The organism is Larkinella sp. C7, assembly GCF_006149005.1.
Taxonomy (GTDB): Bacteria; Bacteroidota; Bacteroidia; order Cytophagales; family Spirosomataceae; genus Larkinella.
The window spans coordinates 1-57,671 of record NZ_VBSL01000016.1 but is presented as its reverse complement, the minus strand read 5'-3'; the positions used below and the strand labels follow the sequence as shown (position 1 = coordinate 57,671).

Genomic DNA, 57,671 nt, shown 5'->3' with positions numbered 1-57,671 from the left:
AGCGTGCTGCGGAAAGTCTGGCCCGACCACCAGCCGACGGTGGTGTTCACGACGGCCTACGATCAGTATGCCCTCCAGGCTTTCGAAGTCAACGCCATCGATTATTTGCTCAAGCCTTTCGACGAGATTCGCTTCGGGCAGGCGCTGGGCCGGGCCATCGAGCGGCTCAACAACCAGAACCAGCCCAAAATCGAGGCCCTGCTGGCCCAACTGCTCAGTGCGCACACACCCACACCCCCGCGCGAGTACCTGTCGCGGGTGCTGGTGAAGGAGCAGGGCCGGATGTATTTCGTGAATCTGAACGACGTGCAGTACCTGGATGCGGACGGCAATTACATCACCCTGCACACGGCCACCGGCAAACACATCGTGTACGACAGCCTGACGAAGCTCGAAACCCGACTCGATCCGAACCAGTTTGTGCGGATGCACCGCTCACACATTGTCAATCTGGCCTACGTTCAGGAAGTGGAAACGCATTTCAACGGCGATTACATCGTTCACCTCAAGCTGGGGCAGACGCTGAAATGGACCCGCAATTACCGGGACAAAATTCAGGCGTTTCTGGGGTAAGGGTTCTTTCTACGTTATAAAAACGGGTCGTTGCCGGGCGGTTTCAAAAACCGTCCCGGCAACGACCCGTTAACAAATCCTCTAAAATCCTACAACTCCCGAATCCGGATGTTTTTATACCAGACCACTTCTTTCGGGCTGTGGTTTTGCAGCGCGATTTTGCCTTTGGCGTGGGCTTTGGCATAATTCCAGTCTTTGAACTTGCTGCCGGCCACCATCTTCTGCCACTCGTCCCCGCCGTAATGGTATTCCACCACTTTCTTGCCGTTCAAGTAATGCTCGACATGGTTGTTGTTCACCACAATCCGGCCTTTGTTCCATTGCCCGGCGGGTTTGTTGATGGTCAGGTCATTGGGCGCAATCATGTCGTAGTTGGCACCGGTCAACTGGCTGCCTTTCAGTTTGGCACCGTCGCCCAACTGGTAGCCGGTATCGTCGATCACCTGGTATTCGGGGCCGGACCAGTACGTGGCCTTGTTCGCCGGATCTTCGATCACTTTGTAAACCACCCCGCTGTTGCTTTTGGGCGGCAGTTTGAACTCAAACTCCAGCTCGAAATTCTCGTATTCCTTGTCCGTCACGAGGTCACCGCCGGTGCCGTCGGGCGTCAGCGTTCCGTCTTCGATGTTCCAGCCAATGGCCTTGTCTTTCAGGTAACTGTGCCAGCCTTTCGTGGATTTTCCGTCGAACAGTGACACCCATTTGCCGGGTTTCGAGCCAGCATTCGAAAGGCTCATGAGGGTAATGACGCCCGCCAGCAGGGCCAGGGCAAAGGTTGCTTTTTTCATGGTTTTGTAGGGTTTGTTTTTCCTTCAATATTCAATATTCGTTATTCATGATTCGATATTGATACCTTATTGTCAGGTACTTATTGGAAAATTGACTTCTTAATATCGAATATTGAATAACGAATACAGAATAATGAAAGGGAAACCTAAACTGCATTCATAATTTTCATGGCATTCGGATCCCAGTTGACGATCTGCTTTTTAAACAGACTGATGTTGCCACACTGCGTCGGTCCACAGGCCCGAAGCCCGAAGGTTGCATCTTCGGCCACCGGTTTCTGGTTGCGAACCGAATCGAAGAAGTTGACAAAGTGTTCGTAGCGATCGCCTTTGTAATCTTTCGGCGTCTTGTAGACCATTTCGCGCGGGCCTTCCATTTCGGGGCGCTCGGGATACATTTTTTTGTATTCCTTCAGGTACGCTTCCTGCTGGTCTTTCGGGAAATTGCTGATCGACAGACCGGGCGCTTTGGGCAGTTTGTGGTGCCGAACCGTCAGGCTATCCCAGCCAACCGACAGATCGCCTTCCGTACCGACCAGCCGAACCAGATAACCGCCACCGCCACCATCGACGAAGTTGCTCCGCGTCGTCAGGTTAAATTCCGGATGCTCGGCGGTTTTGGGATAATCGAAAATAGCAAGGTGGATATCAGGCACATCGCGCCCGTCTTTCCAGAACCGCAGCCCACCGCTGGCATACACCCGGTTGGGGCCTTTAGAACCCGTGATGGTGTGGAGCGTCGTCAGCAGGTGAACGTAGAGGTCACCGGCTACACCCGTTCCATAATCCTGGTAGTTTCTCCATCTGAAAAACCGCTTCGGGTCCCACTCACGCTTTTTAGCGGTTCCCAAATAGGTGTCCCAGTCAACGGTTTGGGGCGATGCATCCGGCGGAATGGAATATTGCCAGGCACCCATCGCACTGTGACGGTCATATTGGGCTTCGGCAAAAACCAACTCGCCAATATCGCCAGCTTTCAGGAGGTCTTTGGCTTTGGCGATGATGATGGAACTGGCAAACTGGCTGCCCACCTGAAACACTTTACCGGTTTCTTTCTGAACTTTGATCAGGGTATGGCCATCTTCAACCTTCTGCACCATCGGCTTTTCACAATAGACGTGCTTGCCTTTGCGCATGGCGTCGGTCGAGATTTTTTCGTGCCAGTGGTCGGTCGTTCCGTTGATAATGACATCGACATCCGACCGTTCGAGCACCTGGCGGTAGTCGCGGGTGGTGAACAAACCGTCGCCCCACAACTCTTTGGCCCGGCGCAAACGACCGTCGTAGAGGTCACAGGCGGCAATAATTTCGGTTCCTTCGACCATCAGCGCGGTCTCCGTATCCCCAATGCCCATACCGCCCGTTCCGATGAGTCCGATGCGGACTTTATCGTTAGCGGCTGTGCTGCTATGACTTTTCACTAAATGAAGGTACATCGGAGCCGTTCCGGCCTGGGCGAACGAAGACGGAACGGCCGCGGCTGCGGTTCCGGCCAATCCTAATGTTTTTAGAAAGGACCGACGAGAAGGAACCTGTTCAGGGTTTTCCATAGAATTAAATTAGGCGTTTACAGGAAGCCGTAATTTACGACTTTTTAGTTTACGTCGGGAAAAACACCCTGCGAAATGAGGTGATTGGGCGCGTGATGGTCTTATTAAGGGGAAAAGTAGTAGTATTGTAAATCCACCCGAAAATGCAGAATTAGGCCGTATTTTTCATCCCTTCGTTATTCGGGATTCAGTGTTCAATATTCGGGATTCAGTGTTAGTTATTCAATATTTGTATTTTTTAGAACCAAATAACGAATATTGAACACCGAATACCGAATAACGAAGGGGACTGACTATAACAAACTGACGAGATGGCAGTAAAAAAGACCCCTTCAAGACGTACCTTTCTCAAAAACTCGCTGGGAACCCTGGCGGCATTTTCCATCGTTCCGCGCCATGTGCTGGGCAAAGGCTATCTGGCGCCCAGCGACCAGCTTTCCAAAGGCATCATCGGCGTTGGTGGCATGGGACGGGGACACATTCCCTACGCCGGAACGCGCGTGGCGGCCATTTGCGACGTCGATACGCGGCACCTGGAACTGGCCAAAGGGATCATCAAAGACCCCGCGCTCAAAACCTTCAGGGATTTCCGGGAATTGATTCAACTGCCCGAAGTCGATATTGTCCACATTGCCACCCCGCCCCACTGGCACGGCATCATGGCGGCTGAAGCGGCCCGCGCCGGAAAAGACATCTGGTGCGAAAAACCGATGACCACCACCATCGGCGAAGGCAAGCGGGTGATGGAAGCCGTGCAGCAACACGGCCGGATTTTTCGGCTCAACACCTGGTTTCGGTTCGAATCCAATTTCTACGGCATGGGAACGCCCGTCAAACCCATCAAGAAGCTGGTCGACAGTGGTTTGCTGGGCTGGCCCCTGAAAGTAACCGTGAGCAAACACACCGGTTTCGACTGGAAATTTTACTGGGTCGGAAAAACCGACCTGGAGCCCATGCCGGTGCCACCCGAACTGGATTACGAAACCTGGCTGGGTCCGGCTCCCTACAAACCGTATAACGAGCACCGGGTTCATAATACGTTCCGGGGCTATTGGGACTATGACGGGGGCGGACTGGGCGACATGGGACAACATTATTTAGACCCCATTCAGTATTTTCTGGGGAAAGACGACACCAGCCCGGTTTCGGTCGAAATCGACGCGCCCCAGCAACATCCCGACGCCGTTGGCACCTGGCGACGCATCGAGTATACCTACGCCGATGGCTGTAAAATCATTCTGGATGGCGAGGGCAAAGACGTCAACATGCCGTATATCGAAGGGCCGAAAGGGAAATTGTATCAAGGTTTCAAGTCCGACATTCCGGATTTGCAAAAGAAACTGGCGGCTTTTCCCGAGCCGTTGCCGCAGCAAACCGACTTTGTGGACGCCGTTCGGGGGCGCAAGCGGTTTGCACTCAACGAAGCCAATGGCTACCGTTCCTGTACCCTCATCAACATGGGGAAGATCGCCCTGCAACTGGGCCGATCACTGAAATTTGATCCGGTCAATCAGGTATTTGTCAACGACGAGGGCGCCAATCGGCTAATTGACCAGCCCATGCGCGCACCCTGGATTCTGTAATAACTGCCGTTGGCCCTTTTAACCTCGTTATCCTGTCATGAAATTTCCTCAGATGGCCTTTGCGGGCCTGTTTTTACTCACTACAACCAGTTGGGCGCAACCCAAACCCGATCCGCGCCCCCTCGAAAACCGGGTCGCTGACGAGCTGGCGCAACTACCAGCTTTAGACAGTAAGCAGTTGATCGCCAGCATGGACGCGATGGCCGCTTTGGGATCGGCCGGCCTTCAGGAAATGATTTCACGGCTGGCGGCACCCGGCAAAGGCGATAACACGGCCCTGGAATACGCGCTGGGCGGTTTTTCCTATTACGTTACCAAACCGGGCAAGGAAGCACAACGGGCGGTGGCGGTACGGGCCTACGGGCAGTCGCTGGAGAAACTAACCGACCCGGAAAGTAAGGCGTTTATCCTCAGTCAATTGCAGATTGTCGGGAAAGACGATGCCGTTGTTTTTCTGAAACCCTATCTGACCGATGAACGGCTTTGCGCTCCGGCGGTTCGGGCGTTGGTCAAAATCAATACACCCTCGGCTCAGAAAGCGGTGTTGCAAGCCCTGGCCGAATCGCAGGGGACCAGCCGGTTGTCGCTGGTGAAAGCCCTGGGCGACACGCGCTACCAGCCCGCAGCTCCGGCGCTGATGCCGTTGGTGGAGCAGAGTGATCCCAAACTCAGCAAGGTGGCGATGTATGCCCTGGCCCGACTGGGGTCTTCGGCTGCCGGAGCGGTTTTGGCCAAAGCCGCCGAACAAAGCGGTTTTACGTATAATGTAACGGAAGCTACGGCCAGCTACCTCGATTACCTCAAACAACTCTCGGTGTCGGGCAAAAAAACGCAGGCCGACGCCCTGGCCCGGAAGCTGCTGGAACAGTGCACGGATGCGAAACAGGTTCATACGCGCGCAGCCGCGCTGAAAATTCTGGTCGATAACAACCGGGAAAAAAGCCTGCCCCTGCTCACCACGGCGGTGCAGGACCCATCGGGTGAATACCGGGTTGCGGCTTTGAAACTGGCGACGGGTTTGAAGAATAAACCGATCAATCTGCAACTAGCCAAACTGATTGCCAAAACCGCCGGCGATGTGCAGGCGGATTTGATTACCCAACTGGGACTAACCGGCGATACGGCTCTGACACCGGTTTTGTTAGCGGGTCTGAAAAGTGACGATCAGACGGTTCGGCTGGCGACTATTTCGGCCCTGGCCCGCACCGGGCAGCAAAGGGTATTGCCCGATTTGCTGGCGTTGATGAAGCGCGGAACTTCGCAGGAAATAATGGCGATCCGGGATGCGGTGTTGACCCTGAAAGGCGCGGACGTTGTGGCCCAAATCACGCACGCGCTGCCGAGCATGCCCGCCGAAGCCCGGGCGGCTTTGCTGACAGTGCTGGGAACCCGCGCTGCCGGATCGAGCGTGCAACAGGTACTGGCTCAGGCTCAGGACAGCGATACCACCATCAGTCAGGCGGCCGCGGCCGCGTTACCGTTTCTGGTTGGACCGGAGCAACTTCCGCAACTGGTGACTTTATTAACCACTGCAACGCAGCCCAAAACCATTCGCTCGTTGCAGCAGGCACTGGCAGCCGCGACGGTTTCGGTAGGCGACTCGCTCCAACGGACAGACTTGTTACTCAGCACAATGCAGCAGTCGCCAACAGCCGCACAACCGCGTTTTCTGGGGGCTTTTGCCGATATCGGCGGGCCGAAAGCATTACAAATCGTGCAGGAATCTTTCGGGAAAGGTGAAGGTATTGCCCAGCCTGCTGCCGTAGTGGCTCTGTCGGAGTGGTCGACGCCCGAAGCGGCTCCGGCTTTGCTGGCGATTGCGCGGCAAAACAGCGTGGTTTCCGAATCGGCCTTGAGCGGTTATCTCAAACTGATCGACCGGTCAACTTTTCCGGCCGACCAGCGTTTGCTGCTCCTCCGGGATGCGATGGAAGTAGCCCGAACCCCGCAGCAAAAAACCGAAATCCTGAAATCGGTCAGCCGCTGCCGGACGTTTTTGGCGCTGGTTTTTGCCGGAAACTATCTGGACGATCCGGCGGTGCAGCAACAGGCAGCCGCGACGGTTTGGTCGGTTGCCGCATCCAGCCGGGATTTTACGGGGGATGTGGTGCGGAAGTTGCTGGAAAAAGCCAGCCAGGTCATCACCGGTCCCGACAGCGACGCCCAGCGGCAGGCCATCCAGCGACGCTTGCAAACCCTGCCCGCTGGCGACGGTTTTGTGGCCCTCTTCAACGGAAAAGATCTTTCAGGCTGGAAAGGGCTGGTGGAAAACCCGGTCAAACGAAGCAAGCTGAGCGCGGATTCGCTGGCTCTGAAACAGCAGAAGGCCGATGAAATCATGCGGGCAGGCTGGTCGGTCAAGGACGGGTTACTGGTTTTTAACGGCCACGGAAACAACATCTGCACGACAAAACCGTACCAGGATTTCGAGATGCTGGTCGATTGGAAAATTACCAAAGAAGGCGACGCCGGTATTTACCTGCGCGGCACCCCGCAGGTACAGATCTGGGACCCGGCGCGGACGAATGTGGGCGCACAGGTTGGCTCGGGCGGATTGTATAACAACCAGAAGTTTGCCAGCAAACCGCTGAAACGGGCCGACAATCCGGTGGGCGAATGGAATACGTTCCGGATCATCATGAAAGGCGAACGCGTGACGGTTTATCTGAATGGCGAACTGGTAACGGACAACACGGTTCTGGAAAACTACTGGGATCGCAGTCAGCCTATTTTCCCATCGGAACAGATTGAACTTCAGGCACATGGTACTTACGTGGCCTACCGGAATATGTATATCAAAGAATTGCCCCAACCCAAACCGTATCAAGTGACCGAAGCCGAAAAACAGGACGGTTTTCAGGCGTTGTTCAACGGCCGCGATTTCAGTCAGTGGACCGGCAATACGAAGGATTATGTCGCCGAAGACGGCGACATCGTCTGGTACAACAACGGGGGGAAAGGCAATCTGTATACGAAAAAAGAATACGCGGATTTTGTGTTCCGGTTTGAATTTCAGCTAACTCCCGGTGCAAACAATGGACTGGGCATCCGCGCTCCACTGGAGGGCGATGCGGCTTATGCAGGCATGGAACTCCAGATTCTGGATAATGACGCAGATATTTACAAAAAGCTGGAGGTATATCAGTACCACGGGTCGGTCTACGGCGTGATTCCGGCGAAACGCGGGGCGCTCAAACCGCTGGGTGAATGGAACTATCAGGAAGTAACCGTAAAGGGTAATCAGGTGAAAGTGGTGTTGAACGGGATTCAGATTCTAAACGGCGACATTGCCGAAGCCAGCAAAAACGGGACGCTGGATCACAAGGAGCATCCCGGTTTGCAACGCACCAAAGGCCACATCGGTTTTCTGGGCCACGGCTCCGTGCTGCGGTTTCGGAACATTCGGGTGAAGGAACTGTAGAAGGGGGAATTTAATTTTAAATGTAAAATGATGACTGCTAAATGTAAAAGTACCCGCGTAGGGAACACTTTTACATTTAGCAGTCATCATTTTACATTTAAAATTCTTTTTATTAAACCACGTCTTCCCGGGCCGCAGCCGGATCGTTGTATTTTCGATCCAGTTGATCGGTCGATTTCATATCCGACGGTGCCTGGGCGGTGGATTCCTGCATCGGCTGTTTTTTGATCGCACTTTCGTCCAGCGTTTCCTTCGGCTGATCCAGCATCTGGGCGGTTTCTTCCGGGCGCTCGGCGGATTGATACGGTTCCTTGTCTTTCTCGTTAACGTCGTAGGGATGTTCCGAAGAGCCCGTATCCGGGTTTTCGGTCATGCCTTCGTCGGTTTTGGGCTTGATGTAATTGGCCGGGCCGGGACCCTCGTTGGCGTCGGAGTCGACCAAATCCGGGGCTTTTTCTTTCTCTCCGGGCTGCTGGCTTTGCGTTGGCACATCCGCGCCGGGCATCGTATCCGCCAGTCCGCTGGTGGGCGTGTCTTTCGTGTTGCCCTCATTGGAAATCTGGCTATCGACATTTCCGGCATTGTTCACCTCGTGCGACCGTCCCGGTTCACTGGGCTCCGTAATTTCGGGTTTGTCCGGTTTCGGGGTCGACGGCAAATCCGGGATTTCGGGGCCGGGCGACGGGGGCGGAGTAGGCTGGTTCGGAAATTCGGGCGACGACGGAATCGGATTGTTCGGGTCGGGGGTCGACGGAAGCTCCGGAATCATATCTGCCTGGGGATGATCCGATTTGATATCGACCACATCGAAAGTCCGTTGGTTGGGCGAGTTCAGTCCACGCTCCACATCGTCGGTATACCGATCGCTCAGGTCGTCGGTTACTTCTGTTTCGAGGTGGGCGGTCGGCACTAATTTCCCATCGACCAATTTGACCATATGCGTATCGGCCTGATCCTGACCGTATTTTGTATCAGCGTTTTCGTTGGATACCAGATCCGCCTGTTGCGAATCATGAAACACATTCGATTCCATACCGTTTGTTACGAGTTAGTGAATAGAAATTCTTCCAAGACTGCGGTTATCAAAAACCGTTGTAATGTCCTTATAACTTCCGGTATAGCAAAAGGTTTTTGATTAAATCAGATAAAAAAATCCCGGAAGGATTCTACTGGCTTTACCGATGAAAGCGGCTGGAAGGGGTGGAAGCTACGCGCAACCAGAAGTTGCAGAGGTCCTCGACTACGGATTTGTAATCATTGAATGAATCCGGTTTTTTGACGTACGAGTTGGCGCCCAGTTCATACGCCCGGTCGATGTCGGGCTGGGAACTTGACGTACTGAAAATCAGGACCGGCATCAGGGTATACCGGGGGTCGGCGCGTAGTTTTCCCAGCACCTCAAAACCGCTCATCAGGGGCATGTTGAGGTCAAGCAGCAAAAAAGAAGGCAAAATCTTTACGGTTTCCAGCCGTGACAACAGATCCATTCCACTGGTCGCAATCAGTACTCTCTCCTCGTTCAAACACACTTTAAATGCTTCCTGTATCAAAAATAGATCATCATCGTCGTCATCTACGACGGCTATAATCTGTTTGTTTTTCATACGATATTGACCAAAAAACCGCTGGCTATTGACAGCCCCGGTCGGGACCCTCAGGCCCAACGCCCGCGGTGATGCTGATTCAAATTTTGGGTTGATAATAAACTGTCTTCTACTTTAATGGTAGGCAGGGCAACGCGTTTTTTCCAGTAGGAGCAAAAATGCGCCATCGATGCTTCCCAGTTTTCCGGCCTGGGCATGTAACAGGTTGCGCCCCACCGGTATGCCAGCCTGACCTGCTCCGGATCGTTGCCGCTCCCGTAGATGATCACCGGAATCCGCCGAAGCACCGGATGCTGTTTCAACAGTTCCAGCATTTTCTCCGGTTTGCCGGTGTCCCGATCCAGCATAATCAGGGCTGGAACAAACAGCGCATCCGCCAAACCCTTCTGAAAATAGGCATTCAGGGTAGCATCTTCCTGGGCCGACAGATGCCGGTTTGGGACGCCATAGCTCCGAAAAGCGTCTGCCAGCGCCTGGCGGTCGGGGTTGTCGGAGCCAATGAGTAAGATGGATAAGGGGCCGGTCATGGTTTCAAAAAATGAAATGTAATCCAGGTCATTAATCAAAAATAAAACGAGCCAATGGAAAAAAAGTTAGCCTAACCGCCTAAAATCCAATACTTAAAGCATTAATGCTTAGCCTAATCTTCTAATAATTAAACTATTGACGAGGTCGAAGAAAGCGGCTGGCTTCAAGGTACGCCAATTGTCGATCTCATCCAGTGTACCGCCAAAATTCATGTAGTAATCGAGCCGGAAGCGTTTCCATTCGCTCTCGACAAAGTCCCGGAAATTGACGGCGGCAATCCAGCCATCCTCCACATCTTCAAACCACTCTTCATAATAGCTGTCGTCGGAACCGTGGAAGTTCAGGATGTTTTCGCCCACCAGAATGAATTTGTTGATCTGCTCATTCACCAGCGGATCGATCACCTGCCGTTTCAGATACATGATGTCGTTGTGCAGCGTGTCGTTCCACTCGCCGAAGAGTTCGATCACCACAAACCGGCGGTCGTAGTCGGCAAAGAGAATTTTGCAGTACAGCGTCTCCGACCCGATTTCGTCCCAGAGCGGGTGAATGTAATACCCATAAATCGTATTGGTGTATTGGGTCATGTTGTAGACGCGGCCAAAAAAAGGCGAATTCGGATCATCCGACGCGTTGTACCATTTCTCCCAATTATAGAAAGGCTCAATCTCGTGCATAGAAAACCGGCGGATTACGGGAAGAACCGGCTATAACAAAGATAACAAAAGTATTTCGCACGAAGGGTCAGAAATACCAACTGTCTGCCAACGAAAAAGTCCAGTAGCTGAGCCTCTGGACTTTCTGTCGGAAACGTGTATGGCTGATGAAGCGCGCTACCTCCATAGTACTCTTCATCGCGTGTCACATACCTACGAATGACCCGGATGTTTAGATTGCAGGAATTTGAAAAAAGTTAAAAAAAATTATTCTGTGTGAAATTATTTTCCTTAACCAACTGATAAATAGATAGATAAAAGATAAAATTTTTTTTTACTTGTACTGAAAAAAAGCTGTAGCCTCGCAATCTTTGTTGCTTTTGAACCGAATCCAGCGGGCCTGGAAGCTTTTCGGAAAGGTGTGGCTGAACGTCTGGCCAGGTTTAACCGTCACTTCCTGGTATGTCATCCAGGGACCGTTGCCCACCGGATCGACTTCAATGGTGAACGTAACGGGGGACGTTGCTTTGTGGGAAAGTTGCAGACTTCGCTGGTCGTAAAAACCGATGAGGTACGGGTCGGAGGAGTCATTGGCTTTAACTGCGGAGTTTTTCCACGGGCCGCCGTGACCGGTCGGTTTTCCCAGTTTCCACAAATCATCGATGGCCCCGGCCCAGATGGCGGCTTTTTTGTCATCCGACACCACAATGTGGTCGTTCTGAGTGGTCAACTTGGGGTCTAAGCCGGTCATAATCAGCAGGCCCCGGTATGATGCGTAGTCGTTGATGCGGAGGCTGTGCGACGAAACCGGGCGGATTTTAGCGTAACCGTCGGCATTTTCGGCGGGCAGTTCATAAAAAGTGCCGTGTGCATTGAACAAATCACGCTCCGTGGCCACTTCCCGGCAAATGCGGAGAGCCGCCTGGTTGGTCAGGCTGGTATAGGCGTCGTTTCCGAGCGGGAGCCGCCAGCGTCGGCCCTTGCCATCGACCACCAATACCGATGATTCCTCGATGGTCACGGCCTGTTGCGGAATGGCAAACTTGCTTTTGATGAACGCCATGGCTTTGTCATCTTCCTTGCGAACCAGTTTCATGTCGCCGTCCAGTTCGTAATACCCAACTTCAGTGGCTTTTCCACCCGCGTAATCCAGTGCGGCCATGCCCAGCGCACGCCGGTTGTTGCCCAGGCCGTAGATCAAACCGCCGGAGGTGTTGGCGGCTGTTACGTTGCTTAAACCGGCAAAAATGGAATTTTGACGGGTCGCCCGGGTGTCGTTTGCCGAATAGAAAAAGTGCGCCGATGCATTGGTTCCCTGACTCGGTTTGATCCGAATCCATTCGCCGGGATCGTTGGCCGTAAACTCCAGATTGACGGCTTTTTTGGCACCAACCGCTACGGTTTTCAAGGTCGTCCAGGAACCGTTGCCGGTTTTGTCCACCTCAAAAACGAAGCTCACATCGGTGTCGCCGTGGTTCTGAATCCAGGCCGAGCGGTTGGGCCAGCCCGCAAACAGAAATGGCTCCGAGGTCTCTCCGGTTTTGACGGCTTCGTTTAGCCAGACGGCCCCTTCGGCGGTGTTGGGTCCGAGTTGATCGGGCAGACTGGTGGACGTAAACCACAGGTTGGAATTCGACTGGCCGGGGCCTTCAATGTCGCCTTTGGCTTTCCGTTTGTTCAAAAACTCCTTCTGCGCCGAATCGTCGCAGCCAAAAACCAGTTGGTCGTTCCAGAGGGTGTAATCACCGATCACTTTCAGATAGGCCGACCGGGGCCGGATGCCTGCCGAATTTTTAGATGAGAACTGGCCGGGAAACCGCCAGAACAAACCGTGCATCGTCATCAGATAGTCCGGTTGCTGGGCGGTGCCGACGTCGCGGATGCGGGGCCATTCGGTGTTCCAGCCGTGGGCACCGTCGTAGCTGTGGCTCGCTTTCGGCAGTCGGAAAAAACGCCATTCACCGGCATCACGAACGCCCATCAAAACCGATTTATGATCCCAGCCCGTGGCCCAGATCGGATCGGTGGCGGGGTTTTTGTTGCCGTAAATACCGCCGGGTCCGGTTACTTCTACGAACTGGTTCCGGCGCACTACCTTCCAGTTCTTGCCGTCCCACTCCGACAAAGAACCGGCCTCGATGTCAAACTGCTTGAGTGCCTGCGGACCGGGCTCGCCGTTGTTGGAATACACCAGCACGCCCTGACCGGAATACAGCCCCTTGCCGTGTGCACCGGGGAGCAATGCCCCCGCGTGGTTGTTCGATTCGTCGGCTCCTTTTTTGGTTTTGACGTTGCCATCTTCATAGAGCAGCGTAGGAGTCAGGGTTTTGACATCGACTTCATAAAAACCTTCTTCCATCGTGCCGTAATAGATTTTGCCTTTCGGGTCGGTCAGATGTCGGGCGTTACCGGTATGGCGGCCGGGCATGATCTTGGGCGAAATTACCCGCACGGTTCCTTTGGCATCGATGGCGTAAGGCCCGATAAAAAGCTGGTTGCTTTCCGGGTGAATCATCCGGTTGGCGGGGGTACCGCCGATGCTTTCAGTCCGGACAATTTGTTTCAGATCCGGCGTTATTTCGTAGAGTTTATCCGACGAGCCAAAGGGCAAATGCGGCCCGTAGGTGACGGCCCAGAGCTTGCCGGCCCAGGGCACCACCGCGCCGGTGCCACACTCGCCCTCGTTGTTATACATGGCCAGATGCGGGTAAATACCGCTGTAGGATTTTCCGGTTTTGGATTGGGCGTTTGCCGAATTAAGATTGACCGTTCCGGCGATTAACGTGCCGATGAGGTAAGCGGAAAGAATGTTTTTTTTCATCCTTGAAGGAATTGATTATTGTAATCGTTAAGCTGTTTATAGGAACGCTGATTGAACGGATTAAACGGATTTACACCGATTAAAATCCGTTTTGATCCGTTGAATCCGTTCAATCAGCGTTCCTATCCTATCAATAACCGGGATTTTGAACCAGGCCACTGGTTAATACTTCTTTCGACGGAATGGGCCAAAGGTATTGCCGGGTGGCGTCGAACTTCCGGATGGTCAGCTGCTTGATGAGTCCGGCGCTGAACATGGGCGTAAAATCCGCCACGCCGTCGTCGTCGATCTGCGGTACCTGCGGAAAAAACCATAAACCCGGTTTGACTACTTTCGTCCGCAAATCAGCCGGGTCGAGCAGCCCGAAATTGAGCTTATTCAGGACTTTTTCAGCGAGTTTCCAGCGAATCAAATCCATGTAGCGAATGCCTTCCAGCGCAAATTCCATCCGCCGTTCCGTCCGCAGAATTCTGCGCAAAGCCGCCTGCGTACCGGTTTTCACCGCCGGATAGGTCGTTGCCGTCGCACTGACGCCATACGCCCGCGCCCGAACCGCATTGATGGCATCCGGTACTGACTGGTCAATTTCATTGAGTTCAATCTTGGCTTCGGCATACATCAGCAGCACATCGGCGTAGCGGATGAGGATTTTGTCGGGCTCGGCGGTCCAGGAGTTCAGCAGCCAGTCGGCGTCGATGCCTTTTTTCCAGATCAGCCCATTGAAAGACGCAAACTGGGCAATCGATCGGGTGTCGTTGTTGTTGACCAGGGTATTGTTGCTGGTCCGCAGTACTTTGACTGAATCCGGGTGCGGTTGAAAAATAAAGCCTAGGTGGGGCGTCTGGAATTCAACGATGGTGGCCGTGCAGCGCGGATCGCGGTTCAGGAACGGTTTTCGCGGATCGAAAAGCGGGGATTCGTCGATGGGCAAACCGTCTTTGCAGAGGAACGCACAGAACAAATCCCACGAAGGATCTTTGGCCGCATAACCGCCCGCGTTTCGGGGAACGTAGTCCTGAAGTCCGCCCAGCGTCACTTTCAGCGCCACCGAGCGGGGCAGGGCAAAAATGGTTTCCGGTGAATTCTTGGTCTTCGATAAAAACAGGTTGTCAAAACGGTCGTGGAGCCTGTACACCTTCAGGTCCATGCAGGCTTTGGCGGCATCGCGCGCGGTTTTCCAGTCACTCATCTGCAACGCAATCCGGGCTTTCATGGCGTAGGCGGCTCCGGCCGTCGCCCGTTTGAGTTCCGAGGTGCTGTAGGTGGTTTTCAGGTTGGCGGCCGCAAAATCGAAGTCGGCGTAGATTTTTTGCAAAACCGTCTCTTTGGGCGTCTGTTTCAGCGCCAGGGCTTCATCGATGGTCAGCGTACTTTCCGTATAGACGATATTGCCATAGTGTGAAAGCAGCCGCGAATACTGACAGGCCCGAATAAACCGGGCTTCGGCAGCATAGCGGTCGATTTGTTCCTTCGACAAAACGGCGGCCGCCCGGTCTACGCTCTGAATCACGAGGTTGGCTCTGGCAATAGCCTTGTAGGTGTCTGTCCACCATTTCGTTACAAAGTCGGTTTCTCCGTTGATGGTGGCACCGGTAATGGCCGTGGTGGCATCCCGGTAGGTCCAGTCGTCGGTCCACTCGTCGGAGTCCTGCATCCAGAACGCATCTTTGTATAAGCCGTTTAACGACATTTCGATTTCTTCGGCGTTGGCATTCCAGGTTTCGCCGGAGCCGTCGGACAGCGGATTCAGGTCCAGACTGTCGCAGGCAGTCATGAACAGCAAACTCAAAAAGAAGATGGATAACTTTAGTTTCATGGCGGATCGGGTTAGAATTTGACAGAAGCACCAAAGACAAAGGACGTGGTGATGGGGTAGCCCAGCGACGTCATTTCAGGGTCCCAGCCTTTGGGGAACTTGCTGATCGACAGCAGATCAGTCACGGAGCTGTAAACGCGGATGCTCTGCATTTTCAGTTTCTGCGTGAACCCTTTCGGAATGTTGTAGCCCAGGCTGATGTTTTTGAGCCGGAAATAACCGCCGTTGATCAGCCAGTAGTCGGACAGGGCGTAGTTGTTGCCCGCCGACGTGTTCGAATACCGCGGGTATTGTGCCTGCAAATTCTGGTCAGCGGTGTTGTAAGTGCTCCAGGCGTTGCCGTCCAGAATGGCGGGAAAGGTGCCGAAATTTTCGCGCAGGGGCTGAACGATGTCCACGCCCAGCCGGGAGTTTTGTTTGGCAACACCCTGAAGAACCAGCCCGAAATCCCAGTTTTTATACCCAACATTGAAGTTGGCCCCGTAGGTCAGCCGGGGCAGCGAACCGCCCAGCAGCACGCGGTCATACTCGGGTGAAATCCGGCCGTCGGGTACACCGTTCGGGCCGCTGATGTCGCGGTAACGCACATCGCCCGGTTTGACATTGGCGTTCAGTTTGGGCGAGTTGGCCACTTCGTCGGCGGTTTGAAAAAGGCCGTCGGAGACGTAACCGTACCATTCCCGGAACTGGCTGCCTTGCCGGATAATCTGGTCACCGGTGAAGACGGTTCCGCCCAAATCGCCCATAACGGATTTAAAATCAGAGAGGTTGACCGACGCACTGTAGGTCAGATCACCGGCGCGGTCGTTCCAGCTTGCCTGCATATCCCAGCCCGTCGTATACATTTTTCCGGTATTCTGAAAAGGATTGTCGAAACCAACGTAATCGGGGATTTCCAGTTCCAGCAGCATATCCCGGGTGGTTTTTTTGAAATAATCCGCTGTAACCCGCAGCCGGTCGCGGAAGAAATTGACGTCCAGACCGAGGTTGTAGGATGAGGTCGTTTCCCAGGTAATATCCCGAATCGCATACTGAAACTGGGCTGCAGACTGTGCCGAAACCACGGTGTTGCCCTGATAGAACAGGGAGGAGTTTTCAAAATTCAGAATGGCCTGGTACGGATAGAAGTTACTGCCGATCCGTTCGTTCCCCAGCGTACCCCAAGAGGCCCGGAATTTCAGAAACGACAGCCAGGAGGCACTGGTTTTCAGAAACGGTTCCTCCGAAATCACCCAACCCGCCGAAACCGAGGGGAAGGAACCCCAGCGATAGGCCGAAGCAAACCGCGAAGAGGCATCGTAGCGGATGTTGGCCTGGAGCAGATACTTGTCCTTGTAGCCGTACATCACCCGTCCGAACCACGAGCGATACGCATTTTCACTGGCACTGCCGCTGTTGTCGCGGAAGTCGAGCGGGCCGAGGTTTAAGTAGGGATAGGAATTCAGAATGTATTGCCCGCGCGACGCACCCAGGGACTCGTTGAACGCGTAGAAATATTCGTAACCGCCCAGCAGATTCAGGTTGTGATCACCGAACTGGCGGGTGTAGTTGGCCAGCGCCTGGGTGGTGTAGCGGTAGCTGTCGTTGCGGCTTTCGTCCAGCCGGGTTTGCGATTGGCCTTCAATGTATCCTGCGATGGTGTTCGGGCTGTTCCAGAGGGTATACGGTACCTTCTTCGTAAAGACTTTAACCTTGTCGAAATTGAAGAAGGGCGACAGTACTCCGGTGATTTTCAGGCCTTTAATCGGTGTAAAATCCAGGCTGATCTTGCCGCCGACCTGGTTATACCAGGCGTTGTTGAAACCGCCGTTTTTCAGCCGGGCGTAAATATTAGCCCCGTCTTTTCCGGAACCGATGCGCCCATCCGAAAACGTCGCGGCATACACCGGAGGCATGATGCCCATTTTGTAAAACGGATAAGAGCCGCTCCGGTCATCGGTGATGGGCTGGGGCGAAAAGGACCGCCGGAAGTTGAAGTCGACGCTGGCTGAGAGGTACTTCGTGATGGTGAGGTCGTTGTTGACCCGGGCCGTAATCCGCTCGTAACTCCGGCCGTCATACAACGCATCGGTTTTGTCGTAGCCCAGCGAAACCCGCGACCGCAGCGATTTGCCGGAACCGGAAATACTAAGCAAATGGGTGCGCCGGGGTGCATAATCTTTCAGCATCAGACTGCGCCAGTCGGTATTGGGATATTGGTCGGGGTCCTGCGCGTGCAGGTTGTCATAGTTATCGATCAGGTCTTTGGGGTAGGTTGGATATTCGTTTGCATTGTTGCCGTTGTCGTTCCACCGAAGCTCGTTGGTAAGCTGCATATACCGTTTGGCGTTCACGTAGTCCGGCAGTCGCGTTGCTTTTTCAAAACCGTATTCCGCCGTGTAATCCAGGCTGAGCTGACCGGTTTTGGCCCGTTTGGTGGTGATCAGAATGACCCCGGCAGCCGCCCGGGAACCATAGATCGAAGCCGACGCGGCATCTTTCAGAACCGAAATATTATCGACATCATTCGGATTGATGGAGTTGATGTCGTCGATCGGCACGCCGTCAAGGATGATCAGCGGATTGGAACCGGCATCGCTGATCGTCGTGATGCCCCGCACCCGGATGGTGGCGGTGGCACCGGGGGCGCTGTTGTTGCGGGTCACGGTGACGCCCGGCACGGCCCCCTGCAACGCCTGGGAGATCTGGGTGGTTTTGCGGGTGGTGATCGCATCGCCCTGAATCGACGCAACGGCCCCGGTCAGGTCTTTTTTCTGCATGGTTCCGTAGCCCACCACGACGACTTCTTCCAGCGTTTTCAGATCCGGAACCAGTTGAATCGCGAAAGTGGACTGGTTGCCAACGACCACTTCCTGATTCTCATACCCCACAAAAGAGAACACCAGCGTAGCCCCTCCGTCCGGTACCGACAGCCGAAATTTGCCATCCATGTCGGTCGAGGTGCCGCGCGTCGTGTTTTTGATCACCACACTAACGCCCGGCAACCCCTCGTCATTTTCGGCGGTGACGGTTCCGGTAATCGTCCGGTCGACCGCTTCCGGAACACCGTCAGTATTCAGGTAGGCATTCGATTCAGAAGCTGGTAGGGCCGCTGGCGGAAGCTGAATGACGATCTGACCGCTGATGACCTGATAGGTCAGACCGAGCGGTTTCAGGAGCGATTCGAGCACCGCAGCCAGTTTCTGATTCTGGGCATTCAGCGACACTTTCCGGGCCGCCGGAATAGTGTTGGGGCTATACACGAAATCGACCTTCGCAAGCCGTTCCAGCCGGGTAAGAATGTTCTTCAGGGCCACCTCATCCGCCTTGATCGAGATCGGGCGCTGGAGCATATCCTGCGCCTTGCTGTCGTAGGCCAGAGTCGATCCGGCCAGCAGCAGACTGAGGAAAATAGGGAATAGAGAGATTTTCATGACGGTTAGAAGGGTCAAACCGAGCATTCGACAAAATTTCATACTTTTGTATGTTTTGTTGGGAGAAAATGAATGAATTCGACAAAACAAATCCCTGTTCATCCTGGCAGATGAATGATGATGCGCATCAAGGGAAAATTCCGGGCCGACTGTGTAGCCGCACTTTCGGCCTTTTTTTGGTAGCTGTTGGTTACTTCATAGGTTTCAGGGGATTAAAGTGGGTCAAAAGAAGAGGGGTCGCAGCCAACACCCGTGATGAGAATGCGGTTTCCCTGCACTTCATACTGCGCATTGATCGCCCGGCACAGCAGTTCCAGTTTGCTGTAGAGCGGCTGGTGGGTGATCTTCCCCGTAAACCGGCAATGGGCCAGGGAGTCGTTGCCGATCACCATTTCAATACCGTACGTTTTTTCGAGTTGCTTCAGCACGTCTGGCAACGTGCTGTTGTCGAAGGCAAACGTGGCCGGTTCGGGGCGGATGGCACTCGGGATCGGTTCGGGCTGATCGATCAAGCCGCGCGTCAGGCGGTTTTCATCCAGAAAAATGGTTACTTTCTGATTGGGCGTTAACACCACCGATGCTTCCCGGACGTCGGCGTTTTCCGTTTTTGGCGTAGACTGCTGATTCTTTTTAAAGACCGCCACTTTGCCGGTATGAACCGCTACCTCCACGGTTGGCGCGTTGGTAGGGGCCGTGATCCAGAAACTCGTTCCCAAAACGCGCGTCACGATGGCACCGCTATAGACCAGAAACGGACGGCTGGCGTCTTTGTGGACCCGGAAAAAGGCCTTCCCGTTGAGCCATATTTCCCGTTTATGGGGAAGTGTCTGGGTGCCATACCGGATCGTACTTTGCGGTTGCAGGTGAACGATGCTGCCGTCGTCCAGCGTGATAATGAGGGGTTTAGCGGTTTTATTGGCTTGTTCGACAAAACCATCCCCGGCAGCAACCGGATTATTTTCTATTGTTCCGGGCGTCGAATGATACCGGTAGAATATCAGGGAGCCAAAACCGATGAGCGCAACAACAGCCGCAGCCGCCACCCACCGCCGGAACCACGGCCACCGGAGTACGTTCTCTTCTGCATCCGTAGACGCTGCCACATCATCAGACGTTTGTAAATCAATCTGATGCCACAGTTTTTTCTTTAATTTTTGCCGGTCTTCTTCGCTCAACGCCAGCGCGCTGCCGGTTCCCAATTGATCGTACCACCGATCGATCAGCCGGATTTCCGCGTCCGTGCATTGACCGGCGTTGTATTTCGTAAGCAGTCGGGCAAATTCTTCTTTTTGCATGGGCCGTTGACGCTGTCATGTACTGCCTATGTCGATCAAGACCCCGCTTTACCCTAAATGTTTTTATAAAATAGGGGATTGTTTATAGAAATAAGACCAATTTGGCGATATATTATTTCTTTAGTTCAATTGGTCAGGCTATTGCAGAGCCGTATCCTGAAGGGTGGTTTAACTCCTTTGGCACTATTTTGTAAAAAAATGGTAATTTGGTCTTTCTTTAATCGACGCGGGTGCACACATGTCGGCAGATTTACGACTTTCTTCGCTGAAAGAGTGGGATGATGAGCAGGTACTGAGGGCATTGACCGATGGCAATCGGCTGGCGCTGGCAGAACTGTATGAGCGGTATTGGTATGCCCTCTACCGGGTTGCTTTTCAAAAAACAAAATCGCCGGAAATGGCCGAAGAACTGGTGCAGGATTTATTCGTTCAGCTTTGGCAGAAACGGGAATCGCTGGCTGTTCGGCGGGTCGATTATTATTTGTTTGGGGCCCTGAAATATTCGATCATCGATTCCATCAAAAGCCGCATCGTTCACGAGAAATTTCAGGAATACCAGCAGTTCTTCGCGCCACAGGCCGATTTTTCGACCGAAGATCAACTGTCTTACAACGATTTGCTGGGAACGATCGAAACCGAACTGCTGAAACTCCCGCCCAAAACCCAGGAAGTGTTCCGGATGAGCCGCTTTGAGGGGCAGACGATCCCGGAAATTTCGCGCAAACTCGCCCTGACCGACAAAGCCGTCGAATATCACCTTTCAAAAGCCCTCAAACTGCTCCGAACGCAACTGCGGGATTATAGTTTTGTGCTTTTTTTGATGCTGGTTTGCCGGTAGGGTTGTCCCCTCTCCCCGGCATATCCCACATTCCCGGCCTATTCCGCATTCCCCACATATTCCCGTTCACCCCGGCATATCCCCGTATTCCCCGGATTTCATCCGGGGCTATTGATTGAAGCCTTTCAGGCTTGGTTTTGGAGGTTTGTTTCGGGAGGATTTAGGGCTGCTGAGTGGATGGGGCGACTCAATACGTCTTTGTCATATCGGCTGGAATGTGCAGGATAAAACTCGCCAGATTCTGGTTGGCTTTGTCGGGTTTCGTCACGTCCGGTACTTCGACCGACGCGATGGTCACGATGTTGAGATCCGGCTGTTTTTGGCGCAGATACCAGATGATTCCTTCGAAATTGTTGGAATGGTAGGAACCGTTAAAATGCAGAAAAGTAGAGCCGGGTTTGCGGTTTTGCAGGATAAAATGCGCCATCGTCGCATCTTTGATGGCCTGCGCACGGGCAAAATTGGCCGCCTGGTCGGAGGGGCCTTTGCTGGCGGAGGGCGAAACCGCATCGCCGTGCATCATGTCCAGCATGGCTTTGTAACCGGGCAGGGTCAAATCGACGGTTAGGGGCAGGGGGGCCATCCAGACCTTTTGGGCCGTCGGAACCGTATCGAGTGACGCCAGTCCCTGCCGCGCGACGGCGCTGGCATACCGGCGGGGAACATTCGTTGCCACCACCGAAAGCTTGTGCTCCCGCGCAAAATCGACCAGCGGGCGGTAGTCGGTTTTGTAATTGTTCCAGAGCCGCGCCTGTTTGGGAAATTCCTTGTCCGTCGTTTTGCCGGAGACATAATCCGACAATGCCGTCTGGTTATCCGCTTCAAACATTTCGGCACCCAGAATCAATTGTTCTTTTTTCTGCTCGTATAAATCCTTCGTCAACTGCAATTCCAGCCAGTGACAGATCGGATTGTTGTGCAATTCACCAAAAAAGACGATATCGGCTCCGGCCGCTTCTTTCAGCACTTTCTGATAACTCGTGGTTTTTAGTTTCTGGTTGTAAAACTGGTAAGCCGGTTTATCGCTGGTGAAAGCAAAACAGGGAAGGAGGAACAGGAGCAGGTATTTCATTGCAGGGTGTTTATTTAGACGCAATATAAACAAGGATGGCCGAGATATGGCAATAAAAAAGGGTTATTTCGCAGAGTTGAGCGGAGGTAAAGGGAGTTAATCAGAGAAAAACTCTGCGTAACTCCTTTTAAATCTGCTTAACTCCGCGAAATAACCTCTTCCAGCAACTCAGTCTTATAACTCCCGAATCCAGATGTTCCGGTAGCCCACCGGATTGCCGTGATCCTGTAACAGGAGCGGGCCTTTGCCGTGGGGTTGCAGTTTCGGATACCCGATGTACTCCGTCGTGCCTTTGATGTTGGTATTGTTCTGCACCAGAATACCGTTCATCAAAACCGTCACTTTGCCCTGTTCCAGCATCATGCCGTCTTTGTTGAACCGGGGCGCAAAGTAGATGATGTCGTAGGTCTGCCACTCACCCGGTTTGCGGCTGGGGTTGACCAGCGGAATCGCCTGTTTGTAGATCGAACCCACCATCCCGTTCGAATATGTCGGGTTGTTGTAGCCGTCGAGCACCTGCAACTCGTAGCGACCCTGGAGGAAAATACCGCTGTTGCCGCGTCCCTGTCCGCTGCCTTCCACTTTTTCCGGCGTCCGGAATTCGATGTGAAGCTGGAAATCCTGGAACTCCTGCTTGGTTCGCAGGGAAGCGCCTTTGGCCGAATACATGGCTCCATCGCGGATCGGCCAGGGGTTGGATCCCTCGGTGACGCCGTTCCAGTTGCTGGCGCTATACCCATTAACAGACACCCATTTGCTGCCATCCTTGCCGTCAAATAAAACGATCGCATCGGAAGGAGCCGTGGTGCCGGAGGCCGTAGCGGGCGACAAAACACCCGGTGTAACCACGCGCGGAACCGGTTCCCAGATTTCAGAAGATTCCGGATTTTGTTTGGGTTTCTCCTGAGCTACTGCCCATTGGGCCAGCCCCAGAAGCAGGGCAAAGGCTAAAGTACTTTTTTTCATTCGTAAAAATAGGATTGTGTGAACAATGATTTGCACGAAATACCGCCTTCAAAGATAGCGAAATGTCAACGCATTGCCCGTTTTACCTCCATAACTTGCTTGCCATTGTTGTTGATCAGAAAGCGGGAGACTTTTTGATCGGGGTCTTTCACGAATTCCACCTGAAAATTGAACTTCCGCCTAAAGAATTTCGTCTCGGCCCAATGACTGGTTCGCCAAAGCTGGAAAAAGGGAGAAAAAGCGACAACTCAGCCCGTGTTCAAAATCAATTCAAGTGTGTTCAAAACCGTAGGAAGGTCATTGCCATGGTTTTAGGAGGGAAGACGGTTTTTTGTTGAAAAGCCGTTTTTAAAAAATTGTGACCGAAATTCGCGGTGCCGGTAATGTAAAATTGTATATTGAAAAAATACTGTTTCACTGGGAAGGGAATCTATTTTTTAAAAAATTTAAAATATGGTAACTTTCCGACTCAAAATAAAACCTAATGAAGTCAACCTCTATGAACACAACGTTCGCCCGTTTGGTGATGGGTGTTGGGTGGGTCTTTAGCGCCGGACTGGTGATGGCCCAGCCGAAAGCCGACCAGCCAACGGCTCTTCCGCTCAACGATTTAAGTGCTTTTCAAAAACCGGGCAACAACTGGCGGATCGTCGGTGATGTGACCGCCGATCTCAACCAGAAGGATGTGCTGAAAAGTACGCCGGGAACCGGCATTCTGGCTAATCTGCCCGCCAAAGACGGGAACATCGATCTGGTGTCGAATTTTCAACACGGCGATGTCGATCTGGATCTGGATTTTCTGATTGCGAAAGGATCGAACTCCGGCATTTATTTGCAGGGTCGCTACGAGATTCAGCTGCTCGATAGCTGGGGAACCAAAAATCCCAAAGCGGGCGACAACGGCGGTATCTACGAACGCTGGGATGATGCCAAACCCGACGGCCAGAAAGGCTACGAAGGCCATCCGCCCCGCCAGAACGCCAGCCGCGCACCCGGTTTGTGGCAGCACCTCAAAGTCTCGTTTCAGGCACCACGTTTTGACGCCAGCGGTAAGAAAATCGAGAACGCCCGCATGTTGCTCGTCGAACTGAATGGCGTGGCGATTCACGAAAACGTGGAACTGTCCGGCCCAACCCGGGGGGCGCTCGGCAAAGACGAAGTAGCCAGCGGACCGCTCCGGATTCAGGGTGATCACGGGCCGGTAGCCATCCGGAACATCATCGTGAAAAATTACGACAAACCGCGTCCGGAACTGATGAACCTGAAATATGCGGTTTACAAAGGAAGGTTTGACAAAGAACCGGATTTTAGCAAACTGCCGCCGGAAGCACAAGGTTCGTCGGTGATGCTGACTGCCAACGTCACCCGGATTCCGAACGACTTTCTGATTCGGTATACCGGTACGCTTCGTGTGAAAGAAGCCGGTGAATATGCCTTCAACCTCGGTGCTGCGGGTGGTGGCGGCATGATGAAAATCAACAACAAAGCCGTGATCACGCCCGGCGACCGCAGACAGCGTGGCAGTGTTACCCTGCCCGCAGGGGATGTCCCGTTTGAGTTGTTGTATGCCAAGATGGAAGACTGGGCCAAACCGTCGATTGGACTGGCCGTAACGGGGCCCGGTATTCGCGAATACGTCATCAGTGATGCCAGCGGAGCCACCAACGGCGATCCGACCGACCCGATCCTGGTCGATGCGTCGTCGAACACGCTTCTGCGGAGTTTCATGGATATGCCCGGTTACAAAAATGCCCAGGGCCGCACCTTGCGTGTCGTTCATGCGGTTTCGGTGGGAAGCCCCGAGCAGGTGCATTATACCTACGACATGGACAACGGCACGCTGGTGCAGGTGTGGCGGGGTCAGTTTCTGGATACGACGCCGATGTGGCACGAGCGGGGCGATGGCTCGTCGCGCCCGATGGGCATGGTGCAGCGGCTGGGTGCGCCGGTGCTTGGACTTGCCAAACTGTCGTCGCCGACAGCCGCCTGGGCCACCGACACAACCGGCAGCGGTTTTCGGACCCGAGGCTACGTGCTCGATGAAAACGACCGCCCGACATTCCGCTACCAATCCTACGGCGCCACCGTTACGGATGCCATTCGCGTGCTGGACAACAGCCAGGGCGTTCGCCGGGAAGTGACGGTCCAAAACCCGTCCGCCGATCTGTATGCCCGGCTGGCCGAAGGCAGCACGATTGCCCCGCTGGAAAACGGGATGTACCTCGTTGACGGAAAAGCGTATTACGTACGGATCGACGATGCCGGGGGGGCCACACCCGCCGTCCGGAAGGTGGGCGACCGCCAGGAACTGATTGTTCCGGTGAAGGGGAAATTGACTTATTCGATCTTGTTTTAAATCCTGATGAAACCAATGTATACATCCATTCTTCGCCGGGCGGTGGTTGGCACGATGCTGTCAGCGGCTGCTTTTTCGGTGGGTTGGGCGCAGGAATCGCCCAAGGAAGAAGATTTTTATAAAATCCTGAAGGTGTCGGCACCGGAGGGAACATTGCTGGAAGTCGGCGGTTTGGCCGTGCTTCCGAATGGTGATCTGGGCGTGGCCACCCGTCGGGGCGACATTTTTATCGTCGAAAACCCGACCAGCCGCCGGCCTTTCTTCCGGAAATTTGCCTCGGGTCTGCACGAAGTGCTGGGGCTGGCTTACAAAGACGGTGCGCTGTATTGCGCCCAGCGCGGTGAATTGACCAAACTGGTCGATTCGAACAAAGACGGCAAAGCGGACATCATCGAGACGGTGACCAACATTCCGGTATCGGGTCACTACCACGAGTACACGTTCGGCCCGAAAATTGCCCCCGATGGTTCGTTTTTCATTTCCGGAAACGTCGCGTTTGGTGACGAAAAATGGTGGGCGGGCGAAAGTCGCGTCCCCTGGCGGGGTTGGATCATGCACATCACCAAAGACGGTCAGATTGAGCCCTGGGCAACGGGTGTTCGGTCACCAGCCGGTTTGGGCATGATCGACGGTGAATTGTTTTACGCGGATAACCAGGGCGACTGGATCGGCTCCGGTGGCGTTTGGCACGTAAAAAAAGGCGCGTTTATGGGCCACCCGGCGGGTTTACGCTGGAGCGCTGACCCAAAATCGCCGGTCAAACTGACGCAGGAACAACTGTACGCGAAGATCAATCCGCGCGACAACCGCGACGAACGGGGCCGGGCCATTAAACCGGAGAATGTGGTGGACGAAAAATACGTCACGCTGTTCGAGATGAAGAAAGAGTTTCCGGAAATTCAGTTGCCCGTTGTCTGGTTGCCTCACGGCGTTCAGGGAATTTCCAACTCGGAAATCGTCCAGATTCCTGAAGGGTCATTCGGGCCTTTTACGGGGCAATTGCTGGTCGGTGATCAGGGCCAGAGCAAGATTACGCGCGTGTTCATGGAAAAAGTGAACGGCGAATTTCAGGGCGCTTCGATCGATTTTCGAAGCGGTTTTCGCTCGGGCGTGTTGCGGATGGCGTGGGCCAAAGACGGCTCGCTGTTTGTCGGCGAAACCAACCGGGGCTGGGGCTCGGCGGGGGAAGCTGATGAAGGCTTGCAGCGCCTGACCTGGAACAACCAGATGCCGTTCGAGATGCGGGCGGTTCGCGCCATGCCGGACGGTTTTGAGGTAGAGTTCACCACGCCCGTCGACCGCAAATCGGCGGAGGATCTGGCTTCGTATTCCGTTGAGAGTTTTATTTACAAATACCACCCGGTCTATGGTAGCCCGACGGTAAACAAGGAAGCCTGCGCGGTGAAAGGGGTGAAAGTGTCGCCCGACGGACTGAAAGCCCGCGTGATTGTCGACAACCTGCGCCAGTATTACATCCACAACCTGACGCTCGACGGCGTTCGGGCGGCTGAGGGGTCGTATTCACTGGTTCACCCAACGGCCTATTACACGCTGAACAACATCCCGGAGGGCCAGAAACTGGCGATGACGGGCGTTAGCACGTTCAACTCGGCGGCTTCGAAAACAGCTCCGGCCAAAAAGGGCGTTCCCGCGAAACCGGGTTTAAAAGCGGGTGCGAAAACAACGGCGGTTTCCGGCGCCAAAACCGGTACGCTGGTTGCCAAAGCACCGACGTTCGAGGAGGTAAAACCGTTGCTCAACCGCCATACGTGTTCGGCTTGCCACAATGCCGAGAAACGGCAGGTAGGCCCGGCTTTTGCCGATGTAGCCAAAAGAGGGTATTCAAATGAGAAAATTGTCGAGCTGATTTACAATCCGAAACCGCAGAACTGGCCGGACTATTCGACCGAAATGCCGCCCATGCCGCAGGTTCCGAAAGCCGACGCGCTGAAGATTGCCGCCTGGATCAACTCGCTGTCGGGTGGCAAAACCGCAGCCGCGAAGAATGCGGATCAGCCCTAAGGCGTTAAGAGTTAAGAGTTAAAAGTTAAGAGTTAAGAGTTGGCTAACGAACGCATACATTTTTAACTCTTAACTCTTAACTCTCTAAACAGGAAAGCCCGGCCAAAGTGGTCGGGCTTTCTGTTTCCGGGGTATTGATCGGTCGTTACAGCGTACGACGGCGAATCGCTCCGGCGGATTTCCTTCAGTTGGTACCACCAACCGGTTTGATGGGGATGGCGATGGAAGCCATGTCCCAGGCAATCGATACTTGCGAATCGGTTGGGGTGATGGTCAGTTTTTCAACCGGCGTTGCGTTGGTTTTGGCCGGAACCTTGATTTGGGCAACGTCTTTTTTCTTCAATTCGACGCCTTTTACGGGGTCGATATAGTCATACGCGCCCCACTGGCCCAGTTTGCTATTCAGAATAACCGTCCATTCTTTTTCGTCAGGAATGGTAAAAAGCGTGTAAGTTCCGGCTTTCACCATCTTGTCGCCAAACATAACATCTTTGGTAAACGTAATTTCGGTGGCTTCATCCGCACCCGTGCGCCATACTTTACCATACTTTTCCAAACCGTCGGCCCCAAAGATCACCCGGCCCCGCTTGGATGGCTGGCCGTAAACGACTTTTACGCTTTTACCGGGGCTTTCAACTTTTAAGTGTGGACTTTTTGCCTGTGCAAAAACAAGGGTGGAAGTTGCTGTAATCAGCAACGCCAGACATACTAATAATCCCTTTTTCATAGGTAATAGAAAGTTATTGGTGAATGATTCATCACAAAGAAAACAAATCTTAGAGCAAAAAGATACGGCAATGGTTTAATCGGCGGATAAAATACGTTAAGTGGTCTGCCGAAATAGTTCAAGCAGGTAAACAAATACTACAAAAAAAACCGGTCGGCAGAATCTCTTTTGTGTTTCCGAACGTTTGGTTTTCCCATTGCCGTGGAACCGTTTACCTTTGTGCTTCTTTTGAGAATTGCTATGCCGCTGATTACCCCTTCGGATTACCGCCCGCCCGCGCATTTGTGGAACGGACACTTGCAAACCATTGTCCCGGCTTTGTTCCGAAAAGTCAGCGCATCGTATACCCGTGAACGGATTGAGACCCCGGATGATGATTTCCTGGATCTGGACTGGAGTTATGCACACCGGCCCGGTTTTGAAAACCAGACGGGAGCAAAGCCGCTGGTCATTCTTTCCCATGGCCTGGAAGGGGATTCCCGGCGACAGTATCTGGCCGGGATGGTTCGGCATCTGACGGCCAACGGGTTCGATTGTCTGGCGTGGCACTACCGCAGTTGCAGTGGGGAGATGAACCGGCAGGCCCGGTTTTACCACCTCGGCGAAACCGGTGATTTGCAGTTGGTGATTGAGTATGCCTTGCAAAAAGGGTACAAACACATTAACCTGATGGGGTTCAGCGCGGGTGGTAATGTGACGTTGAAATATTTGGGAGAGCAGGCAACGGCGATTCATCCGGCGATTGAGAAAGCTGTGGTTTTTTCGGTGCCGCTGCACCTGACCACCGCGTCGCGCCGGCTGGAAGCCTGGGACAGCCAGGTCTATAACCAGCGGTTTAACCGGACCCTGAAGCGCAAAGTTTTTGAAAAAGCCGCCCTGATGCCGGGCGTTATTCACACGGAGGGATTGCAAAAAGTCCGTACTTTGCGGGAGTTTGACAATCTGTTTACGGCCCGCTTACACGGTTTTCGCGATGCGGAAGATTATTACCAGCAGAGTAGCGCCTTGCCATACCTAGACAAAATTGCGATTCCGACCTTGATTGTTAGTGCCAAAAATGACCCTTTTTTGTCGCGCGAATGTTTCCCGGAAGAACTGGGTCGCCAACTGCCCAACGTCTGGATGGAATTTCCGGCCCAGGGCGGGCATTGCGGTTTTACACCCGCGGGCTCCAATAAAACCGTGTACTGGTCGGAAGAGCGGGCCTTGCGGTTTTTGAAGGAATAGATTATTGTACCAACGCACCAACTGGTGATTAAACTGATTTACTAATTATAAATGTAAAATGTTAAATAATGAATGTAAAAGTAACGGCTGCGCGCATGAAGCACTTTTACATTTTACATTCGCCATTTTACATTTATAATTAAAAGTATTGAAAGCAGTCCTCAATTATGTTAACCAAAACACTCGAACAGACGTATTTCGTCATTGACTTCGACAGCACCTTTACCAAAGTCGAAGCCCTGGATGTACTGGGAGAAATCTCCCTGGCGGGTCACCGCGACCGGGAAGCGATTCTCGAAAAAATTAAAATTATCACCGACCGGGGCATGTCGGGCGAAATTTCGCTGTCGAAATCCATCGAATTGCGGCTCGAACTGTTGCAGGCGCACCGGGATCATCTGCCCGCGCTGATTGAAACGCTGAAAACCGAAATCTCGGATTCGTTTCAACGGAACCGGGAATTTCTGGCGGAACATGCCGATCAGATTTACATCGTGTCGAGCGGTTTTAAAGAATTTATCGTCCCGATCGTGACGTCGCTGGGCATCAAGGAAGAGAATGTATTTGCCAATACGTTCGTCTACGATGCCACCGGCAACATTGTGAGCTGCGATTGTGAAAATCCGCTCTCGTCCGACAAGGGAAAAGTAAAGCTGATTCGGGATCTGAAACTCGAAGGCGACATTTATGTCATCGGCGACGGCTATACCGACTACGAAATCCGGGAGTCTGGTTTGGCCAACCGGTTTTATGCCTTTACCGAGAATGTCATGCGACCGAAGGTCATCGAAAAAGCCGACCATGTGGCGCCGTCACTCGACGAGTTTTTATACCACAACAAGCTGAGCCGCAGCCAGTCGTATCCCAAAAGCCGCATTAAAGTTCTGTTGCTCGAAAACGTACACCCCGTAGCGGTGAAACTGTTTGAGGGCGAAGGATTCAATGTGGAAATTCTGAAAGGGGCGCTGGACGAAGACGAACTGATTGAGAAAATCCGGGACGTTTCCATTCTCGGCATCCGCTCCAAAACGCAGGTGACCAGCCGCGTGCTCGAACACGCCAACAAGTTGATGTGCGTCGGTGCGTTCTGCATCGGTACCAACCAGATCGACCTCAAAACCTGTACCGAAAAAGGCATAGCGGTTTTCAACGCGCCCTACAGCAACACCCGCTCGGTGGTTGAACTGGCCATTGGCGAAATCATCATGCTGGTGCGGAACATTGTCCCGAAAAGCAATAAAATGCACGAAGGCGTTTGGGATAAATCGGCCAAAAATAGCTTCGAAGTCCGGGGTAAAAAGCTGGGTTTGGTGGGCTACGGCAACATCGGCACCCAGTTGTCGGTGGTGGCCGAAGCACTGGGCATGGAAGTGTATTTCTACGATATTGTCGATAAACTGGCGCTGGGGAACGCCCGCAAATGCAAAACCCTGGACGAATTGCTCGCCATTTCCGACTTCCTCAGCCTGCACACCGACGGTCGCGCCAGCAACAAAAATCTGATTGGCGCCAGGGAGTTTGCGCTGATGAAAGAAGGCGTTATTTTCCTCAATCTGTCGCGCGGACACATTGTCGACATTGCGGCCCTGGTCGATGCGGTGAAGAGTGGCCACGTGGCAGGTGCGGGAATCGACGTGTTTCCGTATGAACCGAAAACCAACAACGAGGAGTTTATCAACGAGTTACGCGGTTTGCCGAATGTCATTCTGAGCCCGCACATTGGCGGCAGTACGGAAGAAGCGCAGGAAAATATCGGTAATTTTGTGCCCGGAAAACTCCTGGAATACATCAACAACGGCAGTACGTACGGCAGCGTTAATTTCCCGGAAGTACAATTGCCACTGTTGAAAGACTCACACCGCTTGTTGCATATTCACGCCAACGTGCCGGGCATTCTGGCGAAAATCAACGCTATTTTTGCCAACTACCACATCAACATTCAGGGTCAATACCTGAAAACAACCGAACAGGTTGGGTATGTGATTACCGACATCGCCAAGGATTATTCGGACGAAGTGGTCAACGAATTGCGGAATATCGATAATACAATCAAATTCAGGTTGTTATATTGATAAAAAAGAATGGGAGAGGAGGTAAAGGAAACGCAAATGGAATGGCCACCTTCGAAAGCATTTCTGATTGCGTTTATGCCTCTCCTGCTTCTTCTGGCTACCATACCGAAACTGTACACGATTTACGAACGGAGGCAAATACGGAAAGAACCCGCTTTTGCCGCTGGAACAATCTCGCGTTTTGAAACCGGTCAAACCCGGTATCGAAAACGGGTCTACCGCGTCGAGGTGCGGTATCTGATTAATGGAAAATCATTTACGGAGAAATGCCGTGCTTTTCATTCGTTGACGGAATGGCAACTTCATTCATTACTGGAAAAACAATTGCCGGTTATTTATGAAAAAGACGATCCGTCGAATGGGGTTGTGCTCTCAACAGAAGAACAGTTTGGACATTTCGGATTTACATTTCCGGATAGCTTGATTTGGACAAGGCAGTATTTTTATTGATCAATTATGAAACAAACCTACTTCACCGCCGGGCCAGCGGAACTGTACCCCACTGTTTACCAACACCTTCAAACGGCGATGGACGAGCAGATCGGGTCGATTTCGCACCGGAGCGCCAAGTTCCGGAGTATCTATCAGTTTTGTGACGAACAGTTGCGCGAGCTACTGACGATTCCGGAATCGCACGGAATTTTCTTCACCGGCTCGGCTTCTGAAGTATGGGAACGCATTCTGCTCAACTGCGTCGAGCACGAAAGTTTTCACCTGGTGAACGGGTCGTTTTCGAAGAAATTCTGCGATTACGCAACGGCTTTGCAGAAATACGCCCACAAGCAGGAAAAACCGTTCGGCGAAGGGTTCGATTACAGCGAGATCGAGGTGCCGGAATATGCCGAACTGATCGCGGTGACGCACAACGAAACCAGCTCGGGCGTGCAGATGCGGCCGGTCGACATTCATAAGCTGAAGCGCAGTCACGCTAAAAAGCTGATTGCGGTCGATATGGTGTCGTCGGCACCGTTTCCGGATCTGGATTTTTCACTCGTAGACACGGCTTTTTTCTCCGTTCAGAAAGCGTTTGGCCTGCCCGCCGGTTTGGGGGTGTGGATTGCCAATGAGAAATGCCTCGAAAAAGCCGAAACCCTGAAACACGGTGATCAGCACATTGGTGCTCATAACAATTTGCCCACGCTCTGGAAAAACTACAAAACGTTTGAAACACCGGCTACGCCCAACGTTCTGTTCATCTACCTGCTTGGTAAAATTGCGCAGGATTTCAACCGGGTCGGCGTCGAAAACCTGCGGAGAGAGACGGAGGAAAAGGCTAAAATGCTGTACAAATTTGTGGAGAGCCACCCGCAATTTTCACCTTTCGTGAAAAACGACCGGCACCGTTCGCGAACGGTGGTGGTGGCCAATACGCAAAAACCGTCGTCGGAGATCATCAGTAAAGTCAAAGAATCCGGGATGGTCGTGGGCAGCGGGTACGGACAGTTGAAAGACACCCAGATCCGGATTGCCAATTTCCCGGCGACCGATGTGGAGCAGATCGGCCGATTGATCGACGTATTGGGGAAGATCTAGTTTTTGATACATGAATCAGCACCGGGTTGGGCCAGACTATCCCCGCGTTTTGTGAGGATGTTCTGTTCAAAACCGGTGCTAATTGCATTTAAATAAACTTTATTCCCGCAAACTGGTTTTACGTAGACAACTCAGCGTAATTCCATGAAACCGTACTCTTACCGACTGGCCCATCTGATCGTTTTTTGTCTGCTCACAACTGTTGTTGTACAAGCGCAGGAAACAGACACCCTCCGACGGGATGTTCCCACCGCGCCATTACCAGATACGACGTATCGTTCCCGGGAAGTATTTTCGGACGTAAAACCTTCCTATTTCAGACGGCCGGGATTGCCGTGGTTTCAAAAGGGGGCCTTCATGCTGGGTGCCGCCCTGGGTTTTGCCACGGGAAAAGGGCAGGGGTTGTATACGGCTTTTAATCCCCGCGCCAGTTTTTTTATTCAGCAGGGACTGTCCGTCGGCCTGCGGGGTGCGTTTGAAGGCCGGGCTTCCACCAGCTACCGCGCCAATTCCGGGGGTGCCTTTGTGCGGTATTACCCGGTTCGCAACAACTTCTATGTCTTTGGTGAAGGCGGTTTTAACATCGGAAAATTTCGTTCCAGTGACGTCGGACCCAATGATAACCGGGGTTTCAGCAGCCTGAACATTGGTCTGGGTCTGGGCGTGAAAGCGATGGAGAAATTGAGCTTCGAACTCATGATCGAGAACAATTATTACGATAAAGCCCCGGTATTTGCGGGCCACAACCGCGGCCCGCAAATCAAACTGGGGGCTAATCTGCACTTTGGCCGATGAACTTACCAAACCCGGGTTTGATCCACTTCCGGCTTATACATTCGTTCGCCCGGTTTGACATTAAAAGCCTGGTAGAAAGGTGCAAAGTTGCTGAGGGGACCGTTGACCCGGTATTTTGCCGGTGAGTGTGGATCGACCTGAACGTAAGCCCGCTGGGTTTCGTCCCGGATTTTGATGCGCCAGACCTGCGCAAATCCCAGGAAAAACCGTTGCTGGGGCGTGAAACCGTCGATTTTTTCATCACTTTTGCTCTGATCGGTCAGTTTAAACGCATCGAAGGCAATGGCTAATCCGCCGAGATCGGCGAGATTTTCGCCCAACGTCAAACGTCCGTTGAGTTTCAGGTTGTCCAGCACCGTGTAGTTGTTATACTGATCGACCACCTGATTGGCTTTGGCCGTAAACTTATCAGCATCCGACTTTTGCCACCAGTCGCGTAAGTTCCCCTGAACATCATACTGACGGCCCTGATCGTCGAAGAGGTGCGTGAGTTCGTGACCGATCACCATACCGATGGCTCCGTAGTTGATGGCATCGTCGGCGTCTTTGTCAAAAAACGGAAACTGCAGAATACCGGCCGGGAACACGATTTCGTTGAATGACGGATTGGCGTAGGCATTCACTTCCGGCGGGGTCATCATCCATTCGGTGCGGTCGACGGGCTTGTCGATTTTGGCAAAACTTTCTTTCGAGGCATGAATGCGGGCCGATTGCACATTTTCAAAGTAAGCATCGCGTTTGACAGAAACATCCGAATAATCTTTCCACTTATCGGGGTAGCCGATTTTATTCATGATGCCGTCCAGTTTGACCAGCGCAATTTTTTTGGTTTCCGGCGACATCCAGTCCAGCTTTTCAATCCGGTTCCGGTAGGCTTTCTGAAGGTCGGTGACCAGCGTCAGCATCCGTTCCTTGGCTTCGGGCGTAAAATATTTTTTGACCCACAACTGTCCCAATAATTCCCCCAGATAGGCATCGACATTCTGAGAAATCCGCTTCCACCGTTCCGACTGGACGGGTTGTCCGTAGAGTGTTTTGTTGTAGAAGTCAAATTTAGCCTGTACAAACGGGCTGCTCAACAAAGACGCATTGAAGTCGATGTACCCAAAAGCCGCTTTGTCTTTGATGACGTCGATGGGCGTTGCGGGCAGGGCCGCACTCAGGGCCTGGTAATATTCCGGTTGCCCCACCAGAACGGTATCGGTTTTTACCGTCATCGCGGTCAGAAACGATTGCCAGTCGATGTTGGGCGTGCGTTGATTCAGTTCGTCTACCGACAGTTTGTGGTAATTTTTGATCGGGTCGCGGAGGTCGGCTGCGGCTTTGTGGGCCTTCGCCAGCGTGGTCTCAAACGCCAGAATGCCGTCGGCTTTTTTCCGGGCCGTCGTTGAGTCCGTGCCGGTCAGTACAAAAAGTTTGGTGACATAAGCGATAAAAGCCGCCCGGATTTTTTTCGTTTCTTCGTCGGTTTTGAAATAATATTCTTTTTCCGGCAAACTCAACCCGCTCTGGCCGAAACTCAGCCGGTTGATCGTGCTCTGACGGTCGTCGGGTCCAACGCTCATGCCGAACAAAACGCCCCCCCGGTTAATTTCGTCGGAGGCCATGTAAATCAAGGCTTCCTTGTAGTCTTTCAGACCCGCAATTTTCGCCAACTCGGCTTTCAGAGGGTCGTAACCCCGTTTTTCGATGGCAACCGTATCCATACCGCTGGCGTAAAAATCCCCCACTTTCTGCTCGACACTGCCATTGGCGGCTCCGCTGGCGGCTGCTTCATCCAGAATGGACTTTGTTTTTTTCTGATTCTCCTCGTGAAGTTCGTAAAAGGAGCCCCAGCCGGTCTGATCATCCGGGATTTTGGTGTTTTTTACCCAATTTCCATTGGCATACGAGAAGAAGTCATTGCCGGGAACGACGGTGGTATCCATGCCCGATTTGTCAAAAAATACCGTGCGGGCGGTTTCGTCTTTTTCAGTTTTGCAGGCCGTAAGCCATACCATTCCGCCAACTGCCAGCAGGAGAGATTTTGGGAGTTTCATAGACTAGTTTGTTCGTTGACTCAAACAGAAAGGGGTAAAAGTAACTTTTTTACTACTGTCTATTCCTACCGTAAATTGGGTGATATTGACCGTTCGTATAATTTCGGGAAGTTTGGCCCGTAGTGTTCTCACGGCTAACCGTTTATACCGACAACCGCTGGAAAAAGAATAAATTTGGTTCTATCTTTACGACGGTTTAAAACAACTGCCTCTGAATATTTCACTTCTTTCCGGCTTCCTGCCTGGACTGGTTTATTGATTGATTCGTCCGGATAACGCATCACCATTCGGCTGGTGTGATATTCTATTGTCTTTATTTTCAATCATTTACCAGTTACTACAATGACTTCTCTTTTCTCAACACGCTTGCAATTAATTCCATTGCCCCTGACGAGTCTAGAACAGCTGGCCATTAGCCGGACTACCCTGGAAACGGCCCGTGGATTAGAAATTTCGAACCTTAGTCTCAGTGGGGATCACGATTTCATGGCAGAATTCGATGTAGCACTGCCGCAGTATATTATCCCGAACGTTATCGCTCATCCTGACCACTGGTTTTGGTATACCCACTGGCTGATCGTCCATCGTGAATTGAACCTGACCATCGGTGGGATTGGCGTGGCCGGAACACCGGACGCTACGGGGCAAACGATGATTGGCTATTTTATGGACCAAAAGTTTGAAGGCCAGCAGTTTACCACCGAAGCCGTTGCCTGTTTCCTCGATTGGATTTTCCAACATCCGGACGTGAAGACGGTCGTGGCCGATACGCCCACCCAACACATTTCATCGCAGCGGGTGTTGCAGAAAAACGGTTTTCAGTTGGTTGGTGCGGTGGAAGAAGGGGTGCGCTGGGAACGACGCCATTCGGCACCGCCGGTTCAGGTATAACGCCAGGCCCACCAGATCAGGACGCCCTGCAGCGGAAGCCGCCCCCAGCGAATCCAGGCCGGTATGGACGAAAATTTGTCGGCCGTCGCCATGTACAGATTAGCCGGAAAAATGGCGATCAGCAATAAAATCAATCCCCATGCAGCCAGTGACCGGGTGACCGGAAACAGCAGACCAATGCCCAGTACCAGTTCGGCAATACCGCTGAGAATCACCATCAACGGGTGGTAGGGAATGTAAGGGGGCATGATGCGAAGGTAGGGTTCGGGGCGGATAAAGTGCAGGATACCCGACACGATGTAGACGGCGGCAATGGCGTAAAGACTCAGGTTGTTCATGAACGGGGAAAGCGGTTTTGAGGTGAACAACCTGGGTTTTGAATGAATCCTGAACGGTGCATTTACTGGAGAAGTTGGAAAGAATTTGCTGAATTTTCTAACAAAAAGGACGAAGTACAGGTAGATAAGTCAGGAGAAACGTAATCGATTGACAACATGACGAGTCAAGATAAGGAATTTACCGGAAAAGTAGCACTGGTAACGGGTGCCGGTTCGGGAATTGGAAAAGCTACCGCCCTGCTTCTGGCCCGAAACGGCGCAAAACTGGTCGCGCTGGGCCGTACGGAGAGCGAGTTGGAGGAAACGGTGCAGGAAATTCAGCAGGCGGGCGGAGAAGCCATCGCTTTGCTGGCCGATATTTCGAAACCGGAGGACATGCAAAAGGCATTCGAAGCCATCAAAAGCCAGTTTGGCGGGTTGCACATCGTTTTTGCCAATGCGGGTGTCAACGGCGTGTGGGCTCCTATTGAAAATCTGGAACCGGACGAATGGGACAAAACCATGAATATCAACCTGCGCGGTACGTTTCTGACCGTCAAATACGCCATTCCCATGTTGAAGGAAAAAGGCGGTTCTGTCATCATCACGGCTTCAGTGAACGGTACACGGATTTTTAGCAATACCGGTGCAACGGCCTATTCAACCACCAAAGCCGGCCAACTGGCCTTTGCAAAAATGGCTGCGCTGGAACTCGCCAAACACCGCATTCGGGTGAACGTCGTTTGCCCCGGTGCCATCGATACTGCCATCAATGACAGCACTGAAAAACGCAAACTGGAATCGGCCCGGGAACCGGTTGAGTTTCCGGAAGGCGTCATTCCGCTGACCGACGGTGTACCCGGCACCAGTGAGCAGGTGGCTGAAGTGGTCGCGTTTCTGGCTTCGGACCGGGCCAGCCACATCACTGGCACACCCATCTGGATCGACGGCGGGGAGTCGTTGCTTATGGGGTGAGATTTCTAAGATTTAATATTTTTTTTAAACTGAAACAGTGATCTGCAAAAGCCTGCTTTTTTATTTTAAAACTTTTAAGGTGAATGAACTAATCTGTATATAATATATAATCTAACTGAATTTTATATGATTTGTTATTTTTGAAAAAAATAACAAATGGTTCACTACTTCCCATTAATCTTGTTGGGTGGACACTGTTCCAAAATAATGTAGAATCTGAATTTAAATAATAAGATGAAGTGTCAGGTCTACCTAATATTTCAAGCACTTCTTTTTGAGTCTTACCAATTAAAAAAGTATGATCTTTTCTTAAGTCATTGAGCATTGTATGTCTAACGATACCTGTACTGTCATTTTGCCATATATCCCTGTTAAATGGTTGATTAGGAGGTCCTTCAGATGCTAAATCTAGGAATCTTTCGCCACAACTCTTAAATAAGTAAATAATTACAACAAATAAAATTATTCGAAATGTAACAGTAAGTAGCTGAATATCTGGATGGGCCTGATCTGTATGTGGTAGAACTTTAAACGCTAATTTTTTAGATTTTAAAAGTAGCAAGAATAAGAAAAATATACAAATAATTATAAGGAACATGAAATGTAAAAGTTAATGATTTACATAAGTAGTAATCTGAATGCTTTAAAGAAGAGATACTATTGATGCTCCTATTTGCCTACTTTCTGAAATCTTCTATTCTACCACATGTCCGACAAACTGCGCGCCATTGTCCAGAATGGCACCCCCGCGCCGGAAACCCAAACCGCAACTTTCGCCAACATAAAATACCCCGGCCTGGTAGCGTTTGCCGGTTCCGTCGGTCGGTAGCTCCACGTATTCCTGGTAGATTTTCGGGTACTCGTCATACTCCCCGTCGGCTTCGGCCTGCACGCGCCCCTGCTCGTCCAGAATGCGGACGTTGGCCCCTTCGCGACCAAACAACACTTTCTCGACGTACATCCGGTCGGTGAGGGGCTGGGTGTCGGTTTTCAGCAGCAGCGGGTGAAACGGGTACAATTCCCACAAAATCTTCAGGATGTATTTCGACTGAAACAGCAGCGCGTACGCAGGGTTTAGGATCACCACCTGCCGACGGCGCACCGCTTCGGTCAGAATGTGCGCCAGATCGGATTCCTCGTGACCGATGTATTCCCAGGGCACCAGCTTGAACCAGAAATCGAATTTGTCGAATTGCCCGTTCTCGGTATTTTGCTTGAAAATGCCTTCATCGACCGAGAATTCAACCTTGTCGATGTACTCAAATTCGACCGTAAAACCGGCTTCACGGGCCGCTTCGCCCAAAACCGCCAGGTTGCTGTCATCTTCCGGAAAACCGCGCATGGCCGATAGCAACAGCGTCGGTTGTTTGTCTTCGTTGTGTAGCAGGATGTCGCGGAACTGCTCCACCAGCGTTTCGTAGACGGAATTAAACTGCTGTTCTTCGTCGAGGCCGTTGGCCCGCAGGTGGGCGTATTGAACCACCGCTGTTTCGGGAATGCAGGTTGCCGTGTCGGCATTGAACTCGATCAGTTTGATGGGCTGGCCGTCGATGCCGCCCGCGAGGTCGAAACGGCCGTAGAGCTGAAAGTGCCGGTCGTCGCTCCAGGAAATTTTGATCAGGTCGACGAGGTTGTCCGGAATGCCCAGTTCGCTGAACCGGTTGGTGTCGATGACATGCTGCCCGGCTTCTACCAGCATGGTAAACAACTGATTGCCGGCTTCATAATACGCATCGGCTTCGGCCGGGCTTACCACAACGACTTCGTTGGTTAGATACGACAGCGTGTCGGTTCCGAGCATCCAGTTCCAGCCAATGTTGCGGAGTTGCTGATCCGGTGAAACCGGTAAAGAGCGGGTGTTTATCATGGTTGTGTGGTTTACGGTTTACGGTTTTCAGTTTACGGGGCTAACGAGCGATAAAAATGCATCCGCTATCGAAACATCGGCCCGGCAAAAACTGAAAACCGTAAACCGAATAAAGATTTGGGTCGGGTGACGATAAAATAAATGGATAGACCGGCCAGCAGGGCCGACAGCCCTTCACGAATGGGCCATTCGGGGGCAAAGAAAATCCGGCTGCGTTGTACAACGGCCTGTGGTTCGCCATCGGCACTGCTCCAGAGCCAGCGGCTGCGAAACACGCTGGAAGAATTGAAGCGCAGTTCACGCCCGTCGTCAAAGGTCAGGGAAAGGCGTCCCCACCAGCCGGTGCGAACGGTGGCAATGGATGATCCGCCCGCATCGGTCACGGCAATGATGGTCGATGGGATTTGCCGCTGAATCCGATAGCTGCCAAAGCGGGAATCGAGCGTTGCGTAATGGGGTGCTTCGATGGTTAAAACCGCCTGCGGGAGTCCCAGTTCCGAATAAATCTCGTACCGTTCAGCGTCGGAAGGCTGAATCCAGTTCAGGATGGTTCGGTGCTGGGGTGTAGGATGCATGGATCGGTGTTTTGCCCCAACCCCCTGATGGGGGCTTTATGATCCGGTAAAAGCCCCCATCAGGGGGTTGGGGGTGTTTAAAACCAGCCTGCGCCGGGAATGCGGAACGGCCACGGGATCGAAATCAGAATGACGATCAACCCTAATCCAAAGAAGATGAAAACCGTCCGGTGTTTCTGAACCGGCCCGCTGATCCGGCGCGATTTTGAGCGACCAATTGTAATCAGTGTTACCGCAATCAGCATTCCGATGATGTGTTCGATGGTGTAAAACCGGTACAGCGTAGTTTTCATGATGGTACCCATGTCGATTCCTGCATCAAAAAGGGGCACTTTGGGGCTGATAAAATACAAAATCAAGCCAATCAGAAACTGCGTGTGCGTAGCAATTAAAGTGAAAAGGTACAGTTTGTTATTGCCCGGTGTGTATTCATCGCGGCCCTGCCATTTCCGAAATGCGGTGACGATGGCGGCAAGCAACAGAATCAACACAACCCAACGAAGACCCGAGTGGGCACGAACCAGTATATTGTAAAACATAGAGTGAGTAAGTTTGTCGTAGAGCAAAGAAACAACATTTGTGGCTAAGACGAATGAGAATAGCTGCAAGATTGCGGACAAAAAGCACGAAATTGCTGTTGCATTCTGGTGGAGAGACCCTTTCTCTGATCACTTTTCTCCTCTCTGATCTCTAAAGTATGATTCTTTACAACCTGACGATTAACATTGACAAAACCGTTGAGCGGGAATGGTTACACTGGATGAAAGCCGAACACGTGCCGGCCGTCATGGCAACCGGCCTGCCGCTGAGCTACAAAATTTTGCATTTACTCACCGAAGTCGATAACAACGGCGCGACGTATACCTTCCAGTATTCCTTTCGAATCAAACTGGATTTTTACCGCTTTCAGAAATACCACGGCGATGAACTGATGGATAAAATCCAGGAGCGGTTTGGCAATCAGTACGTCTCGTTCCAGAGTTTGCTGGAGGAAGTTTGAAAAGAAAGGAATGATGAATGTAAAATGATGAACGCTAAATGTAAAAGTTGGCTGATGCGTCCAAACACTTTTAGATTTAGCATTCATCATTTTACATTCATCATTTTTTACTCCCGTTAAGCAGCCTCATTGTTCAAAAGCTCCTTCCGGCTTTTGCGTTTGTCGAGCGAGAGCAGGAAAGCGGGGAGTAGAATCAGGTTGGCGGCCATGCCCATCAGCAGGGTGATCGACACCAGAACACCCAGCGCCACGGTTCCCTGAAAGGTCGAGAAGGCGAAAATGGCGAAACCGGCGAAGAGGATAAAGGCCGTGTAAATCATGCTGATACCGGCCTGGTGAATGGTGTTGGTGATGGCTTTGGAAATGCTGAGGCCCCGCCGGAGTTCTTCGCGATACCGGGCGATGAAGTAGATCGTGCCGTCGGACGCAATCCCAAACGCCACACTGAAAATCAGGATGGTCGACGGTTTGAGCCGAATTCCGAAATAACCCATGATTCCCGCCGTGATGATCAGCGGAACAATGCGGGGCAGCGAGCAGATGATGATCGTTCGGACGTCGCGGAGTAAAAGAGCCAGCAGTGCGGTGATCAGAATTACCGCCAGATACACGCTTTCCTTCAGGTTATCCACCAGGTACTCGTTACCTTTCGTAAAAATGCTGCTGCTGCCCGTCAGCCGGACGTCGTACATATCGCCGTTGGAAACCCGTTTGCCGGTTTCGCGGTCGATGTTAAAAATGGAATCGACCCGGGGTTGGAGGGTGGTCAGCAACTCCCGGATGCGCACCGTACCGACGTCGGCCATCTGGAAACTCACGCGGGTATAGCGGCTCGTGCTGTCGATAAATCCTTTGAAGAGATTGGCTTTTCCTTTCATCTGTGGCGCATAGCTGGCCACTTTGGCCATTTCCAGCGCACCGGGCAGGACGTAATATTTCGGGTCGCCCCCACGATACGACTGGTACAGAAACTTGGCTGCTTCAACCACCGACAGCGGGCGCGTGAACTCGGGATATTTCTCAAATTCGCGTTGCAAAAGCCGCATCTTGGTCAGCGTTTGGGGGGTCAAAACCCGGCCCGGCTGGCGGGTGTCGATGGACACTTCGAAAGGCAGAACGCCCCGGAAGTTTTTCTCGAAAAATTTCAGATCGGTGTAAATCGGATCGTTCTTTGGCAAATCATCGACGACGTAGCCAACCGCCTGGATGCGCATGGCCCCGATTAGGCTGACGATCACCAGAACACCGATGAAGGCATAGATGGCCCGACGGCGGTGGTGAACCGTGTGGTTGACCCAGTTCAGAAACGAAACCACCCAGCGGCTTTCCAGATGACCGCGCTGCCGCGACGACGGCTCGGGCAAATAGCCGAAGACGATCGGAATCAGCACCAGACAGAGGGCGTAGGTCACGACAACCCCCAGCGAAGCCACCAGCCCAAACTGGGCGAGCATGGGGCTGCTGGCGAAATAGAAAACGAAAAAACCGATGGCAGTGGTGACATTGGCAAAAAATGTCATCTCACCGATGGCTTCCGTGGCGGTATTCAGCGCCCGGATTTTGTCGCCGTGGTGGCTGAACTCTTCGAAGTATTTATTGATGAGAAAGATGGTGTTCGGAATACCGATGACAATGATGAGGGGCGGCAGCAAACCCGTCAGCAGGGTGATTTTGTAGCCAAACAGCACCAGAAAGCCCAGCGACCAGACCACACCCACCCCGACGATGCTGATGGCGGCCAGAACGGCTACAATGGACCGGAAGAAAAAGAGCAGAATGATGGCCGTTACGCCGAACGCCAGCGCCATGAACAGCACCATCTCATTGCTGACTTTGCCCGTAAATTTAGTCCGGATGTAAGGCATACCGGACATGTGAACCGGGATATTATGGCTGGCTCCGAAGGCCCTCACTTTTTTCTCAATTTCCAGAACAATCCCGATGCGGTCTTTGGTATTCAGCTTTTTCTGGTCGAATGTGACGGCCATCAGGTGCGACCGACCGGCACTGTCGGAAACAAAACCCTGGTAAAAAGGCAGGTTAGCTACTTTTAAACGGAGGCTGTCTACCTCAGCCTGTGTGGTGGGCGGCTGGGGAACGAGGGGCAAAAACTGGAATTGTTTGATGCTGTCGTTGCGGACGATGTGAAACAGACTGGCGGCCGACAACACATTCTGGACACCATCCGTTTTTTTAATGGCCTGATTCAACGCATACCAGCCGTTAAAAACCGGTAACGTATAGAGGTTAGGTGTTTCAATCCCGATGACCATGACACTGCCGTCTTCGCCAAACCGTTTTTTAAACGATTCGTAGAGTTCAAAGTCGGGGTCGTTGGAAGGAAGAATCCGGGCAATTTCGTAGGAAAGCTGGATGCGGGTGGCCTGGTAGGCCATAAATACCGTTCCTACGAAAATGACAATGAGCAGGAGAATGCGATTTTTTAAGATGAAATCCGAAACGCGGTGCCAGAACATCAAGCCAGAACAGAAGTTAAGCGCGCAAGGTACAAAATTTGGGTGTGTTTTTGAAAACGAAGGTCGAACGTTCGGCTTTGACGTTGGTTTCTGTTCTAAAAAACCGGGCCCAGGATAACTTCCTCCATAAATAAATTAAACAAGTGTTGCTATTTGTAGTTAATCAGTATGCGTCCATACATAAAAGGTCGGTCATTCTTTGCTTAGTTAAATTACAAGTGCACCAGGATTATTTCTATACCATTATTTCCACGAATAATTATGAATCTTGCTACCCTACAAAACGTATCCCCTAGTGTGCACATGCCCACCAGTGTGGCATTTATAGGCGATTATTTACCCCGAAAGTGTGGGATTGCCACTTTTACTTCTGATCTATATAAATCATTTACAACGTATTATCCGGAATCGTCGGCGATGGTCGTGTCGGTCAACGACGTGCCGGAAGGCTACGATTATCCGGATGAGGTACGGTATGAATTTTATCAGCATGATTTGAATTCGTACAAAAAAGCCGCCGAATTTCTGAATTCCATGAATACCGAGGTGGTCTGCCTGCAGCACGAATACGGTATTTACGGTGGAACGGCGGGCAACTATATTCTGACCCTGCTTCGGAATCTGACGATGCCGGTGGTAACGACCTTTCATACCGTGTTGCGCAATCCGGATCAGGACCAGCTCATGGTGCTGAAAACCATCGCCGATCTGTCGGCGCGGGTGGTGGTGATGACCGAGAAAGGCCGTCAGTTCCTGAAAGATATTTATGAAGTTCCTGAAGACAAAATCGACGTCATTGCGCACGGGATTCCCGATATGCCGTTTGTCGATCCGCATTTTCACAAAGACCGGTTTGGCATCGAAGGCAAGCAGGTATTGCTGACCTTCGGGTTGCTGTCGCCCAACAAAGGCATCGAAAACGTCATCAAGGCGTTGCCCCGCATTGTCGACCAGTTTCCGAATACCGTCTACATCGTGCTGGGCGCGACGCACCCCAATCTCATCCGGGATCAGGGTGAAGTGTATCGCGACAGCTTGAAAAAACTGGCTGCCGACTGTGGCGTCAAAAACAATGTGCTGTTTTTCAATCAGTTCGTTGAGCTGGACAATCTGATCGAGTTTCTGGGCGCGGCTGATATTTACATCACGCCCTATCTGAATGCGGCCCAGATAACGTCCGGAACACTTTCCTACGCTTTCGGATGTGGCAAGGCGGTGGTTTCGACTCCCTACTGGCACGCTGAAGAATTGCTGGCCGACGGCCGGGGCGTTCTGGTGCCATTCAACGACTCGGAAGCCGTTGCCGATGCCATTATCAATCTGATGAGCGATGAGCCCCTGCGGCACGGAATGCGCAAGAAAGCGTATATGCTGGGACGCAGCATGATCTGGGAACGCGTGATGGAACGCTACGTTCAGTCGTTCGTACAGGCGCGTCAACAGCCGATTGCGCTACCGGGAAGTCCGCTGGCGTTAATCAATGGCAATGGGGGAGGCACATACAAATTACCGCCGATTCGGCTCGACCACCTGTATCGTCTGACCGATTCGACGGGAATCATTCAACACGCCCGCTACCATTTGCCGCACTACGAAGAAGGCTATTGCACCGACGACAACGCCCGCGCGCTGATTCTGACCGTGATGGTGGAAGAAGCCGGTATGGGCGATCGGAAACTGGCCAAGCTCACCGACGATTTTGCGGCTTTTCTCAACTATGCCTACCTACAGGGGCGGGGTCAGTTCCGGAATTTTATGGGCTACGACCGCCGTTGGCTCGAAGAAGTGGGCTCCGACGACAGCACGGGCCGCGCCATCTGGGCGCTGGGAACCTGTGTCGGTCGGTCGGCCGACAAAAACCTGATTACCTGGGCCATGCCGATCTTACACCAGGCACTGCCCTCGCTGGTCGACCTGCCCTCACCCCGGGCCTGGGCTTTCGGCATCATGGGTGCCTGTGAGTACCTCAAACGCTTTGCGAATGACCGGCTGGTAAAAACCATTTTACAGCAGTTGGTGGATAAATTGCTGCTGCGGTATCAGGACGGAAAATCCAAAGACTGGCCGTGGTTTGAGGGTTATTTGACCTACGACAATGCGAAATTGTCCCACGCGCTGATTTGTGCCGGAGAAACCTTGCAGGACTCGAAGGTGACTGATCTGGGTATCAAAACACTGGAATGGCTGATCAGTTTGCAGATGACGGGCAATGGAATTGCCAGCACCGGTTATTTTCAGCCCATCGGTTCCAACGGTTTTTATACCAAAGGTGGAAAACGGGCGTATTTCGATCAGCAGCCGGTGGAAGTGCAGGGGTCGGTTTCGGCCTGTCTGGCGGCCTACCGGATCACCCGCGAAGCCGTCTGGCTAAAACGGGCTACGAAGATATTCAAGTGGTTTACCGGCCATAATGATCTGGGCCTGTCGGTTTATGATCCCAACACGGGTGGTTGCCGCGACGGCCTGCACGTCGATCGGGTAAATCAGAACCAGGGTGCCGAATCGACGCTGGCGTATTTAATGGCGCTGACTGAACTTCATTTAACCCAAAAACAAATTTCCGACGCTGAAATTGCAAATACGGCACTAACCTTGTTAGTTTAAACGTTGAAGGCAGAGACAATGAGGGAATGAAACGCACTGCTTCTAAAACAGGCGTTCATTCCCTCATTCCATAACCCTGCTGTCTGTCAACATTTTAGTACTTATGATAAAGGCAACCCGTACCGGCATTGTACTGCGCCCTGACCCAACGCGCGTTCTCTTTCGGCCCTTTGAACACAGTAGCTCAACGCGAACCCTGAAAATTATTGCCCGGGTCAATGCCATGACCGAGGAAGAAGCCGAGCGGAAGTTAGGCGAGGTGATTCGTGAATTTGGCAGTCGGCATTATAAACTGGAGCGGTTTTTCCTGAAACGCTTCAACCACATTAAATCCCAGCTCCTCACCGACGAACCGTTGACGCTGGAGCGGAAATTGCTGCTGGGCGCGTATTTCACCATGGAATACTCGCTGGAATCGGCGGCATTGTTCAATCCGTCGATGGTGTGGCACCCCGATCAGACCAATGTTCCGCCGGGTTTCAAGCGGTTCATTCTGAGCATGCGCGCTACGGGAGAGGGACATATTTCGTCGATTACGTTCCGCATGGGCTATATCGATCAGGATAGCAAGATCATCCTGCGAAAACCGTCGCGCTACGTTACTTCCCCGGAAATCGTGCCGAACCACCGGTTCAACCGGGCGCAGTTTGAACGGAAACTCTACGAACTCCGGTTGTCGAATCCCATTTCGGAAATGATGATGACCGGTTTAGGCGAGGAATTTGCGCTGGAAGAAATGGAAGACCGGCTGAAACGGGTTCTGAGTCAATACCGGCATCACGCTGAATACGAGGCTATTGCGAGTAGTTTGCGTACGCTGGCCCGCTCCAATTACGAGCTGGATTTTGACGAAGACCAGAGCCTGGACGAACGGTGTATTTTCCCGACATCGCCCAATGAAACCAACGGAATCGAAGATGCGCGCTTCGTGCGGTTTGTTGAAGACGACGGCGAAGTGACGTATTATGCGACGTATACTGCCTACAACGGCCAGGTTACGTTTCCGCAATTGCTGCTTACCCGCGACTTTACCCACTTCAGCATCAGTACGTTGAATGGGGCCGAGGTGCAGAACAAAGGCATGGCGTTGTTTCCCCGCAAAATCAACGGGCGGTATGTGATGCTTTCCCGTCAGGACGGCGAGAACATTTACATCATGTATTCGGATGACCTCTATTTCTGGCAAACAAAGGAAATATTGCTGAAACCGACCTACCACTGGGAGTTCGTTCAACTTGGGAACTGTGGATCGCCCATCGAAACCGAGGCCGGTTGGCTGGTGCTGAGTCACGGTGTTGGGCCGATGCGAAAATACGCCATCAGTGCCTTTTTGCTCGATCTGAATGATCCCGGTAAAGTCATTGGTCGCCTGACCGAACCGCTGCTGAGTCCCGACGAAAACGAACGCGAAGGCTATGTACCGAATGTTGTATACAGTTGCGGGGGCCTGATCAACGGCAATGAACTCATCATTCCGTACGCCATGTCGGACTATGCCAGCAGCTTTGCCACCGTCAATGTGCAGGAACTCCTGAACGAACTGACCGGCAGCCAGAAGCAGGTCGAAGTGAACGTCGAAGAACAAAGTTTATAAGATAACCGACTGATAGGAAAAACCGCCCCTGGCAACGGGGGCGGTTTTTCGTTTTTACAGGAAATAGACCGCGTCTAAATTGTTGTCTGATTACAAGAAAAAATAGGTATTATCTATTATTTTGCAGTACCTTAGATCCTGATAGAAACAAGGCCGTAACCAGCTTATGATCAGGCAATCCATTGGCAACCAATCACTAAGGTCGCTTTGCGTGCTCTGGGTGGTCCTGCTGTTGTTCAGTTGTGATGCCTGGGTATTGCCGCGTAAACAATTTGTGGTAGCAACGGGGCCGGTAGGCTACTATCCACTCAACGGCGGCACGCTCGATGCCAGTGGAAACAACCTGCACGGGGTCCTGAAAAATGGGGCCACGTACGGCTCGGATCGGAAATCGAACGCAAATTCGGCCCTAATGCTGGACGGCATCGACGATTATTTTGAAATTCCCGACAATGTGCTGCTGCGGCCGGCGGTCCTGTCCATCAGTCTCTGGATAAAACCGCAGCGGGTTACGTCAACGACCCAGATCTATTCGAAGGCGGTTTTTAAAGACAACGTCAACAACCAGTACACGGCCCGCATTACCCCGCCTTACACGACCGGTTCGACAACGGGGTACGAAATCATCGCGGATATTGAGCAGGACGGCAATTGTGAGCAGGAGGACAAAACCAAAAAGCGGGTTTTGTATTTTGATCCAGGCTTTCAACTGAATCAGTGGGTGCATATCGTCACCGTTTTTGAAGGCAAAACGGGTACTTTTTACCTGAACGGGCAAAAACAAATATCCAATACCGAATTCAAGGATGGTCCGATCGACGCCTGTTCGGGGAGCCCGTTGCGGTTTGGTGTGGCCTGGGAGGGCGATCTCAATCAATTTAGCGGGATGATGGACGACATCCGCATCTATAACCGCGCTTTGACGGAATCTGAAATTAAAGCCCTCTACCAGCAGTGAACCGGCTCTTCCTGTTACTCGCTCTCCTCCTGACCGGCACCGCCTACGGGCAACCGCCGGAGAATGCCCGGCTGACGCTTTCCAACATTCGCGTCGAACTGGATACGCAGCGGGTGAAAATCGTCTACGATGTGGCCAATCTGATCGCTACCGATTCGGTACTCATCCAGGTGGAAAGCCGCCGGAATGGTTTTTTCAAGCCCAAAACCGTGACCGGAGCCGTTGGCACAGGCGTCTCATCCGGACCAAACCAGACGATTTACTGGGATTACCGCCTGGATGGGGTGACCATTAACGATGAAATCCGGGTGACGGTTCTGGTCAAACCGGCTGTGCCATTGGTTTCGGGCGGAGGACCCGCCAACGCGCTGCTGTCGGCGCTGGTACCCGGTCTGGGAAGCATCCTGGTTCAGCCCAATCGGAAGATCGGCTGGCGACCGGTCATCACGGCAACCTACGGTGGGTTGCTTGCCTACGGTCTGGTGCAACGCAGCCGGTCGAAACAGGCTTATCAAACCTACGAAACCCAGACCAGCGAACAGCAGGCGGAACCGTATTACAACCAGGCAACGCAGCACCACCACCGGTATTTGGTGGCGACGCGGGTGGCGGCTGTGGTCTGGGCCGCCGATGTGGCGTATGTGGTGTTGAAAGGGATGAAAAACAGGAAGCAAAAGCGGGTGTCGGTTCGAAATGTCGTGGCCGGTTGGGTGGGAAACACGTCAACCCTGGGGTTTTCGATGCGGTTTTAAAAACCGCTGATAACCTTTTCTTTTTTTGAAGATATGCTCTGTACCGGGTTTTGGACCATCACTTATGAAAAACACACTACCTTATCTACTTCTCTTCCTGATCTGTTCCGGAACCGGAATGGCCCAGCAGCCTCCGACGGTTTCGGCGCAGAGCGGTTGGGTGAAAATAACCAAACCGCCCGCCGTCGCGCCACGCATCACCTGGCGAACTCCACTGGCCCGGCGGGTTTCGGAGTCCAAACCGGTTTACCGACTGAGCGTGTGCATCGAATCGGCGGAGCCCGTTACAAAACTTCTGTTCTTTCACAACGACAAAGAAATCAATGGGTTACAACGGGGTATCATCAAAGTAGCGTGCGGTACGGAATACGCAGAAGAAATTCAACTGGTGAGCGGTGCCAATGCGGTTTATGTCGTGGCTACCAATGTCGCCGGAACGACCACATCGGAGACGCGGCTGATTATCAACCAGCCCGAAAAAACGGAGATTGCCGTCAAGTCGGCGGCTCCCAAACGGCTGGCGCTCATCATTGCCAACGGAAAGTATCCGAAATATCCGCTCAAAAATCCGGCAAACGACGGTAAAGCGGTAAAAACGCAGCTCGAAAACCTGGGATTTGCGGTTACCTACAAAGAAAATCTGCCGCTTCGGGAGCTGAAAACCAGTTTTGATACCTTTCTGGCCGAATTGGGAAACCACAACATCGGGCTTTTCTACTACGCCGGACACGGTTTGATGGTCAATGGTGAAAACTATGTGCAGCCGGTGGACGCCGACCCGACCGCCGAGCCGGATGTCGAGTTTGAGTGCTACCCGCTGCGGAGGCTCGTGGCCCGTATGGCCGATACCAATCCGAAGGGATCGAATGTCATTTTCTGGGATGCCTGCCGGAACAATCCCTATCGGTCGTGGCACCGGGGGGCGGGCGAACCGTCTTTTGCGCCCGTTCAGCCCGCCGTCGGAACGCTGATTATCTACGCCACCGAGCCGGGGAAAGTCGCTCACGATGGCAACGAAGAAAATGGCCTTTTTACGAGTGAACTGGTCAAACACATCGGCCAGCCCAACGTCGACATTTTTGAGATGATTGACCGGATCGATCGGGGCCTGGAAGAACGCGGTTTTAAACAGCCGACCTACATCGAGGGCCGGTTGCGGGGAAAATTTTTCTTTAAAATGCCATGAAAGCAGGTGGTTACCCAGCATTGGCGGTTCTGTTCTGGCTGATTTTCAGTACGTGTGGCCAGGGTCAGACGTTCTATGCCATTGTGGTGGCCGATACCAAAGACCCGGTTTTGATCGATGCCTGCAAGCGGGACATGGACGTGATGCACCGGCAATTTGTTCAGATGGCGGCCGCCATTCAATACCCGCTGGACGAGCGGATGGTGGCCCACGATGATTTCGGCCAAAAACGGCTCCAGGCCGTGTTGCAGGAAATCAGCCCCCAACCGAACGACATTGTTTTCCTGTATTATACCGGCCACGGCTACAACCTGAAAAACCGCACCGACCGGTTTCCGATTCTGATGCTGGAAAAAGAGGAAGCCCTGGCCGGGCAGAATCCGGGCCTGTTGAGCATTCATTCCCTGCTGAAAAAGAAAGGAGCGCGGCTGTGTATCACCCTGGGAGATTGCTGCAACGAAGTGATCGATGCCACCCGCACCACCGGGCGCAAACGGATTCCGCCGAAGCCGCTGGTGCTGACCAACGATTCCCTGAATCAGGCGTACCGGAAACTCCTGCTGAATGTCACCGGCGACGTTCTGATTGCCAGCAGCCGCCCTCCGCAGGAAGCCTGTGCGCACCCGGATTCGGGCAGTTTCTATACGCGTGCGTTCGATGAAGTACTGGAGGTGGCGGCTCGTTCGGGAGCCGATCTGTCGTGGGAAACCGTTCTGAAAAATACCCAGACGCAACTGTCCCGCTACATCGCCACGCGTTTCAAACAATCGCTGTATGAAGCCAACCTGCGCGAAACCCGGCCGTCGGCGGGGCGGCTGACGGTGTATGCGTCGCCGGAACAGCCCTTGCTGAACCGGGAGGGCGTGGTGGAGGAAAACCAGCTTACCGAAAAGCAGCTTCTTGATTTCCGGGTGTTAACGGAACAGAAAGTGAACGAATTTCAGCGCTATTTAGCAGTTATTGCCGATCCTGAGCAGCAGGACAACATCCGGGAACTGGCCATTGAAAATGCTTTGCAGTTGTTTTTGCCCGATGCCACCATGCAGGTCGGTTCGTCCAATCCCAAACCGGCAGTGAAAACCTACCCGCTCGCGATTTACCTCAGAAGGCTGAAAAACCTGGAAAAGCGGTATTTCGACATCGACATTGCGTTCTATGATCTGGCGCTGGTGGCCGACTGGGAAAAAACCGTCAGCGGTTATGAAACCACGGCGACGTACTTTCAGCATTTTCAGGCCTTTAATCCCAAAGGACAACTTGTTTATGCGGCCAAAACCGCCAAGCAGATGGCGGTTGATCTGCAATCCCGGAAAGACCCTTTCTACGAAGAAAACCGCTGGACGGTGCTGCTGGGTGATGTCAGGCTCGCGGAAAGAGGGATTGGAAGCGGGAATAAACATAGTAGAAGGGAGAAAAAAGACCCAAAAAAAGGCAGCCACCCGTAATCGGGAAAGCGGAAAAGTTTCTTAGGCGCTTCCGTTACTCGCACATTCAAAATGAATATATCGGTTTTTCGGATTGTTCTGTTTTCCAGCCTCTTCGCTGCGTTTGAATTGGCGGTTGCACAGACGTTTTTGCGGGCTGACCAGCTGAAAATTGCCGACAACGCCCGTCGGCTGGTGCGCGACCGCTATCTGACCAATCTGGAGGTATTGACGCACTACGAGGCCAACCAGCCGTTTGAGGTGTTACGGAGTCAGCTCAACGGCTTGCTGAAAGACGCGTTTCGAAACCGGGAGGTGCTGGTGTACAATGAATTTCGACCGGGGGGCAATGCTTACACCACGGTGGAAGAATACGTGAAAGATGCCCGGATTTTTTCGTCCGGGAAACCGGTGACCAACACCCTGACGCTGGATGAGGCACGCTACCGAATCAGTCGAACGCAAGACGGTTTTCCGTTCGTCAGTCTATACGTCGAGAAACTGGCGCAGGGTGTGGGAAAACAGGGAAAGACGTTTCGGTTTCAGAACCGGGTCGAATTTCGGATTCGGTTTGTGTTCGACCCGGCGCTGAATGCATTTCATTCGTTTAAAATTGCCGGCATCACCAAAGTAGACGCGTGGCCGCCCGATGTCTTTGTCTTGAATGCGGGCGATCTGGAACAGGCTGAGAAAATCGAAAATGACCTGTTTACAACCCTATCAGCGATCACGGAGAGCTTGAAAAAAGTGCTTCCGGCCGGTTCTACCCGCCTGGTTCTGGATCGGTTTACCTACAACCGTTGCGGAATCAATGACCCGCTGTCGGACCGGATTTTTGCCACGCTGCACAGTTGTCTGCAAAAACAGGCGGCTGTGGCGGTCGTGCCGTCGACACATAGTTCCGACTCGTTGCTGTGGATTCGGGGCTATTACCGGGAAGAACTGAACCACCTGCAAATGGTCGCGGAGGTGTTTGATGCCCGTAGTAACCGGGTGCTGGCGAAAATTGAGAATACCGCATTGCCGCTGGCCTGGATCAGCGGGCAAAACCTTCGGCTGAAACCGGAGCAGTACCAGCGGGTGCTGGCCGTGCAGGATACGATCCTGCAACATTCCGTGGCCGGTGCAACGCCACTAACGGTGGAAATCCGAACGGACCGGGGCCGAAACGGGGTCGAATACTGGCCGGGGAATCAGATCACGATTGAAGCGCGGGTAAACCGCCCCGCTCATTTGCGGCTGGTGTATGTGCTGGCAGATGGCACCAAAACCCTGCTGGAAAATGATTTTGAAATCAAGGCAGATCAGGTGAGCGAGTATGTTCGGATTGCGCCGGATGCGTCATTTGTCTGCGCGGAACCTTTCGGAACGGAATACCTGCTGGCGTATGCCAGCCAAACCGCTTTTTGCCCGATTCCGACCAAACCCAATCCTCAACTGTATCTGCGACATGAGAACGGTTATGGCATTCTGGTGGGTTCACTGGCCAAGATGCTAACGGCTCTGCGGTGTACAAAAGCTCCAAATTCAGTTGCTGAAGATCAGATTCAGATCACGACACGGACGGTTTCGAATTGAACGGACGTGGTTTTCATAGCTTTTTTGAACCCATCCGCCCGGTTGAAACGCTCCTGGCCCCTGCCAGATGAGGAAGTAAACAGGTATTTTTTTTTGATGACTAAGTAAAAAAGTCCGCCACGCTATGGTGTACATTCAAGCAAAATTTGGATAAAAGAAAGCTTGGTGAAATGGGGTACGAACAGTTATCGCATATCTTGCTTTTGGTATAAGTAATTGATTTTCAGGGGTATGATAGGGTTTTTTTCGGTATGTAGTGACCCGTTTCTGTTTTTTAATGCGCCGTGCGGAAATAAAATAAATTGGATTCGAAATTTCAAACGAAACGGCTACTATTAATTTATTAATATTTTTTATTAATAGTGACTAATCGTAGGCAATTAGAACCTTACTATTTATTAGTTTTGCAAAAGATAATCATGTTTCTTTCTTACTAATTCTACCACTCTAATAAACCGCCGTGTCAACGGTACACAACATCTATGGTAAAACTCTTACTACCGCAAGCCCGGCTTGTCAGGATGATGAGATTATCCATTCCTCAACTCCTGCTGGCTTTTGTCTGCACGAATGTCGCTCTCGCAGCGAAAGACCCTAACACGGGCACTTCATCGAAAAACACGTTAGCAGTCAGTACGGTTGACAGAACTCTCTCCGGCAAGGTGACCGATGAGTCGAATTCTCCTTTACCGGGTGTGAGTATTGTTTTGAAAGGTACTCAACGGGGTACAGTGACGGATGCGAATGGTCTTTACAAGATCGAAATTCCGGATAACGGTGCTACCCTGGTTTTTTCATTTGTAGGGTATCTGTCTCAGGAAGTGAATGTCGGAACACAGACTTCCGTGAATGTCAGCCTGAAAAATGATGACAAAGTACTGGAAGAAATCGTTGTTATCGGTTACGGTACGGCGAAGAAAAGCGACTTGACAGGGGCCGTTGGTTCCGTGAAAGAAGCCGAATTGAAAGAGCGCCCGGCGGCTTCGCTGACGCAGGCGTTGTCGGGTCGGATGCCGGGTGTACAGGTCAACACCAACTCGGGTCGTCCCGGTGGTCGGACCACCATCCGCGTTCGCGGATTTAGCTCCATCAACTCGTCGAACAACCCGCTGTATGTGGTCGACGGAGTAATGCTGCCACAAGGGAACCAGAACCAGTTCAGCTCGGCCATCGACTACATCAACCCGAACGACATCGTTTCGGTGGAAGTGTTGAAAGATGCCTCCTCGACCGCCATTTACGGGGCGCGGGGTGCGAACGGGGTTATCCTGGTAACAACGAAAAAAGGGAAATCGGGAGAAGGTCAGGTGACTTATAACGTCGATTTCAGCGTAAACACGATCGGACCCAACCGTCCGGAGGTATTGAACACCGCCCAGTACATGGCCGTAGAAGATCTGGCCTGGGCCAACATGGCGAAATACGATCCCGTCGGCTGGGCCGCGGGCAAATGGGCGTATCTGAACCCCAAACTGCGCCGGATCGATCCCCGCGTCTGGAATTCCGATGGCAGCCCCAAGTTTGATACAAACTGGCTGGAAGAATCGACTCAAAACAAACTGTCGCAAAACCACCAGTTGGGTTTCAGCGGGGGTAACGACCGCACGCAGTACTCGGTTTCACTCGGTTACCGCGATGACCAGGGGTTGATCAAGACCTCGTACATGAAACGCTATTCGGGCCGGTTTACGATCGACGATCAGGTAAAATCGTGGTTGAAAATTGGGGGTACTTTGAGCTACAACAACCAGTCGGAAAACATTGTGGATCAGGGTGATGCCGTTGCCCGCCAGATTGTGGAAGATTTTCCGTTCCTGCCGGTTAAATACGAAGACGGAACCTACGCCAACAACCGGGATTTCCCCTTTGCGGAAGGAACCATGAGCTCGGTTCACCGGTTGATGGGTCGGAAATACATTCTGAACACCCAGACGACGATCGGTAGCCTGTACTCCAACATCACGCTGGCCAAAGGACTGGAAATGCGGACGATTTTGGGGGCCAATGTACAAACCCAGGAAAACAACCAGTCGCAAACCCGGACGCTGAACATTGGTGGAAACGGTAACGCGTCGGCCAGCAACCGGAAAGAAACATTCTGGTCGTTGGAAAACTACCTGACGTATAACAAACAGATCAACGAAAAACACGCCATCAACGCGCTGTTGGGGATTTCGTGGCAGGAAACAGATGTGTTCAGCATCAATGCGGCTGTCAACAACTTCGCTACCGATTATTTCGAGTATAACAACCTCGGTGCGGGTGCCACCAACCCCAGTGTGGGTTCAGGTGCTTCACGTTCGGCGTTTAACTCCTACTTCGGTCGGGTGAACTACAGCCTGATGGAAAAATACCTGGTGACTTTCACGGGTCGGGCCGATGGTTCTTCGAAATTTGGGGAAAACCACAAATTTGCATTCTTCCCCTCGGCGGCTCTGGCCTGGCGGGCATCGGAAGAGGAATTCCTGAAAGGCAATTCCATCATCTCGAATTTGAAAGTGCGGACCAGCTTCGGTCTGACGGGGAACTCGGAAATTCCGGCTTACTCTTCACTCTCACTGCTTAGCTCGAACTACGCGACGATTTATGGCGATGCCCGGGTGTCGGGAACAGGTTTGAGCCGTTTGGCGAACCCGGATTTGCGTTGGGAAAAAACCGCTCAGACCGACTTCGGTGTGGAACTGGGCTTGTTGAAAGGCCGGATTTCTCTGGAAGCGGACTACTACTACCGCAAAACCACCGACATGCTGCTGGATGCCCCGGTACCCCGTACGAGTGGTTACGCGACCATTCGCCGGAACGTAGGTTCGATGGAAAACAAAGGCTTTGAATTCGGGTTGAACACGGTCAACATCGACGCGGGTGGTTTCCAGTGGAATACGACCTTCAACATCTCTTTCAACCGCAACAAAGTACTGGCTCTGGCGACACCGTCGGATATCTTCAACGTAGGTGGTCCGAACTTTACCAACCCAACCAACGTGATCCGCATCGGTGAGCCGGTGGGTTCTTTCTGGGGTCTGACGCGTCTGGGTACGTGGAGTGAAGCGGAACGCGAAGAAGCGGCCCGTTTCACCAGCTACCGGAACGGTTTGACGATGTTACCGGGTGACATCAAGTACCTGGATGTGAACGGTGACCGTGCCATCACGGATGCCGACCGGAGCATCATCGGAAACGGTAGCCCAAAATCCTGGGGTGCCATGACCAACAACTTCCGTTACAAAAACTTCGACCTGACGCTGGAATTGCAGTTCTCGTACGGTAATGACGTCATGTTGATGAACCTGCACCCGAGCGAAGACCGCCAGGCACTGGCCAACAGCTACACTTCGGTGTTGAACGCCTGGACGCCGACCAACCAGAATACGATGATCGCTGAAATCCGGGATACCCGCGCTGGTTATGTAACCAACGTAGACAGCCACTGGATCAAGGATGGTTCGTTCCTGCGGGGCCGGAACCTGCTGTTCGGCTACACCTTCCCAAGCAACGTAACCAACAAACTCAAACTGAACCGCCTGCGGGCTTACGCTACCGTGCAGAACTTCTTCCTGCTGGTTGACGACAAAATCGTAGGTGATCCGGAAGTGACCCCGACCAACCAGGGTGATGGCAACAGCGCCTTCTCACAAGGGATGATCTGGCACAACTATCCGAAACCGACGACGTACATGTTCGGTCTGCAGATTGGGTTTTAATTGATTAAACGTATTCAAAAAGACAGTTGACGATGAAACATATAGTTAGTAAAGTGAGCAAAATCGCCCTGCTGGGG

At 52.5% G+C, this 57,671-nt stretch carries 43 protein-coding genes (1 of these 43 running past the window's edge); 23 read left to right on the top strand and 20 right to left on the bottom strand.

Annotation, left to right across the window (positions count from 1 at the left end; genetic code table 11):
• Nucleotides 1-573: the 3' portion of a LytTR family DNA-binding domain-containing protein gene (locus tag FH871_RS26765; protein WP_138994485.1), read on the top strand. It extends 195 nt beyond the left edge of the window; the window shows 573 of its 768 coding nt (coding positions 196-768); its start codon lies off the left edge, out of view; its stop codon occupies nt 571-573.
• A gap of 89 nt (nt 574-662) precedes the next feature.
• Here FH871_RS26765 and FH871_RS26760 read toward each other — a convergent pair whose 3' ends face one another.
• Both FH871_RS26760 and FH871_RS26755 read right to left on the bottom strand, forming a co-directional pair.
• Nucleotides 663-1,361 carry a DUF1080 domain-containing protein gene (locus tag FH871_RS26760; RefSeq protein WP_138994484.1) on the bottom strand — a complete coding sequence of 233 codons (699 nt, stop codon included), beginning with the start codon at nt 1,359-1,361 and terminating at the stop codon, nt 663-665.
• Nucleotides 1,362-1,507: 146 nt separating this feature from the next.
• Nucleotides 1,508-2,911 carry a Gfo/Idh/MocA family protein gene (locus FH871_RS26755; protein WP_138994483.1) on the bottom strand — a complete coding sequence of 468 codons (1,404 nt, stop codon included), beginning with the start codon at nt 2,909-2,911 and terminating at the stop codon, nt 1,508-1,510.
• A gap of 311 nt (nt 2,912-3,222) precedes the next feature.
• Between FH871_RS26755 and FH871_RS26750 the strand changes: the two genes are divergently transcribed.
• Both FH871_RS26750 and FH871_RS26745 read left to right on the top strand, forming a co-directional pair.
• Nucleotides 3,223-4,494 (top strand): Gfo/Idh/MocA family oxidoreductase, encoded by a 1,272-nt coding sequence (locus FH871_RS26750; RefSeq protein WP_138994482.1) that lies wholly within the window; start codon nt 3,223-3,225, stop codon nt 4,492-4,494.
• Between the two features lie 37 nt (nt 4,495-4,531).
• Nucleotides 4,532-7,915: a DUF1080 domain-containing protein gene (locus FH871_RS26745; protein WP_138994481.1), complete on the top strand. Its 3,384-nt coding sequence runs from the start codon at nt 4,532-4,534 to the stop codon at nt 7,913-7,915.
• Nucleotides 7,916-8,027: 112 nt separating this feature from the next.
• Here FH871_RS26745 and FH871_RS26740 read toward each other — a convergent pair whose 3' ends face one another.
• The 8 genes from FH871_RS26740 to FH871_RS26705 all read right to left on the bottom strand — a co-directional run bounded on the left by FH871_RS26740 (nt 8,028) and on the right by FH871_RS26705 (nt 20,048).
• On the bottom strand, nt 8,028-8,948 hold the full coding sequence (locus tag FH871_RS26740; RefSeq protein ID WP_138994480.1) for a hypothetical protein: 921 nt from the start codon (nt 8,946-8,948) through the stop codon (nt 8,028-8,030).
• Nucleotides 8,949-9,090: 142 nt separating this feature from the next.
• A complete protein-coding gene (locus tag FH871_RS26735) occupies nt 9,091-9,519 on the bottom strand; it encodes a response regulator (RefSeq protein WP_138994479.1) in 429 nt (142 codons plus the stop codon).
• Nucleotides 9,520-9,569: 50 nt separating this feature from the next.
• Complete coding sequence (locus tag FH871_RS26730) at nt 9,570-10,046, bottom strand: hypothetical protein (protein ID WP_138994478.1); 477 nt, start codon at nt 10,044-10,046, stop codon at nt 9,570-9,572.
• A 108-nt stretch (nt 10,047-10,154) separates the two neighbouring features.
• Nucleotides 10,155-10,724 carry a hypothetical protein gene (locus FH871_RS26725; protein ID WP_138994477.1) on the bottom strand — a complete coding sequence of 190 codons (570 nt, stop codon included), beginning with the start codon at nt 10,722-10,724 and terminating at the stop codon, nt 10,155-10,157.
• A 313-nt stretch (nt 10,725-11,037) separates the two neighbouring features.
• Nucleotides 11,038-13,524 carry a hypothetical protein gene (locus FH871_RS26720; RefSeq protein ID WP_138994476.1) on the bottom strand — a complete coding sequence of 829 codons (2,487 nt, stop codon included), beginning with the start codon at nt 13,522-13,524 and terminating at the stop codon, nt 11,038-11,040.
• A 130-nt stretch (nt 13,525-13,654) separates the two neighbouring features.
• Nucleotides 13,655-15,340 (bottom strand): RagB/SusD family nutrient uptake outer membrane protein, encoded by a 1,686-nt coding sequence (locus FH871_RS26715; RefSeq protein WP_138994475.1) that lies wholly within the window; start codon nt 15,338-15,340, stop codon nt 13,655-13,657.
• 11 nt (nt 15,341-15,351) lie between these two features.
• On the bottom strand, nt 15,352-18,753 hold the full coding sequence (locus FH871_RS26710) for a TonB-dependent receptor (RefSeq protein ID WP_138994474.1): 3,402 nt from the start codon (nt 18,751-18,753) through the stop codon (nt 15,352-15,354).
• Between the two features lie 212 nt (nt 18,754-18,965).
• Nucleotides 18,966-20,048, bottom strand: coding sequence for a FecR family protein (locus FH871_RS26705; RefSeq protein ID WP_138994473.1), 1,083 nt, complete (start codon nt 20,046-20,048; stop codon nt 18,966-18,968).
• A 238-nt stretch (nt 20,049-20,286) separates the two neighbouring features.
• On the opposite strand from FH871_RS26705, the gene FH871_RS26700 reads away from it, so the two are divergent.
• The gene (locus FH871_RS26700; protein ID WP_138994472.1) at nt 20,287-20,886 is read left to right on the top strand and encodes an RNA polymerase sigma-70 factor; all 600 of its coding nucleotides are present in this window, start codon (nt 20,287-20,289) and stop codon (nt 20,884-20,886) included.
• Nucleotides 20,887-21,073: 187 nt separating this feature from the next.
• Here FH871_RS26700 and FH871_RS26695 read toward each other — a convergent pair whose 3' ends face one another.
• Nucleotides 21,074-21,958 (bottom strand): ChaN family lipoprotein, encoded by an 885-nt coding sequence (locus FH871_RS26695; RefSeq protein ID WP_138994471.1) that lies wholly within the window; start codon nt 21,956-21,958, stop codon nt 21,074-21,076.
• Between the two features lie 174 nt (nt 21,959-22,132).
• Nucleotides 22,133-22,924 carry a DUF1080 domain-containing protein gene (locus FH871_RS26690; RefSeq protein WP_114409123.1) on the bottom strand — a complete coding sequence of 264 codons (792 nt, stop codon included), beginning with the start codon at nt 22,922-22,924 and terminating at the stop codon, nt 22,133-22,135.
• 95 nt (nt 22,925-23,019) lie between these two features.
• Here FH871_RS26690 and FH871_RS26685 point away from each other — a divergent pair, with 95 nt between their 5' ends.
• From FH871_RS26685 to FH871_RS26675, 3 genes are all read left to right on the top strand, one after another.
• Nucleotides 23,020-23,262: a hypothetical protein gene (locus FH871_RS26685; RefSeq protein ID WP_138994470.1), complete on the top strand. Its 243-nt coding sequence runs from the start codon at nt 23,020-23,022 to the stop codon at nt 23,260-23,262.
• A gap of 161 nt (nt 23,263-23,423) precedes the next feature.
• Nucleotides 23,424-25,280 carry a DUF1080 domain-containing protein gene (locus FH871_RS26680; RefSeq protein WP_229317602.1) on the top strand — a complete coding sequence of 619 codons (1,857 nt, stop codon included), beginning with the start codon at nt 23,424-23,426 and terminating at the stop codon, nt 25,278-25,280.
• A 15-nt stretch (nt 25,281-25,295) separates the two neighbouring features.
• Nucleotides 25,296-27,302 carry a c-type cytochrome gene (locus FH871_RS26675; RefSeq protein WP_229317600.1) on the top strand — a complete coding sequence of 669 codons (2,007 nt, stop codon included), beginning with the start codon at nt 25,296-25,298 and terminating at the stop codon, nt 27,300-27,302.
• A 184-nt stretch (nt 27,303-27,486) separates the two neighbouring features.
• Here the strand turns inward: FH871_RS26675 and FH871_RS26670 are convergent, their stop codons facing one another.
• A complete protein-coding gene (locus FH871_RS26670; RefSeq protein WP_138994467.1) occupies nt 27,487-28,029 on the bottom strand; it encodes a DUF2911 domain-containing protein in 543 nt (180 codons plus the stop codon).
• 240 nt (nt 28,030-28,269) lie between these two features.
• On the opposite strand from FH871_RS26670, the gene FH871_RS26665 reads away from it, so the two are divergent.
• The 5 genes from FH871_RS26665 to FH871_RS26645 all read left to right on the top strand — a co-directional run bounded on the left by FH871_RS26665 (nt 28,270) and on the right by FH871_RS26645 (nt 33,656).
• On the top strand, nt 28,270-29,256 hold the full coding sequence (locus FH871_RS26665; protein WP_138994466.1) for a YheT family hydrolase: 987 nt from the start codon (nt 28,270-28,272) through the stop codon (nt 29,254-29,256).
• Between the two features lie 167 nt (nt 29,257-29,423).
• Nucleotides 29,424-31,328, top strand: a complete 1,905-nt coding sequence (serA, locus tag FH871_RS26660) for a phosphoglycerate dehydrogenase (RefSeq protein ID WP_138994465.1) — start codon at nt 29,424-29,426, stop codon at nt 31,326-31,328.
• Nucleotides 31,329-31,364: 36 nt separating this feature from the next.
• On the top strand, nt 31,365-31,778 hold the full coding sequence (locus FH871_RS26655) for a hypothetical protein (RefSeq protein ID WP_138994464.1): 414 nt from the start codon (nt 31,365-31,367) through the stop codon (nt 31,776-31,778).
• A 6-nt stretch (nt 31,779-31,784) separates the two neighbouring features.
• Nucleotides 31,785-32,861 carry an aminotransferase class V-fold PLP-dependent enzyme gene (locus FH871_RS26650; protein ID WP_138994463.1) on the top strand — a complete coding sequence of 359 codons (1,077 nt, stop codon included), beginning with the start codon at nt 31,785-31,787 and terminating at the stop codon, nt 32,859-32,861.
• A 144-nt stretch (nt 32,862-33,005) separates the two neighbouring features.
• Nucleotides 33,006-33,656 (top strand): hypothetical protein, encoded by a 651-nt coding sequence (locus FH871_RS26645; RefSeq protein WP_138994462.1) that lies wholly within the window; start codon nt 33,006-33,008, stop codon nt 33,654-33,656.
• Between the two features lie 2 nt (nt 33,657-33,658).
• Here the strand turns inward: FH871_RS26645 and FH871_RS26640 are convergent, their stop codons facing one another.
• Nucleotides 33,659-35,695 (bottom strand): M13 family metallopeptidase, encoded by a 2,037-nt coding sequence (locus FH871_RS26640; protein WP_138994461.1) that lies wholly within the window; start codon nt 35,693-35,695, stop codon nt 33,659-33,661.
• A gap of 486 nt (nt 35,696-36,181) precedes the next feature.
• On the opposite strand from FH871_RS26640, the gene FH871_RS26635 reads away from it, so the two are divergent.
• Nucleotides 36,182-36,586, top strand: coding sequence for a GNAT family N-acetyltransferase (locus FH871_RS26635; RefSeq protein ID WP_171062963.1), 405 nt, complete (start codon nt 36,182-36,184; stop codon nt 36,584-36,586).
• On the opposite strand, the gene FH871_RS26630 is transcribed toward FH871_RS26635, so the two are convergent.
• Entirely contained in the window at nt 36,577-36,924 is a 348-nt protein-coding gene (locus tag FH871_RS26630; RefSeq protein ID WP_138994459.1) for a DoxX family protein, read from the bottom strand. The two genes, FH871_RS26635 and FH871_RS26630, sit on opposite strands and share 10 nt — an antisense overlap.
• A 156-nt stretch (nt 36,925-37,080) precedes the next feature.
• Between FH871_RS26630 and FH871_RS26625 the strand changes: the two genes are divergently transcribed.
• Nucleotides 37,081-37,878, top strand: a complete 798-nt coding sequence (locus FH871_RS26625; RefSeq protein WP_138994458.1) for an SDR family NAD(P)-dependent oxidoreductase — start codon at nt 37,081-37,083, stop codon at nt 37,876-37,878.
• Nucleotides 37,879-37,966: 88 nt separating this feature from the next.
• On the opposite strand, the gene FH871_RS26620 is transcribed toward FH871_RS26625, so the two are convergent.
• The 4 genes from FH871_RS26620 to FH871_RS26605 form a co-directional block, all read right to left on the bottom strand.
• Nucleotides 37,967-38,476: a hypothetical protein gene (locus tag FH871_RS26620; RefSeq protein ID WP_138994457.1), complete on the bottom strand. Its 510-nt coding sequence runs from the start codon at nt 38,474-38,476 to the stop codon at nt 37,967-37,969.
• Nucleotides 38,477-38,572: 96 nt separating this feature from the next.
• Nucleotides 38,573-39,745 carry a glutathionylspermidine synthase family protein gene (locus FH871_RS26615; RefSeq protein ID WP_138994456.1) on the bottom strand — a complete coding sequence of 391 codons (1,173 nt, stop codon included), beginning with the start codon at nt 39,743-39,745 and terminating at the stop codon, nt 38,573-38,575.
• Nucleotides 39,746-39,810: 65 nt separating this feature from the next.
• Entirely contained in the window at nt 39,811-40,320 is a 510-nt protein-coding gene (locus FH871_RS26610) for a hypothetical protein (protein ID WP_138994455.1), read from the bottom strand.
• Nucleotides 40,321-40,397: 77 nt separating this feature from the next.
• Entirely contained in the window at nt 40,398-40,859 is a 462-nt protein-coding gene (locus FH871_RS26605) for a cytochrome B (protein ID WP_138994454.1), read from the bottom strand.
• 158 nt (nt 40,860-41,017) lie between these two features.
• Here FH871_RS26605 and FH871_RS26600 point away from each other — a divergent pair, with 158 nt between their 5' ends.
• On the top strand, nt 41,018-41,320 hold the full coding sequence (locus FH871_RS26600; protein WP_138994453.1) for a DUF4286 family protein: 303 nt from the start codon (nt 41,018-41,020) through the stop codon (nt 41,318-41,320).
• 116 nt (nt 41,321-41,436) lie between these two features.
• Here the strand turns inward: FH871_RS26600 and FH871_RS26595 are convergent, their stop codons facing one another.
• Nucleotides 41,437-43,797 (bottom strand): RND family transporter, encoded by a 2,361-nt coding sequence (locus FH871_RS26595; protein WP_138994452.1) that lies wholly within the window; start codon nt 43,795-43,797, stop codon nt 41,437-41,439.
• A gap of 261 nt (nt 43,798-44,058) precedes the next feature.
• On the opposite strand from FH871_RS26595, the gene FH871_RS26590 reads away from it, so the two are divergent.
• The 8 genes from FH871_RS26590 to FH871_RS26555 all read left to right on the top strand — a co-directional run bounded on the left by FH871_RS26590 (nt 44,059) and on the right by FH871_RS26555 (nt 57,594).
• Entirely contained in the window at nt 44,059-46,401 is a 2,343-nt protein-coding gene (locus FH871_RS26590; RefSeq protein ID WP_212768269.1) for a glycosyltransferase family 4 protein, read from the top strand.
• Between the two features lie 103 nt (nt 46,402-46,504).
• Nucleotides 46,505-47,995 carry a glycoside hydrolase family 130 protein gene (locus FH871_RS26585; protein ID WP_171062962.1) on the top strand — a complete coding sequence of 497 codons (1,491 nt, stop codon included), beginning with the start codon at nt 46,505-46,507 and terminating at the stop codon, nt 47,993-47,995.
• A 166-nt stretch (nt 47,996-48,161) separates the two neighbouring features.
• A complete protein-coding gene (locus FH871_RS26580; protein WP_138994450.1) occupies nt 48,162-48,953 on the top strand; it encodes a LamG domain-containing protein in 792 nt (263 codons plus the stop codon).
• A complete protein-coding gene (locus tag FH871_RS26575) occupies nt 48,950-49,705 on the top strand; it encodes a hypothetical protein (protein ID WP_138994449.1) in 756 nt (251 codons plus the stop codon). Before FH871_RS26580 ends, FH871_RS26575 begins: the two co-directional genes overlap by 4 nt.
• A gap of 64 nt (nt 49,706-49,769) precedes the next feature.
• Entirely contained in the window at nt 49,770-50,891 is a 1,122-nt protein-coding gene (locus FH871_RS26570; protein ID WP_138994448.1) for a caspase family protein, read from the top strand.
• Nucleotides 50,888-52,336 carry a caspase family protein gene (locus FH871_RS26565; protein WP_138994447.1) on the top strand — a complete coding sequence of 483 codons (1,449 nt, stop codon included), beginning with the start codon at nt 50,888-50,890 and terminating at the stop codon, nt 52,334-52,336. Before FH871_RS26570 ends, FH871_RS26565 begins: the two co-directional genes overlap by 4 nt.
• 51 nt (nt 52,337-52,387) lie before the next feature.
• Nucleotides 52,388-53,893 (top strand): DUF4384 domain-containing protein, encoded by a 1,506-nt coding sequence (locus FH871_RS26560; protein WP_138994446.1) that lies wholly within the window; start codon nt 52,388-52,390, stop codon nt 53,891-53,893.
• Between the two features lie 482 nt (nt 53,894-54,375).
• Nucleotides 54,376-57,594, top strand: coding sequence for a TonB-dependent receptor (locus tag FH871_RS26555; protein ID WP_171062961.1), 3,219 nt, complete (start codon nt 54,376-54,378; stop codon nt 57,592-57,594).
• The last annotated feature ends 77 nt before the right edge of the window (nt 57,595-57,671 follow it).

Coding starts and splice junctions, on each gene's coding strand:
- FH871_RS26760 (WP_138994484.1), bottom strand. CDS start 1,361: ATGAAAAAAGCAACCTTTGCCCTGGCCCTGCTGGCGGGCGTCATTACC.
- FH871_RS26755 (WP_138994483.1), bottom strand. CDS start 2,911: ATGGAAAACCCTGAACAGGTTCCTTCTCGTCGGTCCTTTCTAAAAACA.
- FH871_RS26750 (WP_138994482.1), top strand. CDS start 3,223: ATGGCAGTAAAAAAGACCCCTTCAAGACGTACCTTTCTCAAAAACTCG.
- FH871_RS26745 (WP_138994481.1), top strand. CDS start 4,532: ATGAAATTTCCTCAGATGGCCTTTGCGGGCCTGTTTTTACTCACTACA.
- FH871_RS26740 (WP_138994480.1), bottom strand. CDS start 8,948: ATGGAATCGAATGTGTTTCATGATTCGCAACAGGCGGATCTGGTATCC.
- FH871_RS26735 (WP_138994479.1), bottom strand. CDS start 9,519: ATGAAAAACAAACAGATTATAGCCGTCGTAGATGACGACGATGATGAT.
- FH871_RS26730 (WP_138994478.1), bottom strand. CDS start 10,046: ATGACCGGCCCCTTATCCATCTTACTCATTGGCTCCGACAACCCCGAC.
- FH871_RS26725 (WP_138994477.1), bottom strand. CDS start 10,724: ATGCACGAGATTGAGCCTTTCTATAATTGGGAGAAATGGTACAACGCG.
- FH871_RS26720 (WP_138994476.1), bottom strand. CDS start 13,524: ATGAAAAAAAACATTCTTTCCGCTTACCTCATCGGCACGTTAATCGCC.
- FH871_RS26715 (WP_138994475.1), bottom strand. CDS start 15,340: ATGAAACTAAAGTTATCCATCTTCTTTTTGAGTTTGCTGTTCATGACT.
- FH871_RS26710 (WP_138994474.1), bottom strand. CDS start 18,753: ATGAAAATCTCTCTATTCCCTATTTTCCTCAGTCTGCTGCTGGCCGGA.
- FH871_RS26705 (WP_138994473.1), bottom strand. CDS start 20,048: ATGCAAAAAGAAGAATTTGCCCGACTGCTTACGAAATACAACGCCGGT.
- FH871_RS26700 (WP_138994472.1), top strand. CDS start 20,287: ATGTCGGCAGATTTACGACTTTCTTCGCTGAAAGAGTGGGATGATGAG.
- FH871_RS26695 (WP_138994471.1), bottom strand. CDS start 21,958: ATGAAATACCTGCTCCTGTTCCTCCTTCCCTGTTTTGCTTTCACCAGC.
- FH871_RS26690 (WP_114409123.1), bottom strand. CDS start 22,924: ATGAAAAAAAGTACTTTAGCCTTTGCCCTGCTTCTGGGGCTGGCCCAA.
- FH871_RS26680 (WP_229317602.1), top strand. CDS start 23,424: ATGAACACAACGTTCGCCCGTTTGGTGATGGGTGTTGGGTGGGTCTTT.
- FH871_RS26675 (WP_229317600.1), top strand. CDS start 25,296: ATGTATACATCCATTCTTCGCCGGGCGGTGGTTGGCACGATGCTGTCA.
- FH871_RS26670 (WP_138994467.1), bottom strand. CDS start 28,029: ATGAAAAAGGGATTATTAGTATGTCTGGCGTTGCTGATTACAGCAACT.
- FH871_RS26665 (WP_138994466.1), top strand. CDS start 28,270: ATGCCGCTGATTACCCCTTCGGATTACCGCCCGCCCGCGCATTTGTGG.
- serA (WP_138994465.1), top strand. CDS start 29,424: ATGTTAACCAAAACACTCGAACAGACGTATTTCGTCATTGACTTCGAC.
- FH871_RS26655 (WP_138994464.1), top strand. CDS start 31,365: ATGGAATGGCCACCTTCGAAAGCATTTCTGATTGCGTTTATGCCTCTC.
- FH871_RS26650 (WP_138994463.1), top strand. CDS start 31,785: ATGAAACAAACCTACTTCACCGCCGGGCCAGCGGAACTGTACCCCACT.
- FH871_RS26645 (WP_138994462.1), top strand. CDS start 33,006: ATGAAACCGTACTCTTACCGACTGGCCCATCTGATCGTTTTTTGTCTG.
- FH871_RS26640 (WP_138994461.1), bottom strand. CDS start 35,695: ATGAAACTCCCAAAATCTCTCCTGCTGGCAGTTGGCGGAATGGTATGG.
- FH871_RS26635 (WP_171062963.1), top strand. CDS start 36,182: ATGGCAGAATTCGATGTAGCACTGCCGCAGTATATTATCCCGAACGTT.
- FH871_RS26630 (WP_138994459.1), bottom strand. CDS start 36,924: ATGAACAACCTGAGTCTTTACGCCATTGCCGCCGTCTACATCGTGTCG.
- FH871_RS26625 (WP_138994458.1), top strand. CDS start 37,081: ATGACGAGTCAAGATAAGGAATTTACCGGAAAAGTAGCACTGGTAACG.
- FH871_RS26620 (WP_138994457.1), bottom strand. CDS start 38,476: ATGTTCCTTATAATTATTTGTATATTTTTCTTATTCTTGCTACTTTTA.
- FH871_RS26615 (WP_138994456.1), bottom strand. CDS start 39,745: ATGATAAACACCCGCTCTTTACCGGTTTCACCGGATCAGCAACTCCGC.
- FH871_RS26610 (WP_138994455.1), bottom strand. CDS start 40,320: ATGCATCCTACACCCCAGCACCGAACCATCCTGAACTGGATTCAGCCT.
- FH871_RS26605 (WP_138994454.1), bottom strand. CDS start 40,859: ATGTTTTACAATATACTGGTTCGTGCCCACTCGGGTCTTCGTTGGGTT.
- FH871_RS26600 (WP_138994453.1), top strand. CDS start 41,018: ATGATTCTTTACAACCTGACGATTAACATTGACAAAACCGTTGAGCGG.
- FH871_RS26595 (WP_138994452.1), bottom strand. CDS start 43,797: ATGTTCTGGCACCGCGTTTCGGATTTCATCTTAAAAAATCGCATTCTC.
- FH871_RS26590 (WP_212768269.1), top strand. CDS start 44,059: ATGAATCTTGCTACCCTACAAAACGTATCCCCTAGTGTGCACATGCCC.
- FH871_RS26585 (WP_171062962.1), top strand. CDS start 46,505: ATGATAAAGGCAACCCGTACCGGCATTGTACTGCGCCCTGACCCAACG.
- FH871_RS26580 (WP_138994450.1), top strand. CDS start 48,162: ATGATCAGGCAATCCATTGGCAACCAATCACTAAGGTCGCTTTGCGTG.
- FH871_RS26570 (WP_138994448.1), top strand. CDS start 49,770: ATGAAAAACACACTACCTTATCTACTTCTCTTCCTGATCTGTTCCGGA.
- FH871_RS26565 (WP_138994447.1), top strand. CDS start 50,888: ATGAAAGCAGGTGGTTACCCAGCATTGGCGGTTCTGTTCTGGCTGATT.
- FH871_RS26560 (WP_138994446.1), top strand. CDS start 52,388: ATGAATATATCGGTTTTTCGGATTGTTCTGTTTTCCAGCCTCTTCGCT.
- FH871_RS26555 (WP_171062961.1), top strand. CDS start 54,376: ATGGTAAAACTCTTACTACCGCAAGCCCGGCTTGTCAGGATGATGAGA.